A 57,671-nucleotide genomic window follows, 5' to 3' on the forward strand; every position below is an offset into this window, starting at 1 on the left:
CCTGGTAGCGCGCGGCCACGGCCATGGTGGCCAGCTGCGTCTTGTCCCCCATCTCCGCGAGGAAGAAGAGCACCACCGTGGTGAGGAAGGCCCCGAAGCGCGGCGGCTTGCCTCCATCTTCATCCAGCGTGTCCGGCTTGAGCGTCCACAGGCCAAAGCCAATGAAGAGCACCGCCAGGAGCAACGCCATCCACTTCGCCGGCACGTGCGCGGACACCCAGCTGCCCACGCTGGACGCCAGCGCGTGATTGGCGACGGTGGCGACGAAGATGCCCGCCAGCACATGCCACGGCTTGCGAAACCGCGTGGCCAGGGAGAACGCGAGCAGCTGCGTCTTGTCCCCCATCTCACTGGCGGCCACCAACACGAATGAACCCACGAGCGCTTCCAGCATGAGACTCCCTCGCAAAGACGGGGCCGGGGTTCAGGCTCGTGGGAGACGCCAGGGCAGCACGCGCGCACGACGGACCTCGGCCAGGAAGAAACGACAATCCCTGTCCGAAGGTCTCGTTCGTCTCGCGAACATCACGAGGTGGGGGCCCGGGCTGTTTCCAGCCAGTGTGTCGAGCTTCCCGCCGCCAGCGGCGCTGGCGTGAACTACTCCCCTAAGGCAAGGGGCGAAGTAGCAGCGCCCCCAGGGCCCTGTCAACGCGACGTGCGGCGCGGCTCGGCCGCCTGGCTTCCGGCGCATTTTTTGACGGCGTGCCTGTCCGCCCGCCTAATGCCTCGGACAGGCAGGTAGCGGCCTGTAGCAGCCACGCCCGGAGGAAGTCCGATGCAGGATGGAAGCGCCAGTCCCCTGAGCCCCGAGGCGCCGTCGTCCCCGGCGGCCACGGAAGTGTCTGTCGACGCCCGAGGCCCGGACGCCGACATCGTCTCCACCCACGTCCTGGTCCCCGAGGAGCAGGTCCAGAAGCTGCGCGAGCTGGCGCGGCGGACCCGCATCCACCAGAGCGAGTACCTGCGCGAGGCCGTGGAGGACCTGCTCGGCAAGTACGGCCGTGGCACGCCCAAGGAGGAAGGCCAGTCATGAGGGCGGCCTCCGTCCGGCCCCCACCTGGAGGCCGGGCGTGACCCCGGGGTAGGCTCCGCGCTTCCATTTCGGAAGGAGCCCACACCCCATGCGTCTCCCGATTCTCAGCGCCGCGCTCGCGCTCGCCGCCGCCGGCTGTGCCACCTCCGGCTTCGACAAGCTCTACCCGGGCATGTCGTCCCAGCAGGTCGTCGACGCCATGGGCTCAGGGCCCACGCGCGCGCAGGAGTTCCCGGACAGCTCCACCGCCTGGTACTACGGCGATGACCGCTGCGTGCTGATGCGCGAAGACAAGCTCGTCGCCAAGGCCACGACCGAGGACTCCACCACCATCAACACCCCCGTCGTCTCCGTGCGCGACAGCGCGAAGGCCCTCTGCGCGCCAGAAGGCCACGCCTCCTCGGAGAAGCGGGAGCAGGTCATCGACACTCCGTTCGGCAACTTCAAGGGCAACATCGACCCGAAGGCCGCCATGGAGAAGGTGAAGGGCGTGGTGACGGGCAAGAGCGGCGACACCGCCCCCGCGAACACGGACGCCGCTCCCGCCGAGCCGGAGCAGGCGGCGTCGCCCACCCCGTAGGGAGCCGCATTCGACACCTGGGGCCCCGGCGTCAGGCGGAGGGTGCCGCCGCCTCGCCTTCCTTGTCGTCCAGCTTGCCGGCGATGTCCTTGAACGACAGGTGGCCCATGGACAGCAAGATGAGGCCCAGGCCCACCTGCTGCACCGTCTGGCACAGCCACATGACGTTGGCGTAGGCCAGCCCGCTGGCGTTCACCGCGGCGGCCGGAAGGAAGAGGCTCAGGCCCACCTTCGTCGCCGCCTGGAAGGTGCCCATCATCCCCGGCGCCGCGGGAATCATCAGCCCCACCACCAGCACGCCCAGCACGACGTAGGCCTGGAAGAGCGTCAGGCCCATGGGCTCGCAGACGGTGCCGGGCGCCGCGCCCGAGCAGTCAAAGGCGTTGGCCAGCATGGACATGCCCGCGCCATTCACACCCCAGTACAGCGCCGTGTAGAGGAAGAAGAGCGCGACCTGTCGCCCCTTCGGCAGCTGCCGCATGGCGCCCACGAAGGTGTCGACGATGTCCGCCACCTTGTCCGCCACCTGCGGCGCCACCCGGCCCACCGTGGCGCGCACGAAGTTCACCGTGCGCTGCTGCTGCCAGAGGCCGAAGAGGAGGAACGCCAGGCCGCCGCCGAACACCGCGAACATCAGCCACGAGCCCAGCTTGACGTAGCGAATCTCCGGCGTCTCCGTGGGGACGAAGAAGAGCAGCGCGCGCAGCATCGCCGCCACGAAGAGGCCGTCCACGATGCGCTCCAGCACCACGGACGTCATGGCCGCGCTGCGGCGGATGCCACTGCGCTGCGCGATGAGGAAGGGCCGCGCGAACTCGCCCAGGCGGAAGGGCAGCACCAGCAGCATCATGAAGCCGATGCCGGAGGCCTCGTTCAGCTTGCGGAAAGGGACGTGCTCCAGGCCCGACAGGAGGCAGCCCCAGCGCAGGGTGCGGAAGACGTGGATGGCCAACAGGCAGCCGAAGTACGGCACCACCCACGCGTAGTTGGCCGACTTCAGGCTGGCCAGCTGCGTGGCCCAGTCCGTGTCCCGGAAGGCCCACCACATGAAGAGGAAGGTGACCAGGAGGCTGGCCAGGAGTTTGACGGCGCGTTTCACAGCGGCCGGGTATACCGTCAGTCCGGGTCGGACTCCAGTGACTCCCCGGCCAGCAGCGTCGCGGGATTGTCTCTCATGAGACGGGCGAAGGCCGCGTCCCCTGCCCTGCTCCGCAGCTCCGCCAGCGAGCGGCCCACCCAGTCCCGGGCCCCCACCGGCCCGTGCAGGTCCGTGGCGCCCACCGCGTAGAGCCCGTCATCCAGGAAGGCGCGGGCCAGCTTCTTCGCCGCGCCGCCGTAACGGCCGATGAGCGCCCCGACATCCAGTTGCAACAGCGCCCCAGCTCGCACGGCCTCCGCGGCGCGGCCCTTCCGCTCGAACTCCAGGCAGCGCTCGGGGTGCGCCAGCAGCGGCACCACGCCCTTGGTGCGGATGCGGAAGAGGATGTCCGGCAGCGCGGGGACGGGCGCGGTGTAGGGCAGCTCGACGAGCACGTAGCGGCCCGGGCCCAGCTTGCGGGCCTGCGGCGTGTTGAGGCCGCGCAGGAAGGCGTCGTCGAGCACGTTCTCCGCGTTGCGCCCCAACGTCAGGGGGATGCGCTCGCGCTCCAGGGCCTCCGCCAGCTCCGCGCGGCGCGCGTCCACCACCTCCACGGGGGCGTATTCGGGGCGCGCATGCGGACTGGGTGCGGCGGTGGAGAAGCCGAGGTCGACCAGCGCGCGCGCCATCTCCAGCGCGTCTTCCAGCGTGCGTGCCCCGTCATCCACTCCGGGCAGCAGGTGGCAGTGCAGGTCGACGAAGCCGCTCATGCGTCGCCGCGCTGGCGCTCCGGGTGGCTGTCGGCGGGCAGCTCGTCCTCCTGCTCATCCGCCTGCCGGTCGGGGACGCGGTACTCCTCGCCCAGCCACCGGCCGAGGTCCACGGCGCGGCAGCGCTTGGAGCAGAAGGGAAAACCAGCGTTCTCCCCGCGCGGGGGAACGGGCTTCTGGCAGATGGGACACGTCAGGGTGCTCATGATGGACGGTGTTCTAGATAAGCGTTGACGCTCTCGCGAGCCAGGATGTTTCGTGCCCACCATGAAGGTCCTTCGCATCACCCGCCCCGGGGGCCCCGAGGTCCTCGCCGAGGAAGAGCGTCCCGAGCCCGTCCCAGGCCCGGGGGAGATTCTGGTCCGCGTGCGGGCCTCCGCGCTCAACCGGGCGGACCTCCTGCAGCTTCGTGGTCACTACCCTGCCCCGCCGGACGTGGCGCCGGACATTCCCGGCCTGGAGTACGCGGGCGAGGTGGTGGCCGTGGGCCCGCGCGCACGGCGCTTCCAGCCCGGCGACCGCGTCATGGGGCTGGTGGGAGGGGGCGCGTGGTCGGAGCTGCTCGTCACGCACGAGCGCGAGGCGCTGCCCATCCCCGACGGCATGGACTTCGCCGACGCGGCGGCCATCCCGGAGGCGTACCTCACCGCGTTCGACGCGCTGGTGCTCCAGGGCGAGCTCAAGCCCGGTGAGACGGTGCTCGTCCACGCGGTGGCCAGTGGCGTGGGCTCGGCGGCGGCGCTCATCTGCCAGGCCATGGGCGCGCGCGTGGTGGGCACGGGCCGCAACGCGGCGAAGCTGGCCCGCGCGGCCGACTGGGGCGTGGCGCGCACGGTGCTGTGTGACAGCAAGCCGCCGCGCTTCGCGGACGCGGTGCGCGAGGAGACGGGTGGCCGGGGCGCGGACCTGTGCCTGGACCTGGTGGGCGGCGACTACGTGCCGGAGACGCTGAAGGCCCTGGCGCCCCGGGGGCGGCTGATGCTGGTGGGGCTGGTGGCGGGCGCGGCCACCGAAGTGAACCTGGGCACGGTGTTGACGAAGCGCCTGCGCGTCACCGGCACCGTGCTGCGCAGCCGTGCACTTGAAGAGAAGATGGCGCTGGCGCAGAGCGCGGAGCGGCACCTGTTGCCGCTGCTCCGCTCGGGGGCGCTGCGGCCCGTGGTCGACGCGGTGGTGCCGCGCGCGGACATCCGGCAGGCGCTGGAGCGCATGGCCGACAATGACTCGGTGGGCAAGCTGGTGGTGCGGTGGGCGTGAGCCGCATCGCGAACCGAAGGAACGGACTCGATGACAGAGCAGCAGCGGGAGCTCGAAGACCTCATCCGGCAGATTGACGACCTCCACTACATCCAGACCTATCACCGGGTCGAAAAGCCAGAGGCCGAGTACCAGCAGAGCCTGGCCAAGGCGGAGCACAAGAACGCCGAGGTGGTGGCTCGAATCCGGGCGCTGCTCGCCAGCGGCGTCAGCCTGGACTTCAAGACCCTCAATGGCCACTCGCCGATGATGATCGCCGTCCCCCAGAACAACGTCGACGTCATCCAGGTGCTCATGGAGTACGGCGCCGACATCCGGGCGAGTTCGGGCTACGAGTTCCCGATACACCGCGCCGCGGAGTTCGGCGCCGACCGCGTCGTGCGGTTCTTCATCGAGCAGGGCATCGACCCTCGCCTGAAGACGGAGGGTGGCAGGTCCGTGCTCTCCGCCGCACGCGCCTCGCGGCACAGCAAGAACGTGGTCCCGTTGCTCGTGGAGTACCTGAAGAAGTCGAAGGACCAGCGAGGCCCCCCGCCCAAGAAGGCGAAGGAGCTCTCCGAGGAGCGCGTCACCCATTACCTGTCAGGGGATGCGCCCGCGGGGGTCAGCCCTCGAACGTGGGAGCAGCTCCGCGCGTTCATGGAGAGCGTCTTCGTCGAGGAGCACTCGGTCACCATCGACCAGCTCTACGCGGGCATCGCGGAGCACGGCAACACGAACGCCCCGCTCGTCTTCGCCACCATCGACCTCATCCAGCACGTCTCCACGCGGGCCCCCGCGAGCAAGACGCTCAAGAAGGTGTCCAGGAACCCCTTCGTCCACCACGGTGACCTGGTGGTGGAGGGCCCCCTGAAGGTGCTGTCGCTCCTGGTGACGGGGAGTCTGCTGGTGAAGGGCAAGGCGTCCAACGTTCAGGGATGCCAGCTCTTCGTGGGCGGCGACTTCGAGTGCGACACCTTCCAGACCGAGGGCCCCGTCATCATCGGAGGCAACCTCAAGGCCTCGGTCGTGGACGCCTACTACAACGACTACAGCCTGGACGTCCGGGGCGTGCTGACGGCGGACCGGCTGGTGATTGAGAAACATCAGGTGCTGGCCGGGCGTTTCGACGTCAAGGAACGCATCGAGAAGTAACAGACCATTGCGCCCCTGAACCGGGCCCTTATCCTGCGCCGCCCATGGCTACCCACTTCGACCCCAGCGCCGCCGCCCAGCCGGACTCCGGCGTGTTCGGACTCCCCCACTCCCCGGAAGAGGCGCACGTCGTCCTCATCCCCGTCCCCTTCGAGGCCACCACCAGCTACGGCGGCGGCACGTCCGAGGGGCCGGCCGCTGTCCTGGACGCCAGCCGACAGGTCGACCTCTTCGACGTGGAGACGGGCCGCCCCTATGAGCGTGGCATCGCCATGCTCCCCGAACCCCAGGAACTGCGCGACTGGAACACCCAAGCCAAGGAGCGCGCCCAGGTCGTCATCGAGGCCGGTGGCATCCACTCCGGCGAGGCCGCGCTGCTCCAGGCCGCGCAGGACGTGAATGTCCTCTGCGACCAGATGAACGAGCACGTCTACCGCACCACGAAGCACTGGTTGGAGCAAGGCAAGCGCGTGGCCGCGGTGGGCGGTGACCACTCCATCTCCTACGGCATCATCCGCGCGCACGCGGAGAAGTACCCGGGCCTGGGCGTGCTGCACCTGGACGCGCACGCCGACCTGCGCGTGGCCTACGAGGGCTTCACCTGGTCCCACGCGTCCATCATGTACAACGTCGCGGAGCGCATCCCCGGCGTGAAGACGCTGGTGCAGGTGGGCCTGCGCGACATGAGCGCGGAGGAGCACCAGTACATCGCGGACTCCAACGGCCGCGTGCACGGCTTCTTCGACGCCGCGCTCCAGAACAAGCGCTTCGACGGCGTGCCCTGGAACCGGCAGGTGGATGAGATGGTCGCCCTGCTCCCGAAGCAGGTCTACCTGTCCTTCGACATCGACGGGCTGGACCCCGTGCTCTGCCCCCACACGGGCACCCCGGTACCGGGCGGCCTGTCCTTCCCCGAGGCCGTGGCCCTCATCGCCGGCGTGGTCCGCTCCGGGCGCACCATCGTGGGCTTCGACCTCACCGAGGTGGCCCCCGACCCCGAGGGCGGCGAGTGGGACGGCAACGTCGGCGCCCGCCTGCTGTACAAGATGATTGGCTGGATGCTGAAGTCGCAGCAGGCCTGACGTCTCGTGACTCGAGGCGCCCCTCCACGACTTGACTGAGGACCTCCAACCCCGCCGGCGCATCGTCCGCGACCAGGACGAGGATGACCGGCGTGGTTTATGAAGCGTGAGACACTGCGGCGATGCACGGAGGGTTGGAATGAAGCACGCAGTCATGAGGTGGAGCCTGCTGGTGGTGGCCCTGTTGACCTCGGACACGGCGAGCGCGGACCTGGCGCGGCGGCGTGACGCCATCGTCGAGGTCGTGCAAAAGGTCTCCCCCGCGGTCGTCTACATCGGCACCGAGCAGGAGGTGGAGTCGCGCTTCCGCGGACGCCGCTCCCCGCTGGAGGAGTTCTTCGGTGGCATGGGCACGGAGCCGGAGCGCCAGAGAATCTCTGGCCTGGGCAGCGGCGCCATCATCGACCCCAGCGGCATCATCGTCACCAATGACCACGTCATCCGGGGCGCCTCCGCCATCCACGTCATCCTGGCGGATGGACGCTCGTTCGACGCGGAGGTCATCGGCAGCGACGCGGCGAACGACCTGGCGGTGCTCAAGGTCAACGCCAAGGAGGCCCTGCCCATCGCGAAGCTGGGCACCAGCTCCGACCTGATGATTGGCGAGACGGTGGTCGCCATCGGCAGCCCGTTCGGCCTCAGCAAGACGGTCACCGCGGGCGTCGTCTCCGCAGTGGGCCGCACCTTCCGCGCCGACAACCGCGTCTACAACGACTTCGTGCAGACGGACGCCGCCATCAACCCGGGCAACTCGGGCGGCCCGCTGCTCAACGTGGACGGGGAGATCATCGGCATCAACACCGCCATCTTCGGCGGCGGCGCGCAGGGCATCGGCTTCGCGATTCCGGCCGACAAGGTGCGCCGCATCGTCGACGAGCTGACCCGCTTCGGAAAGGTGCGCCCGGCGTGGGTGGGCATCGATACGGCGGACCTGCCTCCCCGCGTCGCCCGGCAGCTCGGGTGGGACCGGGCCTATGGCGCGCTGGTGACGGCGGTAGAGGCCGGAAGCCCCGCCGCCGAGGCGGGCGTGAAGCGAGGGGACGTGGTGGCGGAGCTGGGCGGCTCGCGCATCCAGGACGCCGAGGACTTCGACACCCGCGTGCGCGGCTACCCCGCCCGCTCCGCCTTCCCGGTGGTGCTCTTCCGCGAAGGCGGCCTGCGCACCGTCCAGGTGATGCCGGTGGAGTTCCCCGCTCGCATGGTCGAGGGGCTGGCGTGGGAGCGGCTGGGACTCCGCGTGAAGCAGCTTCGCGGCGGGCTGGCCGTGTCCAGCGTGCGTCAGGGCTCGGCGGCGGCGGACATCGGGCTGGAGCCCGGGGACATCCTCCTCCGAGTGAACAACCAGCCCGTGACGACGCAGGACGCCTTCCGGGAGGCCCTGCTCACCGCGCGACGGGGACGTAGCGTGCTGTTGCTCGTGCGACGCGGACGCTACGGCTACCACGTGACGCTGCCCTTCGAGCAGGAAGCAGGCTACCGGCTGTAGCTGCCGAGCAGGGGCGATGGGCTCCCCGTATTTCAGGACCCACGTGACTCGCACTAACATGCGGAGTCATGAGTTCCGTCCGTTACCAGTCCCTCGGTCCCCTGCTGGCCGGGGAAGGCTCACGCGCCTTCCTCGGACTCGCCCTGGAGGACGGCGCATCTCCCCGTCCCGTGGTGCTCATCTGGGCGCCGCAAGATGTCGTGCAGAACCCCGAGCTGAAGGCGACCCTGCGTCGCGAGACGGCTCGCGCGCTCGTCTTCGAGCATCCGCACATCCTCCGTGTCTACGCCCTGGCCGAGCAGGATGGCGGACTGGCCCGCGTCACCGAGTTCGCGGACGGCGAGCCCCTGCGTCGTCTGCTGGAGGCCCACCCTCGCCTGCCGCCGCACTTCGCGGCGCTCGTCGTGGCGGATGCCGCCGTGGGCCTGCACTACGCGCACGTCGCCGGCAATGACGACGGCACGCCCTTCGTGCACGGTGATGTCCGGCCCGAGACGCTGATGATCTCCTTCGGCGGGCTGACGAAGGTGACGGGTTATGGCGCGCTCGGCGTGGCCCCGCGTGAGCGCGGTGGCAAGCGCGTGAAGAACCGGCGCATGTACAGCGCGCCCGAGCAGCTCCTCGGTGGACGCGAGGCGGTCAACGTCCAGTCGGATGTGTTCCTCCTGGGGCTCGTGCTGCACGAGTGCCTCTCCGGGAAGATTCCCTTCAAGGACGCGGCGGACCCGGACAAGGCCGTGCTGACGCGGTCGCTGCCGCCCATGGCGCAGGACGTGCCGCTGAAGCTGGACGCGGTGCTGCGCCGGGCGACGGCGAAGCGGGCGAAGGAGCGGTACCCGACGGCGCTTGCGTTCCGCGAGGCCGTGGTCGAGGCCGTCGGCACCCTGCCCACGCATGCGGAGTTCTCGGAGTTCATGTCGAAGTACTTCCCGCCCGAGAGCGAGGCTCGCGCGGCGCGGCGGCGGGTGATTGAAGCGGGCATCGCGGAGGTGATGCAGAAGGCCGGCATCGCTCCGCCCGCCGTGGCCGAGTTCCTCGCGCGCGGCGCCCTGCCCCCGGGCCTGATGCCCGCGAAGTGGCCGGAGCTGCCGGGACAGTTGCTGGCTTCGGGCGCGTCCGAGGGTTCGGGTGCACAGGCTGGAAGTGGCTCGGCGGCCGGTGTCACCGCGCAGGCCGCCTCGGCGGTGGGCGGCACTGGGGACCACGCGCAGGCTGGCGCGGGCGGACAGGGTCAGGCTGGCGCACAGACTCAGTCCGGCGCGGGCTCACAGCCGAACGCAGGCGCACAGACTCAGTCCGGCGCGGGCTCACAGCCGAACACAGGCGCACAGACTCAGTCCGGCTCGGGCGCGCAGGTGCCGGCAAGCGCGCAGGCGCAGCCCGGTGCGGGCGCACAGGCGCACTCCGGCGCGGGGGGCCCGTCGCAGGCTGGCGCGGGCGCGCAGGCGCAGCCCGGTGCGGGCGCGCAGGCGCACTCCGGCGCGGGTGGCCCGTCGCAGGCTGGCGCGGGCGAACAGCGTCACTCCGGCGCGGGCGCACAGGCGCAGTCCGACACAGGGACTCACGTCAGCGCCGGAGCCGCTGTTCCCACCGGCCCGGCGGGCACGGGAGCCCCCGCGCAGAAGTCGTCGCGCACCTGGATGGCCTTCGTGGGCATCGGGCTTGCGCTCACGGTGGGCGCGGCGGCCGTCGTGCTCAACCGGCTGCCCTCCAACATCGAGGCCAAGCTCGAGGACGCGGGCGTCACCGACGCCCTGCTCGTGGACGCGGGTGTGACGCTGGATGCGGGCCCCGTGGACGCCGGCATCCCCATGGGCACGCTGGACGTCACCGTGGACCCGCGCGTGGAGGTCTCCATTCCTGGCCAGTACCTGGGCCGCACGCCCGTCTCCGCGGCCGTGCCCGCGGGCCGTCACGTCCTGACGCTCAGCAACCCGGTGCTCGGTATCCAGACGACACGGGTCATCACCGTGCCGGCGGGTGGCCGCTCCTCGCAGCAGATCTTCCTCAACAAGGGCTTCGTGAACGTGCGCGCCCCCGAGGGCGCCATCGTCACGGTGGACGGCCGCCTCATCGGCGCGGCGCCCATCGAGGAGCTGGACCTGTACGAAGGCACACACCAGCTCCTCGTCATCGTGACCGGCTCCCGTTGGCAGAAGACGTTCAAGGTGGAGCCTGGCCAGCGCGTCAGCTTCGACGTCAACTTCGAGCAGCCCGAAGAGGAGTGACCGGGGTGGCAAGCTCCGCGGCGTGAACATTGGCTTCACGCCGCGGTTGCGGTGCCCACCGGGCGCGACCAGACTCCCGCGCCCATGAACACCTCCGCCACGGAGTTCGACGTCATCGTCTGGGGCGCCACCGGCTTCACCGGACGCCTGGTCGCCGAATATCTCGCCAGGACCCAGGACAGCCACCGCGCGCGGTGGGCCCTCGCGGGACGCGACCTCGGCAAGCTGGAGCAGGTCCGGCAGGGGCTGGCGGCGATTGCGCCCACCTTCGCGGAGCTTCCGCTGCTCATCGCGGATGCGCGCGACACCGCGTCACTGGATGCCCTGGTTCCCCGAACCCGCGTGGTCTGCACCACCGTGGGCCCCTATGCACGCTACGGCGGCGAGCTCGTCGCCGCGTGTGTCCGGGCCGGCGTCAGCTACTGCGACCTGACGGGTGAAGTGCAGTGGATGCGGCGGATGATTGACGCCCACCACGAACAGGCCCGGCAGCGCGGCGCACGCATCGTCCACACCTGTGGCTTCGACTCGATTCCGTCGGACCTGGGCGTATTGATGATGCAGGAGCACATGCGGGAGCGCCACGGCGGGCACCTGGACGCCGTCCGCCTCTACATGGGCCCCATGCGGGGCGGCGCCAGCGGCGGCACGGCGGCCAGCATGGTGCAGGCGATGGAGGAAGCCACGACGGACCGCTCGGTGCGGAAGATCATGGCCCACCCGCATGCGCTGGACCCCGTCCCAGGCCCCTTTCGGCCCGAGTCCAAGGACGCGCTGGGCCTCCACTACAGCCAGGAGCTGGGCCAGTGGACGGGCCCGTTCTTCATGGCGACGGTGAATACACGCGTCGTCCGGCGCAGCAACGCGCTGCTCGGGCACCCGTGGGGAGAGCACTTCCGGTACGCGGAGGTCGCCAGCTACGGCGCCGGGCCCAAGGGCCTGCTACGCGCCACGAGCGTCACCGCGGGCCTGGGAGGCCTCGTCGCCGCGATGCAGGTGAAGCCCCTGCGCGCGCTGCTGGAGAAGAAGGTCCTCCCCGCGCCGGGTGAAGGCCCGTCCCCAGAGGCCCGGGAGAAGGGCTTCTTCGTCGCGCAGCTTCGCGGCGAAGGCACCTCGCCTCGCACCGGCGAGCAGGTGCGGCTGACGGGCAAGGTGGCGGCGCGGGGAGACCCAGGCTACGCGGCCACGTCGCGGATGCTCGCCGAGTCCGCGCTGTGCCTCGCCTTCGACGACACGCCGGCCATGGGCGGCGTGCTCACGCCGGCCTCCGCCATGGGCATGCGGCTGGTGGAGCGCCTGCGCCGCGCGGGCATGACGTTCCAGGTGGAGGAGCTGCCCACCTGAAGCCACTCCGCGACGAGCGCGTGACGTCCTACGCGCTCTTGCGGCGCCGCATCATCGCCTCGTACGAGCGGCCCACGCTCTGCGAGAGGATGAGCAGCTCGCCCACGTCTGGCGGAGTGAGCTGGTCCGGGCCGTTGTCCACGTAGAGCAGGTGCACGACCTTGCCGCGCACCAGCAGCGGGAGGATGACGGCCGTCTTCGGGAACCCGTGCCCCAGCAGCTTGTAGAACACGCCCATGGCCGCGTCGCGGCGGACGGGCCCGATGTAGTGCGAGCGCGTGTCCCGCACGAGCCGGAAGGTGCTCTGCTCCCGCAGCGGCACGCCGATGCGACGCACCACCGCGTCGCGGACGCCCATCCCCATGCCATGCCAGCCCGTCACGAGGCTGCCCTGCACCGACAGCAGCAGGTTCCGCTTCCACTTGCCCAGCGCGAAGCGCAGCACCGTGCGCGCCACGTCCTCGCGGTCCGAGCTGCGCGCCAGCTCCGCCTGCGCCTCCGCGAAGGTCAGCGGCGTCGGCGGCGGCTCCGGTGCGCGCGGCACCTGCACGGGCGGCGGCGGCGCCCCCAGCTCGGGCGACACGGGCGGCTGAACCCTCTGCGGCGGAACGACGATGGCCTGCGGTGGCGGAGCCACGGGCACCTGCGGATGGACAGTCGCCGGCGGAGGCACGGGGGCCACCGGCTCGGGCGCGGCCTCCAGCACCTCCACGCCGGTGATGATCTCCTCCTCGCCCATGTCCCCTTCGTAGTCGGCGCCACCGCGCAGGGCGGAGGCGTAGACGGACTGGAACTCCTCCTCGCTCATCAAGTCCGCCGGCGTCTCCGCGGCCTTGGCCAGCTCCGCCCGCGCGCCCGGCGCGGGCCGGGGCCGCACCGCGTTCATGTCGATGGCGCGAAGCGGCCGGAACGCCTTGCAGTAGCGGCGCAGCAGCTGGTTCATCCGGAACTCGGGGATGACCACCGGCACCACGCGCTTGCCCGTCTTGAAGGCAATCCCGTCCAGCGTCGCGAAGTCATGTGGGTTCACGACGGCGACGCTCACCCGCGTCGCGTCCACCCGCATGGGCAGGTACTCCTTGTCGTCCGCGTGGTTCGAGGAGACCAGCTCCATCGCCTTGGGGTCCGGAACCATCTCCCCGGACGCGAACGCGCTGTTGTGGACCTTGCCCAGCGTCTTCGCCAGGTCCACCTCCGACAGCAGCCCCAGCTCCACCAGGTTCGTTCCCAGCCGCCCGCCATGCACCACCTGGGCCTCGAGCGCTTCTTCGAGTCCCTCGGCGGTGACGAGACCATCCTTCAGGAGCTGTTCACCCAGGCGCATGGGGCCGCTTGTAGCCGTGCCCCGTCCCGCTCCGCAAGCACACCCGCACCCGTGGGACGGTGCGTTTAATCCTCCGGGTGATGGCTGAGCGCCACGCGGTTGCCCTCGGGGTCCCGGACGTACACCGACCACCGCGTCTCGTGCTCCAGCGGCACGCCCGCGCGGGCGAAGGTGTCCACCACCCCCGCCCGGGCGACCTTCGGAATCCGGAACGCCAGCAGCAGGAGGCCCGGCGCCTCGTGGCGGAACGGCGTGGAGACGGGCTCGCCGCCCGCCGCCTCGATGGCCAGGAAGCCTCCCCCGGGGACGCCCACCCAGATGCTCCGCAGGGAGCCGTCCGGACGGAGATGACGGGTCAACTCCGGAAAGCCCAGCAGGTCTCTGTAGAAGCCGGTGACGCGCTCGATGTCCCGCGCCTGGATGGCCACGTGGTGGAAGCCCTGAACGTCCATGGCGCGGATGCTATGGTCTGCGCGCCCATGGCGCGACTGCTCATCGTCGAAGACAATCACGAGCTGGCCTCCCTCATCGTCGCCCTGGCGCAAAGCCGGGGACATGACGCGACGGCCGCGGCCACCGGCGAGGCCGCGCTGGAGGCGCTCGGCCCCGGACAGCCCTGGGACGCGGCCCTGGTGGACCTGCTGCTCCCGGACATCCGGGGCAGCGAGGTGCTGGGCGCGCTGCGGGCCCATGGCATCCCCGCCATCGCCGTCAGCGGGGTGTACAAAGGGGACCGCTTCGCCCAGGAGGCCGTGCAGGTCCACGGCGCCCGGACCTTCTTCGAGAAGCCGTTCGAGCTCATCACCGTCATGGAGGCCCTGGAGCAGGCCGGTGGCGTTGCACCTCAACCCCGCGCTCCCCCGCCCATCGCGGAGAGCGTGCTGCTGGACGAGCTGCTCGATGCCGAGGACCTCATCGTGCTGGAAGAGCTCCCCCCCGAGTCCGGCGACACCGCCGAGCCCCTGCAGGTCGTCCCCAGTACGGACCCTTTGCCAGAGCCCGCGGACGCGGAGCACGCCCTGCCCCTGCCCTTCGGCCGGCGCCAGCAGGTGTGGAGTGAGACCGCCACGCCCTCGACGCCGCCGCCCAGGCGCGCGCTGCCCGAATGGTCCCTGGGCGGCGTGCTGGGGGACACCACCGTCGCGCGGCTGCTCAACGCCTATTACGAGGCCCGCCACCACGGCGAGCTGAAGCTTCAACAGGGCCAGGTGCTCAAGGTCGTCTACTTCGAGTCCGGCCGCGTCGTGTACGCCGCGTCCAACCTCGCCGCTGAGCGCTTCGGCCGCTTCTGCCTCCGCCAGGGCGTGCTGCCCGAGGCCCGGCTCGCCGAGGTCACCGCCTACGCGAAGGAGCACGGCCTGCGCACCGGCGAGGCCATGCTGCGCCTGGGCCTGATGGACGCGGCCCAGCGAAAGCAACTGCTGGTGGAGCAGGTGAAGGAAATCATCTGGTCCACCTTCACGTGGAAGGAAGGCGGCTACGGCTTCAGCGCCATGCGCCCTCGCCGCACGGACCTGGTGAAGCTGTCCGTCTTCCCCGGGGATTTGGTGCTGGAGGGCGTGGCGAAGACGGAGACGCTGGTGACGCTGCGTCAGCACCTGCCGCGCTCGCGCCGGCTGTTCCCCACCGCCGATGCGCCCTACGGCCTGCACGAGCTGAAGCTCGAAGGGGCCCAGGCCCTGGTGCTGGCGTATGCGGACGGAAGCAAGACGGTGGAGGACCTGCTCGCCCTCACGGATCTGCCGGAGCGGCAGACGCTGGCCACGCTGCGGGGCCTGGAGCTCCTGGGGGTGCTGGAGGAGCGGCCCGACACGCCGAGCCGCCGTCACCGCATCACCTTCGGGCTGTAGCCGCCGCCCTACTTCCGGCGGCGCAGCACCCGTGCCAGCGCCGCCAGCCCGAAGACGGCCGCCCCCGAGCCACCGCCCGAGCAGCCGCATCCCGACGTCGGAGGCGGCGCCGCGGCATCTCCCGAAACGGGCACGCCGTTGAGGGTCATCTGCCCGCCCAGCCGCGGCGTGGACAGCAGCGGCGAGCGGCCCACGTACGTCAGCGTCCGCGTGCCCTGCGCGAGCAGCCGGAGGTCCTCCACCCGGAAGCCACCGTCCACCGCCTGCGCCTCCACCGCGACGCCGTCCAGCTTCACGCTGCCGGGCACCCACTCCAGCCCGTCCACCTGCTCCAGGTAGCGGAGGCCGCCGACCTCGCACTCGGAGGTGTTGCGCAGCTCCACCACCACGCCCACCAGCCCCTTCTCCGACGCCGTGGGGGACTCCATCGTGTGACGCACGTCCACGAACCGCTCGGAGGTAATCGGCAGCACGTAGTCCGTGGTCGCCGTGTTGCTCCCGCCCGCGTCAGCCAGGACGCGCAGGGTGATGGCCTGGCCCACCAGCGCCTCCAGCCCTGTCTCCTGCGTGCTCACCGTGACGCGCGGGCCCGCCAGGGAGACCTCCGACAGCGCGGGCCCCGCCACCTGTGACCAGGAGATGGCCACGTCGCCGCAGGCATCGGCCGGAATCGTCTGCGTCAGCGTGGCGCTCGCGCCTTCGCCGCAGCGTGCCACCAGCGCCCCGGCCTCGAGCGCTCCCAGCCGCGCCGGCAGGGGCTGATTGGGCACCTCCGCCTGGGCACGGCCGCCCTCGCGCACCGGCCCCTCACCGTCGTCGAAGAGCTCACCGCGCACGCGGTAGGCCTCGACGGTGCAGGAGCGCGGGAGCGTGGGGCGCCACGTCCCGGGCACCGGCACCACCGCCGAGTCCAGGGCCTCACCGCTCAGCGTCTCCAGGAACATCCGCGCCTTCAGCGTGCGCGCGTCCACGCAGTTCAGCGACGTGTCCAGGGAGATGTCCACGTGCCCGTCGCCCGACGGCACCACGCCCAGCTCCAGGCTGCCCGTGGCCACGTCCTCCAGGGAGGGCTCCACCCGGACGCGGAGCTCGGCGTCAGCGCTGTCTTGCGTGCCACCGCCGGTGACGGGAATCCGATTCCTGGCGGTGAGGGACAGCGTCCCGTGCGCGCACTCCGCGGCCTCGACGCGCAGGCGCTCGCTCGACACCGGCGCGTCCAGCGTGACGGCCGCGTCATCCGCGGTCCTCACGGTGACACCTTCGGGGATGCCCGAACCGGAAGCGCTCAGGCGCCACTCCGTGGCCACGGCCGGCAAGCCGGGCGTCCCCACGCAGGTGTGCAGCGCATCCGGGGCTACGTCCACGCTGGCGCCTGGGCCCGACGTGAGCGTCCGCTCCCAGCCCGGAGCGAAGGGCACCAGCGGCCGGCCCCATGGCGCGACGTCCACGGTGAAGATGGCCATGGCGCTGGACGTCACGCCGCCTTCGTCCACGCCACGGACCTCGTAGGTGTAGCTGGCCCCCGACGCCTCGCACAGCACGTCTGGCGGCGTGAAGGTCGCCTGGACCTGGGCGCCGCTATCCGTGGAGAGCGGCGGTGCGCCCGACTGGCCGGAGACGGGAGCCCAGACATAGCGCACCGCCGGACACGCCTCCGTCGCCGGCTGCGCGGTGAACACCCGCGACGCGCCCGACGCGGTCGTCGACGCTCGCAGGGGCGACACCGTGGGCCGCGCGGGCCCCAGGGTGTTCACCACCCGGAAGGCCACGGTGGAATGCACGTCGTGGGACGCGAGCCCGTCCGAGGCGTAGACGTGCAGGAGTCCCTCTTCGTCCTTGCAGACGGGCCGCTGCGGGACGAGCGTCACGTCGAGCTGGTCAGGACGCTCGACGATGTTGACGCCAATCAGGTCCGCGCCTGGCGCTGACGCGGTATCCACCGACACCCGCACCGCGTCGAAGTCGGCGTCGGTGGCGGTGAACCGGGCCGTCGCCGTCCCTGTCTCATTCACCACGATGGGCGCTGGCCCCACGTCCAGCACGGGCGCGTGGGCGTTGACGTACGTCACGACGTTGAAGCCCGGCTGGTCCAGGATGAACAGGCAGAACGAAGAGCCGACGCACGACACCTCCAGCGGCGTCGCCTGGGAAGCGCCTGGAAGCGCCGAGCCCTCGAAGGCCGGGTGGAACCGCCACTGCGTCCCCGCGTTGTCCGCGCTGCTGGCGGGCACGGCGCCCAGCACCACCGGCTCCCCGTTGGTCCCCACGCCCACCGCGAGGCCGAAGCCCTCGCCATGGACGCTGCCATTGCCCGTGTTCACGTCCACCGAGGTGATGCTGACGGGCATGCTGTCGGGCAACAGCACGGTGGAGAAGGTCGTCCCGGCCGGGTCCAGCGGTCCCCGGAACAGACCGTCTGAATTGCCGAACAGCGCGATGGGATGTGGGCCGCTTCCGCCGAAGAGGTCCACCGTGCGCGGGGACTGACTGGTCAAGAGCGGCGGAACGACCAGCTCCGCCTGACGCCTGTCCCCCGTGTACCAGAGGAGCTCCGTCCGGGAGACACCGGTGACACTGAAGAGGGCGTGGGGCACGCCATCCGACGTCTCCGTCACGCCCAGCACGTCCGTGGAGGACAGGAGGCCCGCGTCGACGCTCAGCAGCGTCCAGGGCGTGGGCCCCTCGAGGCCCGCTGACGCCGTCAGCAGGGCGAGCCCACCGTCGGAGAGGGCCACCGAGGCATAGCCCGCACCGGACAAGGTGTGCTTCACCCGCCGGATGCCCACCACGGTGTTCACCGGGTCCGGGGGGATGATGTTGCCGGCCGCACGGCAGTTCTGGTGACTGATGATGTCACCGGGGCGCACGACGGCGGCGAAGCAGCCCGCCGGAGACAGGAAGGTGCCGAAGACGTCGCTGTGCAGGAAGACGACGGACTGGATGCCGTCCTCGTACAGCTCCGCCTGCGTCGAGGTGCTCACCGCGTACACGCCCGGCGCGAAGACATCCACCGTGCGGGCGATGCCCGGCACCTCTGTCACGTCCCACTCGGCGCGTGCCGCGGTGGCCACACCCAGGCAGAGGCTGAAGATGACGAGGGAACGCACGGCTTGCTCCTAGTAGGCCACTTCGGCTCGCAGGTAGAGCCGGTCCTGATTGTCCGCTGAGTCGGGGGACAAACCCAAGCCACTGAAGCCCAGGAGTGTGTACCCGGTGGCCAGGCGCAGCCGTTCATCGACCCGATAGGCGACTTCCGCACGGACCGCGGTCAGCCGCTCGCCCTCCGGAGACGCCGTTCGCCGTGCCAGCTCGGCGCCCAGCTCCAGCCCACCCACGATTCGCACCGCGGGACGGAGGGTGCCTGTCCACACCCAACGCCCTGAGTCCTCCGCCCGGGTGTGCCCCGCATGCAGGCCCGCCGCCACGGAGAGCCGGTCACCCAGGCGCACCGCGGGCAAGAGGGAGAGCGTCTGCAGGGCCCGGTCACCAAAGGCGGACCGGACGCCGGGCAGCAGCTCCCGGGTGATGCCGTAGCGCGCCACCACCAGCCAGGGCCCCGGCCGCCACGCCACCGCGGCGTAGCCTTCCACCAGCCGCGTCTCCAGCACCTCCGCGTTGACGGTGCGCGCGAAGTCCACCCGCCCGGAGGCCGTCACGTCCTCCAGCAACTGCGCCTGCGCGGCCAACGCCACCACCGCCTGCAGCCGGTCCACCGCGGTGGCCGCGCCCCGCTCCGGCGTGCCCTCCTCCCGGCGAAGCTCCACCCGCCCGTCCAGCCGCAGGCGGGCCAGGACGAGCTGCCCGAAGACACCGCCCGCCTCGCGCTCCAGCGGGCTGTCCACGTCCAGCAGGCTGCGCACGCCGCGCTCGTAGCGCGCGCCCACGCTGAAGCCGCCCGTCACCTGCTGCTGGAAGCCCACGGCGCGAGCCAGCCGCACGGCCGTCGCGTCGTGTGAGCCCACGTCCTCCACGAAGAGCGCGGTGCCACTCTCCGGCAGCTCGGTGCGCGCCCCTGTCAGCGTCCGCCCCGCGCCGAAGTCAGGGCCGTCCACGTCGACGGAGTATCCGCCATAGAACACGTCCTGGCCCCGCCGGGACTCGACGTTCGCCCACGCCCGGGGGCCCAGCTCCGGCCCCCAGCCTCCGAACACGCCAGCGCGCGTGGTCCGGTCCACCTCGACGTCCACGCCCGCGGACGTGAAGGTGTCATCGAAGCGTCCAGGCCCTTCGCCATGCAGGGCCAGGGCCTGCCGATGCGCGGCGCGGAGCTGCAGCCGCTCGAACACCCGCAGCGAGCCCGCCACACCCGCGGAGGTGCGGCCACCGAAGAGCGAGGGCCCCACGCCCGCCACCTGCGCCGCGTTCAACCGCGAGTCGCGGACCTCCGCGCGCACGCCCCACCGTGGCTCCTCCCAACCCACGCCCGCGGCCAGGACGCGCGCGGAGAACGGGCTGTCCACGAAGGGCTCCCGCGGGTCGGCCGAGCGCCGCTCGTCCGCCAGCAACGTCAACCGGAGCCGGCCCAGCGGCTGGCTCACACGGAGTGACGACTGCCGGAAGCGCGCCGCGTCGGTGTGCGCGCCATCGGAGAAGCCCCGCCCGCGCAGGCGGAACGCCGCGTCCACCGAGCCCTCACCACGAAGCCCCGGACCTGAGAGCTGGAGACTCACGGCCTCCGCGCCAGTGCCCAGGTCCCGCCGGGGACGGATGAAGCTGAGGCCACCGTCATCCGAGACGCCGAAGAACGAAGCCTCCACGGCGGTGCCACGGCTGGACGCCACCTCCGCCGCCATGCGGTAACCACCGAGCGCCGTGCTCGCGCGCCCCGTGTAGAGCGTGTACGGCCGTCCCTCCCGGCCCTCGCGCACCGCGCCCAGTCCCAGCCGCGAGCCGCGCCACTCGCCCCACACCTCACCGCCCGCCGTGTCGCCCGCGTCCGCGATGCGCAGCGCGGCGTAGTCCACCACCAGCACCGGCTCCGGTGACTCCGTGGGCGCGCTGGTCCGCAGCCAGGCCTCGCCCGCGAGGAAGGAGAGCGGACGCGCCAGGAGGATGCGTCCGGCGAAGTAGTCGATGTCGTAGTCGATGCCGCGAATGAGGTGCCGCTCGCCGAGCGGAAGGCCGGTGACGCCGTCCCGCAGCTCCACGCGCACCAGCTCCGAGCCCTCGGCCACCGACGCCGCGCCCAGGTAGTACAGGCTGCCGCCCGTGGCGCGCAGCTCCTCGTGCGCGGGCACCGCGGACACCTGCCGCACCGGATCCGTCAGGCTCCCGCCAAACGCCTTCACGCCCACGCGCGCCTTCTCCTCGCCGGCATGGACCTCCGCGTAGGGGCCGAAGAGCGGACGGTGATAGCGGCCCACTTCACGGTCGTGAAGCTGCGCGCGGTAGGTGCCCAGGCCCGCGCGGCCGTGCTCCGCGTGACGCGCCTCGAACCGAAGGCGTGCCTCCGCGGCATTGGGCGTCAGCGACACCGAGTCATCGCCCCACTCCGCGGGCGCCAGGTCCGGGTCGGCGGCGCGGTCGAAGCGCTCCGGCATGCGCGGGCGGAGCCAGTCCGGAAGGCTGGCTCCGTTCAACGTGCGGCCATCCGTGTCTCGCAGGTCCAGTTCGCCCACCAGGTCCACCGCGCCCAGCCGTAGCTCGGCGTGAGCAGAGCCACGCCCCCGCAACTGCACGTCGCCATTTCGCGGCGCATACGTGGCCTCCAGGTCCAGCAGGCCCACGGCGAAGGGGCGCACCGCGGCGGCGATCTCCAGCGTCTCGTCGCGAGGCGGGACATCCGGCAGCGACAGCCGCACAGGCACCAGGTTGCGCCCCGGCGACAACACCACCAGGACATCCACTCGGCCTTCGGGCCCCACCACCACTTCGCCCTCGGGGGTGCGGACGCGCGTGCCCATGGGCGCCTCGACCCGCACGCGGGAGGCGCCACTGGCCGCCGGAACGTCACGGCCCGCGGGCAACTGGAGCGTGGCGAGGGGCACCACCGGCCTGGGAGCCACCAGCCAGCCGCCGTCACGCGGCACCACGTCCACGCGCTGGCGGTACAGGCGCACCGTGCCCTGGGCCCCCGTGGCGGTGATGGACAGCGGGTTCTCTCCCGCGACGAGCGGCACCAACGCCTGCCATGCCCCCTTCGCGTCCACCTGGGCGGCCACACCCGACACGGTGACGGCGTCGCCCGCGGAGGCCTGTCCCGCGACACGGAAGCGCACGGCGCCCTGCCCAGGCGTGACCTCCGCCACGGGCGGCGCATTGGTGAAGGAGCGCCGCACGGGCGCGGCCTCCACGGCGACGCTGCGCACGGCGAAGTCCTGGAGGACGACAGCGCCCCAGGGGACCTCGACCGTCGCCGCCTCCGGGCTCACCCGGCTTGAGACAGGCAACGAGCGCGTATCCACCTTCAATCGCTGACGCCCCGGCCGCAGGTGCAGCCCGCCCGCCGCGTCCGGCACGCGGGCATCGACGCCGGTGATGTGAAAGCGGCCCCGCGCGTCCGTGCGGACATCGCGGCCGGTGGTGAGCACCAACCGCACGTCGGGCAGCCCCGGCTCATCCGCGCCGCACAGCCCATCGCCGTCGACGTCCTGACACACCCGGCCCGCGAGGGTGGAGGCCTGCGACGGCGTGTCCTGCGACAGCGCCTGCGCCCAGGTGCTCAACGGCACCAGCAGCGCGGCGGCGAACAGGCGGGCCCACCTGCGCATCACGGGCGCACCTCGGCCAACGCCGTGACGCCCGTGGCGACATCCGCGACGGAGACACTCACCGGCTCGGGCGCGCGCACGGTGAAGGACGTGCGCCCTGCTTCCACCCGCTCTTCGGCTCGCTCACCACCCGACAGCGAGACGAACACGTCGCGCCCGGTCAGCACCTGTCCGTTCGCGTCCTCCACCCAGTACGTCACCCGCGTCCCGCTCACCTTGAGCCGCACGTTCACCGGAATCTCAGGTGCCAGTCGCACGCGGTGGGACGCGGCGGACGGCACCAGCGGGCGCTCCACCGGAAACACAGGCCCATCCGCGCCCAACACATGCACCGTCCGCGTCAGGCCCGTCCACACGCCGTGCGAAATCTCCAGCGTCCCCGCGCGCACGGGCCCCAGGCGCACCGTGCCGTCCGTGCCCGTCAGCACCTCGCGCCCCTCCACCCGCAGCGGCTGTCCCGGCACCGGCAGACCCGCCAGGTCGGACACGCCCGCGTACAGCTCGCCCTCGGCCCGCCACACGGTGATGCGCGCCGGCTCATTGCCCGAAGGCCCCCACGCGCGAGCACGCAGGTCCATGTCCGTCGCTTCACCCGTGGCTGGCGGAGCCCAGGTGCTGACGAAGGTCCCCGGCCGCGGCTCCTCCGCCGGAGCGAAGGTCCCCACCGGCGCGCTCAGCTCCACCACCGCACCCGGCCGGGGCCGGTCGAAGGCGTCCCGCGCCGTCACCTCCACACGCGTCCGAGCCCCGTGGTGCACCAGCGCTTCATCCACCTCGAGGCGGGTCGTCGCGACGGGCCCTTGCACCAGCTCCAGCGCCGGGGACTCGCGCGAGCCGGCCCCTCGCTGAGGCCACGCGACTTCGATGCGCTCGTCGCTCACCAGCTTCCGCGGCGCGGTGTAGCGCCACTCCAGCAGTCCGCCCGGCGCGCGCGTGGGGCCGCGCAAGGTGCCGTGGCGGACCTGCGTCGTGACGCGCGCATCGTCCACGGGCTGGCCCATGGCATCACTCGTCGCGCAGACGAGCCGGGCCTGGGACACGCCGTCCGCGGGGAGCCGCTGCGGCTGAAGCACACAGGCCAGGCCGTCGGTGGGCGGCAGCCGCAGGTCGATGGGCATCCGCCGCACGTTGCCCGCCTTGTCCACCACCCGCCCCTGCCCGATGCGATGTCCGGGCGGGACGATGATGGGGACTCGGAAGCGGCCGTCATGCCCGGCCGCCACCGGACCAAACGTCTGGCCCGCGATGTCGATGGCAATCTCGGCGTCGGGCTCCGTCGTCCCCGGCAGCGTCACGGACGCGGCCAGCGGGACGAGCACGCGCCCGTAGGCCCCATGCACCGACTGCGGACTGGGCCACGCGGAGAAGGCCGCCAGGATGGCCACTTCGGGGTAACGCGTGTCCGGCAGGACGTAGCGCGCGCGATATGTGCCCGGCCCCGTCCGCTCCAGTCCTTCCACACGCCCCACGCTGACACGCACCACGGGCGGCGCGCCGCTGTCATCCGCGGTGCCATCCGGCCGGACCCACTGGACGGTGAGCCGCGCTTCCGTGTCCTTGCCCTTCACGGGCGCGGGAGGCTCCAGCGCCAGCCGCACCTCGGCGGCCGGCGGCCCCAGCACGTAGCGCGCTTGCGCCGCCAGCCCGTCCACGCTCGCGCGGACCACGACGTCACGCGCGCCCGGACGCGGCACCACCACGAACGTGCGCAGCGGCGGCTGCGCGGTGTCCTCGCGCAGCTCCGCGCCATCGGCTCGCACGGTGGGCTGCCCCATCGGAACCGGACGGCCCGCCGAATCCTTGCGCACGAGCGCCACGGGGAATCCATCCGGCGCCACGGCGGACGACGGCCCGAGTATCTCGAGCGTGTCCGCCCAGGCCGGGGCACACAGCAGCAACAATCCGAAGAGGAGAAACCGGTTCAGGGCCGCGACAGTCTACAGGGCGCGGTGGCTGTGCCGAAGCCCCTTCCGCATCCGCGCGCTCGGACGCAGCCAACACGCCAGCAACAGGATCACCCCGGAAAGCGTCAGCGGCCCACCGCCGGTGCTACAGCCTCGAACCCCTGCGTCACGCACCGGCCCCTCGGGCACGAAGGTCACCGGCGACACCGCCGAGGACGAAGCTGACACCGGCTTCAACGCACGACCCGGAATGACGCGGGCTCCCGTGGAGGTGTCCGCCACGGGCTGACAATCGGTGGGGGGCCCGTACACGCGAAGCCGGAAGGCACTGCCAGGCCTGCCGGAGATGAGCGCCGCCAGCGAGTTGTGGCCATCCAGCGGGGCGCGCGTGGCCACCAGCGAGACGCCCTGCTTGAAGCGGGACGGGTCCACCAGCTCGCGGCCGTTGATCCACACCCAGCCCGCGGTGGAGTCCTCGCCGTTGTAGCCGTTGTCCACGCACAGCACGCCCTCCCCCGTGCCCGCGAACCCGAGCGCCACGCCGTTGGGCTGGCCACTGGTGCGCGCGACCTCCAGCGCCGCGAGCAGCGGCCAGGTGCCGGGCCGCGCGCAGACCGCCTCGGGGGACGGCGTGTCCACCGCCGCCAGCTTGCAGCCGGGCTCGTCATCCAGCTTGAAGGTGAAGGCGTGGACGTTGAAGTCGCCGTTCTCCGAGACGGTCCACACCACGCGCACCGTGCCGTCCGCGTCCACGCTCAAGTCGGTGAGGCTCTCGTTCTGCGGCGTCTCGGTGATGGCGTAGAGCGTCTCGGTGCTCAAGTCGTAGAGCACGATGTCGAAGTCGTTCTTCGCCGGGTCCCTGCGCTCGAAGGCCACCAGCGAACCGCTGATGCTGGGGTTCGCGTCCAAACCCGGCAGCGCCAGCCGCTGCTCCGTACCGCCGTTCAGGGGCTTCCAGTAGATGTCCCGGTCCGTCACGCCATCCAGGGTCCGCGTGCTGGCGTAGACGGCGATGTCCCCGTTGGTGTCCGGCTGCGACTCCTCGCCCTCGCTGCCCGTCAGCGCCTGCGAGCTGAAGCCGTTGGCGCTCCGCCGCGCCTGCCAGATGTCGCAACGCTGGCCCTGCTCGTCGCACTTGGCCCAGACCACGGTCGCGCCATCCGGCGACACCGCGGGCGTGCGGTCCTGGAACGTGTCATCCGTGAGCCGGGTGAGCGTGCCCTGGTCCAAATCATACACGGCGATCTCCGGCTGCGACGTCACGCCGGTGTAGCCGAAGTCCTGCCACGCCACCGTGCGGCCACCAATCACCGCGGAGCGCCGGCTGCTGCCCGCCTCCGGCGCCAGCTCCCGAGGCGCCGCGTCCACGTCCACGTCGAACGTGTAGATGGCGCTGGAGGTGCTCACGCGCGTGAAGACGATGGTGCCGTCCGAGATGTCCGACACGAAGTCGAACGCGCCGCCGTTGGGGATGGCCGCGTCCACGGAGGTCCGCAGGTCGTGGTAGCGAATCTCGCTCGTGCCGCGAGACTCATTCGTATACGCCACCCGCGGTCCGCTGACGTGCGGGTCCGTCTGGTCACCCGGGCCGCCGGCCACCACGTGCAGGGTGCCTGTCAGGGTGCGGAGCTCCGGTGTGGAGGCGAAGGCGAGCGGGGAAAACAGGCAGCAACTCAGGGCCAGTGTCCGCAGCATCGGAGAGGACCTCCCGGGGGTTCCGAAATGAAGACCCATGCCCGCCCAAGGCGCAGTGGGCCCGGAACCTGTCCGGTGCTGACTTCCCACGGCGGTCACGGCCGGCCGGACTTCAGGCCCCGCGGCTTTGCGCACCTGGGCTTTCGCCCGGGATTGCCCTTGAACAGGAATGACTCCTCCCGGGAGTGTAGGGAGCCTCCTCGCAATGGGTCAAGGCGAACACCCGCTCGCACCCACGGTTGCCGCGTCAATCGTCGCGCGCCTGATTCCAGATGTTCTCGGTATCCGTCTTGAGCGGCGGCGGCGTGGTGTCCACGACGACGTCCTTGCTGTCCTTCTGTCGCAGCCGCCCCACGCCATAGGCCTGGACGTCCACCGTGTTGCGGCCCTCGCGAAGAACCACCTTTCGCTGGAAGTTTCCCTCCGCATCGGACTTGACGCTGACGCCATCCACCTCCACGCGGCTGCCCGGAGACGTCTGCCCGCGCACGACGAGCTCTCGCTCGCGGCGGGTGCGCCCGGTGGGCCAGTCCACCTTGAGCAGGAGGCTGGTGGGGATGGGGGAAGGCTCCGACGGCGCCTGTCCCGGGCGGACGACGGCCTGCTGTCCCGCGCGGACGATGACGACCTTGCCCTGGCCGAGCAGCGTCACCTCGCCTTCGCGCGTGCCCACCGCCACGGTGCCCTCGCCGTTGTTGCTCATGGTGAAGGCACCGGCCTGCTGCAACGTGGCCTTGGCGTCCGAGTTCGCCGCCTTCACCTCGAAGGTGTGGCGCTGCCCTGGCCGCACGACGGCGGTGGCCATGCCGCGCGAGAGCAGGATGCGCGACAGCGACTCGGTCAGCTCGTCCACGGAGATCTCCGTGCCCGGGTCCATGTGCACTTCCACGGACTCGCCGCCAATCAGCATGGCGTACGAGCCGTCATCGGTGCGCACGCGCTCGTCGCGTCGCAACGCCATGCCCGCAGTGGCCTCGCGCCACGAGCCGTCCGTGTGCTGCACCTCCACCTTGCCGGACACCTGCGTCAGCTCCAGCACCAGCGGCTTCTGCGCCACCGGCGCCTCGACGACGGGCGGCGCGGCGGGAGGCGGCGGCGGAGGAGGTGGCGGGCGCAGGAAGACGAACCACCCCACTGGCAACGCCGCGAGAATCAGCGCGAGGCCAATGAAGAAGGGCACCTGACGGCGCGATGGGCGGGAATCAGCCATGGGCAGCCTCGTTAGCTATCACAGGCCCCCCAAGGGGGCTCACGCCTTCGGCAGCTTCACGGTGAAGCAACTGCCCTGCTCGACTTCCGAGCGGACTTCGATGCTCCCGCCCGCTTCCGTCACCACACGCCAGGCCACGCTGAGCCCCAGCCCCACGTTGGACCATACGTCCTTCGTCGTGAAGAAGGGCTCGAAGATGCGGGGGCGGAGGTGGGGGGCAATCCCCTTCCCCGTGTCCTCCACCTCCAGGAAGCCGAAGCCGTTGGCCTCGCCCGTGCGCAGCGTGAGCCGCTTCTGGGGTGACTTCAGCATCGCGGTGCGCGCGTTGGACACCAGCGCGAGCACCACCTGCGACAGGTGCCCCGGGTCGCCACGCACTCGCGCGAGCCCTTCACCCAGCACGCTGGTGAGCGCCACGCCGTCGCCGCGGAGCTGATGCTCGGTGAGGCTGAGCGCGTCACGCACCACGGCGTTGAGGTCCACCGGCCGCAGCTCCGCGCGCTCGCGCTGCTGGGAGAAGCGCAGCAGGTTCTGGGTGATTTCCTTGCAGCGCTTGGCGCTCTGCTCGATTTTCCGCAGCGACTCCAAATCCGGGTCGGCGGCGCCACGGTCCAGCATCAGCAACTGCACGTTGCCGAGGATGCCCGCCAGCGGGTTGTTGATTTCGTGCGCCACGCCCGCGCCGAGCTGCCCCACCGCGGCCAGCTTCTGCGCCTCCACCAGCTGCGCCTGGGCCGCCCTCAGCTCCGCGGTGGCCTCTTCCACGCGGACGCGCAAGTCGTCGTTCCAGCTCAGCATCCGGGCGCGCGCCGCCTCCAGCTCCTCGCCCATGCGGTTGAAGGTCGTGGCCAGCTCGCTCAGCTCATCCTGGCCGGAGACCTTCAAGCGCGTGTCCAGCTCGCCGCGCCCGTAGGCCTCCGCGCCACGCACCACCTCCGCCAGCCGCACGTTGAGGCGGCGCGTGAAGAGGGCGCCCAGCCCGAGCAGCACCAGGAAGGTGGCGCCGATGGACAGCAGCACCGTGCGCCGCATGTCGTGCACGGGCGCCAGCGCGGTGGACTCCTCCACTTCCACCAGCACGTCGAAGCGCATGCCATGGGGCACGCGCGCCACGCTGACGCGCCGGGCCGGTGACTCCACGCGGAAGCTGCGCACCCGCTCCGTCAGCGCCGCCGCCGGGGCCAACAGGTGCGCGCTCAACTCCGGCGCCAGCGCCTGCCCCCGCCGCTCCGGCGCGGTGCTGGCGAGCACGCGCCGCTCCTCGTCCACCAGGTCGATGCGCCCCAGCCCCTCGCCCAGGCGCCTGCGCAGCACCGCCTCCAGCGGGTGGAGCACGACCTCCGCGACGGCGAAGGGCGCGCCCTCGCCTTCCGCCAGCTTCACCGCCACGGCCACCGCCGAGCGCCCCTCGTCCGAGTGCACGTACGCGCTGCCCAGCGCCGCCTGGCCCTTGCCGCCGCCGCGCAGCGCCTGCACGGGGATGGAGCGCACCAGCCGGTCCACGGACTCCGGGGAGAAGGCCGGATGGCCGTCGATGGGCCGCGCGCGGAAGACGGGCGCGCCCAGCGGCCGGCCCTCCGCGTCCAGCTTCAGTACCGCGCTCACCGCGGGAGACTGGCCGTACAGCAGCCGCAGCGCGCCCTGCGTCTCCGCGTCGCTCGCGGCCTGCCAGTCGATGAGCTCCGCCGAGCGGGCCAGCGCGTCCACCACCTCCATCAGGGTGGCGCCCACGGACTCAGCGGTGGCGACCGCCTGCGCGCGCTGCTCCGCGTCGATGCGAGCGGCCAGCTCGGCCTCGGCGCGCGAAAGCAACAGGAAGCCAACCGCGGCCAGGGGAAGCACCGTCGCGGCGAGCATGAACAGGACGAGTTGCTGGTAGAGCCTCATCCGGCCACGGAGCGTACCACCCGCTCCTGGTCACTGCGCAGGAAGACGGAGCCCGCAATCGCCTTGGCGCGCTTCTTCATGTCCGCGGCGCGGCGCGCCAGCTCCGCGTGGTCCTGGGTGCCGTCCGTCATCACCGCCACCACGGACACGCTCATGATGGGGAACTGCCGCTTCTCCCCGTAGCGGTCCTCCGCCTCGATGTGGCCGCGCTCCCGGTCCTGCCGGTCGTAATAGAGCGGGATGATGCGGTCGAACGTCTCGATGGCCTTCTGGCAGATGCGGTCCACTGACTCCGGCGAGGTGATGAACACGAAGTCGTCACCCGCCACGTGGCCCAGGAAGTCACCGGGCGCGCCGTCCTGCGCGAACACCTCACGCATCAGGTCACCCGTCTGGCGCACCACGCCGTCCGCCTTCGCGAAGCCGTAGTAGTCGTTGTAGGCCTTGAGGTTGTCCAGGTCCAGGTAGCAGAAGGCGAAGGGCCGGCGCGCGGACAGGCGCCGCTGCACCTCGCGCTCGATGGCGGTGGAGCCCGGCAGCTGCGTGGTGGGCGAGGCCGACAGCTCCTGCTCCTTGCGCCGCATCACGCTCTCCACGCGCGCCCCCAGCTCCAGCGCGTCGAAGGGCTTGGTGAGGTAGTCGTCACCGCCCAGCTTGAGCGCGCGCACCTTGGAGGACGTCTCCGCGCGGGCGGAGATGAAGATGACGGAGATGTGGCCGCCGGCGCTCTCCGCCTTGATCTCCTCCAGGAAGACGAAGCCGTCGCCGTCCGGCAGCGTCACGTCCAGCAGCACGACGTCCGGCCGGCGCTCGCGCAGGGAGCGGCGTCCCTCCTCGATGGAGCCCGCCAGCGCCACGTCGAAGCCGATGTTCTCCAGCACCTCGCGGCAGATGGCGGCGATCTTCGCGTCGTCGTCCACCACCAGCACGCGGCCGTGCGCCGGGCCCTGACGGCCGCGCACCAGCGAGTCCACCGTGGCCAGCAGCTTGTCCGACGCCAGCGGGCGCACCAGGAAGGCATCCGCGCCCGCGCGGAAGGCGCGCTGACGCTCGTCGAAGGCGGATGACACCAGCAGCGGCGCGCGGCGCGTCTCCGGGTCATGCCGGAGGATCTCCGCCAGCCGCAGCCCGTCCACGTCGGGCAGACGCACGGACACCATTACCGTGTCGGGGTCATACCTCCGCGCGGCGGACAGGCCGTCCTCCGCGTTGAAGGCCAGCCGCACGTCGTAGCCACGCCCGGCCATCAGCGCCTTGGCGATGAAGGCCACCTCGGGCTCACCGTCGATGATGAGCACCCGGCCCCGGCTCTCCTGCCGGCGCGGGAGCTGGATGGCGTCCGCCACGTCGTCTCCCCGGCGCAGCTCCGGCGGCGGCTCGGTGGGCAACACCACCATGAAGCGCACGCCGTCCGGACACGGCTCACACCAGATGCGTCCGCCGTGGGCCTCCACGATGTTGCGGCAGATGGCCAGGCCCAGCCCGGTGCCTCGCACGGTGCGGTTCGCCTTGGTGCGCGCCTGCTCGAAGCGGTCGAAGATGCGCTCCAGGCTCTCCTCGGCGATGGGGTCTCCGCTGTTCCAGCAGGACACCACCACGTAGCCCGGCAGGCTGGAGGTGGCGTGGACCTCCACCCGCACCTCGCCGCCCTCCGGGGTGAACTTCACCGCGTTGTTGAGCAGGTTGTTGAGCACCTGGTCCAGGCGGTTCGGGTCCACCAGGACGCGCAGCGGGTGGCGCGGCAGCACGGGCGTCACCACCACCCGCTTCTCGCCGAAGGCCGGGCCATACTTCTCCACCACGCGCTGGACGAGCTCGTCGAGGTACGACACCTCGAAGTTCATCCGCAGCCGGCCCTTGGCGAACTTCGACAGGTCCAGCAGGTCATCCACGATGGCGTTGAGCTTCTCGGTGGAGTCCCGCGCCAGCGACAGGTAGCGGCGCTGCCGGTCGTTGATGTCCCCGGCCATGAAGTTGAGCACCAGGTCCAGCGCGCCGGAGATGGACGTCAGCGGCGTGCGCAGCTCGTGGCTCACCATGGAGACGAACTCGTCCTTGCGCTCCTCCAGCCGCTTCTGCTCGGTGATGTCGCGCAGCACCACGCACACGCCGCGCAGCGTGTTGCGCGCGTCCGTCACCGGCGTCACCGTCGTCTGGACGTGCCGGTCGAAGAGCTTCACCTCCTCGCGCAGCACCTGCCCGCCGCCGTACTCCCAGCCGCGCACCAGGTGGAAGGGCTGGAAGCCCAGGCGCTCCTCCATCAGCCGCGTCGTCTGCTCCTCGGGGCTCTCCCCCGCGTGCAAGAGCCGCCGCGCCGCCGGGTTCATCACCACGATGTCGTTCTTCTCGTCGGTGAGGACCACGCCGTCGGCCATGGACTCCACCATCCGCTCCATGCGGTGGCGGGCCTCCTCCTCCGCCGAGCGCAGGGACTGGATGGCGTCCGCCGTCTGGTTGGCGAGCACGTCCAGCAGCACGCCGTCGTCCTCGGTGAACGCGTCCGGCTTCTGGCTGAACAGCGACAGCATGCCCACCGGGCGCCCGCCAGCGACCAGGTTCACCGTGAGCTGGCTGGGGTAGACGGACGGCGCCGCCGCGTCCTGGGTGGTGGTGCCCGCCACGCGGGTGATGACGCGGTCCTCGGGCAGCAGGAGGCCGCTGCTCTTGCGGTACGCGCCGAGCATGGACTCCTTCACGCCCAGCAGCGCCTTCTCCCCCACCGTGCCCTGACAGCGCAGCCGCAGCGTCGCGCTGCGCGCCTCGTCCGGCGCGATGAGCGCCGCGCCGCAGTCGTACGGCAGCACGCGCGCCACGGCGATGAGCACGCGGTCGATGATGTTGTCGTAGCTGGCCGGATCATTCGCGCTGGCGCGGCTGACCTCATACAGGACGAAGAGCGCCTCCACGCGCTGGTGGAGCTGGCGGATCAGCCGCTCCTTGTCCTTGCGCAGCTGCGTGTACTCCACCGCGTTCTTCACGGTGATGAGCAGGTCATTCACGTCCCAGGGCTTGGTGATGTACCGGTACACCTGCCCCTGGTTGATGGCCGCGATGATGTCGTCCGGGTGCGTGTACCCCGTGAGCAGCAGCGCGGTGACGTCGAAGCCCTCCGCGCGCGCGGTGGCCACCAGCTCGATGCCCGTCATCTCAGGCATCCGCTGGTCGGTGATGAGGACGTCCACCGGCTCCTTTCTCAGGATCTCCAGCGCGGCGGAACCGCTTCGGGCCGTGAGGACGCGGTACCGGCGCTGGAACATCCGGGTGAGGATGTCCAGGACGTCGGCCTCGTCGTCGACGAAGAGCAGCGTGTGGCGGAGCTCGGACAAAGCGGCGGAAGTGTACGTCGAGTTCGTCCCCCCACCTCAAGAAGTGAGAAACAGGACGGAGCGGGGCACACCCCGAGTGCGCAGGGTGAGACCGAACGAGTTGACTCTACACGCCTGTTCAGGGAGAGTGACACTGAAAGCCTGTTGCCTGGGGAGAACGACTCCCCGGCAGGACGGCAGATGAGTGAGGGAGCGCATGGAAGAGCTCACGGAACGCCAGCGCGAGATTCTCAGCTTCATCGTCAAGGAGACGGAGACCCAGGGCTTCCCGCCGACGATTCGCGAAATCGGGGAGCACATGGACATCCGCTCGACGAACGGCGTCAACGACCACCTGAAGGCGCTGGAGCGCAAGGGCTACCTGAACCGGGGCGAGCAGCAGAGCCGCTCCCTGGTGCCCACCAAGCGCGCGCGGCTGCTGCTCGGCCTGGGGGCGCGCAAGGACTCGGGCATGGTGGAGATTCCCCTGCTCGGCAAGGTCGCCGCCGGCGCGCCGCTGCTGGCGCAGGAGAACATGGAGGACTCCGTCAAGATCGACAGCTTCCTGCTCGGAGGTGTGAATGGCCGCGAGGTCTTCGCCCTGCGCGTGAAGGGACAGTCGATGATTGACGACGGCATCCACGACGGGGACTACCTCTTCGTGAAGAAGACGCCGTCCGCCCAGCCGGGTGAAATCGTGGTGGCCCTCATCGAGGACGAGGCCACGGTGAAGCGCTACTACCCGGAAGGGGACCGCATCCGCTTCCAGCCGGCCAACGCCACCATGCAGCCCATCTACGTGAGCCGCGCGGAGTTCCGGTCCACGATGATTCTGGGCCAGGTGGTGGGCGTGTACCGCAAGCTCCAGGGCGGCCGCACCCCGTAGTCTCCCCTCCCCGTCCCGGGCCGTCTCCTGGCCCGGGCGTGGCTCAAGGGCACTTCTTGAGGGTGGCGTCCGCGGCGGTCGCCCGCGCGCAGGCGGCCTGCTGGATGCCGGGGTCCTTGAGCTCCCGCGCCAGCTGGGCGGTGGCGACGTGCAGCTCGGCGTCCTTCGCGTGGTCCTGCTCCGCGCTGAGGTTGGCGAGGATGCGCAGCGCGTCCGGCTTGCGGTCCATGGTGACCAGCAGGCTGGCCAGCTCGCGCAGCTCGCGGATGTCCTGGCCGGACACGGACTCCAGGGCCGCGGCCAGCTCCTCCTGCGCGGCCGAGGCGTCCTTCATCCCCAGGTAGATGCGGGCCAGCGCCACGTGGACGATGGCGCGGTCCTTCACGCGCAGGGATTCCTTGTACGCGCTGATGGCGTCCCCGGGCTTGTCCAGCTTCATCTGGATTTCGCCGACGAGCTCCCACAGGGTGGGATCTCGGGGCGAGCGGCTGGCGGCGTCGCGGTAGGCGTTGGCGGCCTCGGTGAGGTTGCCGGCGCGCACCAGGCCGTCCCCCAGGGTGGCGAGCACGTCCGCGGTGTGGATGCCGTCATCCACGGCCTTCTGGGCCGCGGCCAGCAGCTCCGGGTAGCGCTGCTTCGAGGACAGGACGTCCAGCGCGCGCATGATGAGGGCGGACTTCTGCTCCGGGGACGGCGCCGCGTTGGAGGCGAGCGTGAAGTGCCGCACGGCGGCGTCGTGGTCGCCCTTCTTGAGGTCCAGGTCGCCCAGCGCCTCCAGGGCGTTGAAGTCCTGGGGGAAGAGGGCCAGGGCCTTGCGCAGCGAGCTCTGGGCTTCGGCCACCTGGCCCAACTGGGTCTGGATGAAGCCCAGGCGGCTCCAGTTGGTGGAGCGCTTGGGTTCCAGCTTGAGGGCGGCCTCGAACTCGGCGGCGGCGTCCGTCAGCCGTCCCATGGACAGGAACAGCTCGCCGCGCGCGGCGGGCAGGCGGGGGTCGTCCGGGGCAATCTGCTTCATGGCCTCGAAGGAGGCCAGGGCCGCGTCGAAGTGGCCCTGGAGGTACTCGGCGGTGCCTTTGACGTAGAGGCCCTCCGCGTGGTCCTTCGGCTTGACGCGAGGCGTCTCGTCGTCACAGCCCGTCAGGGCGAGCAAGGCAATCAGGGAGAGGGCGCGCGGGGACATGGGGGCTCCGAGGCTCAGAAGTGGTACGCGATGCCTGCGTTCAGGTCCAGGTTGAGGCCGTCTCCCAGCTTCGATTCCGACAGCCCCAGCACCGCCTGCGCGACGTTGGTGCCCAGCTCGAGCTGGAAGCCTACTGAGCCGGCGACGAGGTACTCCAGCCCCGCGAAGCCGATGACGGTGGGCAGCGGGCCGGTGGACTGGAAGATGCCGAAGTCACCGAAGGACAGCTGCACGCCCAGGCCGAAGCCCCAGTAGGGCCGCAGGGACTTCTCCACGTTGTGGTAGTGGCGCGCGCCCACGATGCTGGGCAGCACGGTGAGGCCGCTGCGCACGCCCTCCTGGGTGGAGCGCACGTAGCTGAAGCCCACCTGGAGGAAGCCGACCCATTCGGGGTGGAACCAGTAGCCCACCTCGACGTCGCCGCCTGGGTTCACATTGGAGAGCTTGTCGATGAAGTTGTTGTTGACGCGCAGGCCCAGCAGCAGGCCGCCGCCGCCCGTCCGCGAGGAGCCTCCCAGCAGCGGGCGGGCCGCCACGGACTCCTCTGGCGGGACGAGCACGGCGAAGAGCTGGTCGGAGACGGCCTTCGCGGTGCGCAGCAGGTCCTCCGCTTCCGGGGCCTCCGCGCGAGGCCGGGCCAGGATCCGCCCGCCCGCGGCGTCCAACAGGTTGGCGGTGAGCAGGTACTGGTCGCCGAAGCGATCCAACCGGCCGGCCACGACGTAGCGGGCGCCGGTGAGGGCCACCAGCTCCTGGAGGCAGTCTCCTCGCTCGCACGTCTTGAGGCCCTGGAGTTGCCGCTGATGCTCTTCGTCCAGGGCGGCCTCGACGTCCCACTGCGAGAGGACGCGCAGCCGCGGCGACTCCGCGAGCCGCGAGGTGATGAGCGAGGTGACGCCCGGCGCCGCGTCGCTGCCCGCCGCGTTGGCCTCCAGCATCAGCACGGCCACGACGACGGCCTCAGGCGCCGGGGACTCAGCAGCAGGGAGTACAGGGGCTGGCGCCTGGGCATGGGCCGCAGAAGCCAGCAACAAGACGAAACAAGAGAGCCACCAGGACACGAAGCGCGACACGGGCCGGCACTCTACCTTCACCCGGGCCCGGCACCGAGGCCCAGACGTCACACGACTTGACGCCCTGCCCCGTCGCCTGAAGCGGGGGGGCAGCCGGGCCCGCGCCGCCTCGGCTACGAGGAGGGCATCGGCCCCAGGTAGTCGAGCGGGTCCACCGGCTTTCCGTCCATACGCACCTCGAAGTGCAGATGGGGCCCGGACGTCCGACCCGACTCGCCGACGGTGGCAATCACCTGCTCGCGGCGCACCTTCTGCCCGGTGCGCACGCGCAGGTCGCGGTTGTGTGCGTACAGCGTAATCAACTTGTTCGTGTGCTCGACGATGACGATGTTGCCGTAGCCGCGCTGCTCGCCCGCGTAGAGCACCGTGCCTGCCTGCGCCGTCTTCACGGACGTGCCGGCGGGCGCGGCCAGGTCGATGCCGTCATGCGGCTCCCTCCCCTTCTTCCCGAAGCGGCCGTACAGGACGCCTCGCAGAGGCCAGTCGAGCTGCCCCTGGGTGGCCACACGAGGCGGGCCCGTGGCGCTCGCCGGCCGCGACAGGGTCCGGCGGCGCGACGGGGGCTCCTCGCGGCGGCCCACGGCCGGCACGCTGCGCCGCCCCCCGGCCGACGTCGAAGTCCGCACCGGCTCCGGGTCCGCCTCCGCCAGGGCCCGGACGGGCACGCCGCGCTCGACACCGGGGATGGTGAGCTCCTGCCCCACCGCCAACGTCCACGGCGCCTTGATGCCGTTGGCCGACCCCAGCTCCTCCACCGTGAGGCCGTAGGTGCGCGAGATGCGGTACATCGTCTCGCCGGCGGCCACGACATGGCGCGCGGCCACCAGCTCCGGCTCGGCGTGGACGCCCCTCAGGTTGAAGGGCAGCGGCGTGGTCCGCGCGTCCGCGTCGGTGACCTCCGCCGCCTCGCCCTCACGCGAAGCGGTGTCCGTCCCCGTGTCCGGCCCGGCCACGGAGGAGGCCCGGGTGCCCACGCAGCCGCTCAGCAGCACGGCCAGGAGGAACACCCGGAGCGCCCCACGCGCTCGGCTGGACACACACGGCGCCAACGCTAGGCACCGTCCGGTTCATGCCGGTTGAAGCCATCGACCTGCCACCCGGCGAGGTCCGGGAGCCGGCCATGGTCCGTCAGCTCGAAGTGCAGCGGCGTGACGGAGACGCGCTTGTCCCGGAACACGGCGTTGCAGTCGCTGCCCGGGATGTCCTCGTGCTGGTAGTCGCTCCCGCCAATCCAGTAGTACTTCCGGCCACGCGGGTCCTCGTTCTCCACCACCTCGAAGCCGTACGAGTGACGGCCCTGGCGGGTGATGGCGTAGCCCTCCGGCTCCACGCCTCCGGGGATGTTCACGTTGAGGAGCATCCGCGGCGGCAGGGGGCGCGACAGGGCGCTGGACACCAGCGAACGGGCGAACCGGGCCGCCGGCGCGAAGTCGAAGCTCCGCCGGGCCACCAGGCTGAAGGCAATGGCAGGCACGCCCAGGAGCGCGCCCTCCATCGCCGCGGCCACCGTGCCGGAGTACATGATGTCTTCGGCCAGGTTCGCGCCGTGGTTGATGCCGGAAACCATGAGTACCGGGCGATCATCCTTCAGGAGATGGTTGATCGCCAGATAAGCGCAGTCCGCGGGGGTCCCGTCGACGGCGAACCACCGCGCCCGCACCTCCTTGATGCGCAGCGGCCGGTGCAGGGAGATGGCGTGGGACGCGGCGCTCTGCTCCCGGTCGGGCGCCACCACCCACACCTCCCCCAGGGGGCTCACGGCCTCGACCAGCGCCTGGAGCCCCTCGGAGAAGTAGCCGTCGTCGTTTGAAACCAGGATGCGCTTGGGCTTGTCGCTCACGGGCTCACTTCTTCTGGTTCAGGGCGCGGAACACCGACTTGCCAGCGTAGCGGGCCGCGGCCCCCAGCTCGCCTTCGATGCGCAGCAGCTGGTTGTACTTGGCCACGCGGTCGGAGCGCGACGCGGAGCCCGTCTTGATCTGCCCGCAGTCCAGCGCCACGGCCAGGTCGGCGATGGTGGTGTCCTCCGTCTCACCGGAGCGGTGGCTCATCACGGACGTGTACCCGGCGCGGTGCGCCATGCGCACGGCGTCGAACGTCTCCGTCAGGGTGCCAATCTGGTTCACCTTCACCAGGATGGAGTTGGCCGTGCCCGTCTCGATGCCGCGGCCCAGGCGCTCCACGTTGGTGACGAAGAGGTCGTCGCCCACCAGCTGCATGCGCGAACCCAGCGCGTCGGTGAGCTTCTTCCAGCCCTCCCAGTCATCCTCCGCCATGCCGTCTTCGATGGAGATGATGGGGTAGCGCTCGGACAGGCCCCGGTAGTACTCGAGCAGGCCCGCCGCGTCGTACTCCTTGCCCTCGCCCTTCAGCTTGTACTTCTTGCTGCCCTTGTCGAAGAACTCGCTGGCCGCCACGTCCAGGGCCAGGAAGAGCTGCTCACCGGCCTTGAAGCCCGCCTTGTCGATGGCCTCCATGATGAGCTTCAGCGCCTCTTCGTTCGCCGGCAGGTCCGGGGCGTAGCCGCCCTCGTCGCCCACGCCCGTGGCCAGCTTGCGGTCCTTGAGAATCTTCTTCAGCGCGTGGAACACCTCGGCGCCCCAGCGCAGGCCCTCCGCGAAGGAGGACGCGCCGGCGGGCACCACCATGAACTCCTGCACGTCCACGCGGGTGTCCGCGTGCGCGCCGCCGTTGAGGATGTTCATCAGCGGCACCGGCAGGGTGCGCGCCTGCACGCCGCCCACGTAGCGGTACAGCGGCAGCCCGTGCGCGTCCGCCGCGGCCCGGGCCGCCGCCATGGACACCGCGAGGATGGCGTTGGCGCCCAGCTTGCCCTTGGTGGCGGTGCCGTCCAGCTCCAGCATCCGCTGGTCCACCGCGAACTGATCCGCCGCGTCCATGCCCACCAGCGCGGGCGCGAGCACGTCGACCACGTTCTTCACGGCCTTCTGCACGCCCTTGCCCAGGTAGCGCTGCTTGTCGCCGTCGCGCAGCTCGATGGCCTCATGCTCACCGGTGGACGCACCGGACGGCACCGCGGCGCGGCCACGAGCGCCCCCGGCAAGCTGGACCTCCGCCTCCACGGTGGGGTTGCCACGAGAGTCGAGCACTTCGCGCGCCAGAATCTGAGAAATCTCGGTCATAGGCGACCGTTTCTAGAAGAGCCCCCCGGGCCGGGCAAGCGTGCTCGCGGCCCGCGCTGCTACAGTGTCCACCCGTCGAATGCCCCCGCCCCAACGCCGCCCCGCCTTGAAGGGGCCTGACCCATTGCTCGCTCAACGGCGCCGCGGCGCGCTGCTCGGCATGGCCGTGGGCAACGCCCTGTCCGTCCCCACCGCGCACCGCCCCTTCATGGCCGTTCCATTTCCCAAGCAGGCGGAGGGGCCCTACATGAAGCTGATGGGCGGCGGCCCCCATGAGCTGCGCCGCGGGCAGGTGACGGAGGAGGTCCAGCTCGCGGCCTGCCTGGGGCACAGCCTCCGGGCCATCCGGCGCTACGACGCCGCGGACGCACTGCGTCGTTACCGCGCCTGGCAGCCCCATGCCTTCGACGTCAGCGAGCCTCTGAAGGAGGTCTTCGAGGACTGCCAGACGTCGGGCTTCCCGCCCCTGGGCGCGGGCAGGCGCGTGTGGCTGCGCGCGTACCGCAAGCCCGCGGACCCGGGGAGCCTGGCCCGCGCGGCGCCGCTGGGCGTGTACCTGGCTGGGGACGCCCACGCGCTCACCCTGGCCTCGCTGGAGGACTCCGCCCTCACCCACTTCGACCCGCGCTGTCAGCTCGCCTGCGCGGCCTTCAACGCGGCCATTGGCCATGCCGTCACCCATGGCGCGGGCCTCAAGGCCGCCGACCTCATCCCCGCCGCGGAGTCGGGCCTGCTGCTGGCCGGCGCCGCGCTCGGGCGCTCCGCCAGTGACTATGTGCAGGAGGTGTCCTTCGCCGCATCGCTCCTGCGCGAGGACCTGGCGCTTGCCCAACAGGAGGACCCGATGCTGTACGGGCCGGAGCTGCACCTCCACCGCCCCCTGCACGCGGTGCGCGTCGCCTTCCGGCTGGCCTTCTGGGAGCTGCTCCACGCCCCCAGCGCCGAGGCCGCGCTCCTGGACGTCGTCCACCGGGGCGGCGACACGGAGGCCCACGCCACCATCACCGGCGCGCTCGTGGGCGCCTTCCATGGCGAGCAGGCCCTGCCCGAGGAGTGGCGCAAGCAAGTCCTGGAGGCCCTGGCCACCGTCAAGGGGCCGCTGTGGGAGGTCTACCACCCCCGGCACCTGCTGGCCCTGACCCACGCCTGAGGGGGGCTGGGGCGCCTGGATGCGCGAAGCCCGCGGGGCCGTCCTGGGAAGGAGCGCCACCGCGGGCTCGGGGACACACCGGCGCGGCCGTCAAGCCGCGATGCCGGGGTCAGGACAGCAGGTCGATGACCACCACGCCCCGCTGGGGCTTGTCGTCTTCGGTCTCCGTGCGCCGACGCGGGCGGTCATCCGGCACGGGGAGCGGAAGCTCCGCCACCGGCCTGTCGTGCTCCTCACGGCGGCGCTCACGGCGCTTTATCTCTTCGATGATGAAGGCGTCGAGCATGGGTCTTCCGTCTCCCTCAGCCTACGTACCCCGATGTACGCCCATCCCGCCCCAATACCATTTCCACCCATATCAGATGCAAATTAAGAACCCCGGTTCTTCGCTGGGTACGTTGCTGCCATCTCGCACGGTTGCTCGTCTGCCACCCGACACCTGAGCCAGGGCACCCAGGGCAGAAATGTCGTGGAGGCCGAAAACCCTGTCGGGACGGTGTTCAGTTTAATGCCCTCGATGCGGCCCGCAAGCGGACCTTCCCATGGGCATACTCCCCGTAGCCGGCGTCGCAAGCCCCTTCGAGACAGCCTCGTCCGCCCGCTTGCTGCGACGGGCGGAGCATCCGGGTCCCCGCAGACTCCTGGCGGTCGGCGGGCGATGGTGGCGTCGCCCGCCAGGAAGCCGCCTGGAGGCGGGGTTCAGGGCGCCTCGAAGCGGCGCTTGAAGGCGTCCAGCATCTTCGGCAGCGAGGTCTCCACCAGCGCGGAGACGACGCTCTTGGGCACCAGCGCGCCCAGGGCCATCTCCACGGTGTAGGTGGCCTTCGTCTTGCCCTCGCCCTCGGGCTCCAGGACCCAGCTGCCCTGGTTGTCCTTCATGAACTCGCCCTTGATGTAAGACCAGGACATGCGGGTAGGCCGCTCCTCCGTGACGTGGATGGAGTAGCTGATGGTCTTCAGCACATCCACCTTGTAGTGGACGTCCACCGTGTTGCCCTGGCGGTTCTCCGTCCGGATGCCCTTCACCTCCGGGAGGAACTCCGGGTACCGCTCGTACTGGGTGATGACGTCGAAGACCTTCTCGATGGGGGCGTTGACGATGATGGTTCGCGAGGCGCCAGGCATGGGTGTCTCCAGGGGCGTGAGGCAGGGTGGGAGCTGCGGCCTAGAAAGCGTACCCCGGCTTCTTGTCGAACTTGTGCACCGACTGGATGAAGCGGACGGTGCCCGTCTTGCTGCGCATGACGACGGAGTGCGTCTCGCAGCCGCCGCCGAAGAAGCGCACGCCCTTGAGGAAGTCGCCGGTGGTGACGCCGGAGGCGGCGAACATCACCTCGCCCCTGGCCAGCTCCTCGGCGGTGTAGATCTTCGAGATGTCGCTGATGCCCATCGTCTTGCAGCGGTCGATTTCGCCCTGGTTGCGGGGAACGAGCCGGCCCTGCATGTCACCGCCGGTGGCGCGGATGGCCGCCGCGGCGATGACGCCCTCGGGCGCGCCGCCGATGCCCATCAGCACCTCCACGCCCGTGTTGTCGAAGCACGTGGCGATGGCGCCGGCCACGTCACCGTCCTCGATGAGCCGGATGCGCGCGCCCGCCGCGCGAATCTCCTTGATGAGGTCGGAATGGCGCTCGCGGTCCAGCACCACCACGGTGAGGTCCTCCACGTAGACCTTCATCTTCTCCGCGATGGCGCGGAGGTTCTCCGTGGGCGTCTTGCGCAGGTCGATGGCGCCCCGGGCGCGCGGGCCCACGGCCAGCTTCTCCATGTACGTGTCGGGGGCGTTGAGCAGCCCGCCCTTGCCCGCCATGGCCACCACGGCGATGGAGCCCGGCCGGCCGTAGGCGCACAGGTTGGTGCCCTCCAGCGGGTCCAGGGCGATGTCCACCTCGGGCGCACCATCACCCCGCTTGCCCACCTTCTCGCCGATGTAGAGCATGGGCGCCTCGTCGCGCTCGCCCTCGCCGATGACGACGGTGCCATCAATCTGCAGCGCGTCGAAGGCGCGGCGCATGGCGTCCACGGCGGCCTGGTCCGACTCGTCCTTGCTGCCGCGGCCCATCAGTCGGGCGGAGGCGATGGCCGCCATCTCGGTGACGCGCACGACCTCCATTGCCAGGTTGCGATCCATGTGTGTGCTCCTTGGGTATGCCGGAAGGGTTCAGGTGGTAGTGGAAGAGCCCGGGGAAGGCTCGGTTGTTTCAAGCAACCGGATGAGGGCGTCGGGCAGCCGCGTCGGCTTGCCGTCCCGCCCCACGCAGGCGTGACGCGTCATTCCGGTGCAGAGCAGCGTGCGTGGCGCACCGTCACGAAACAGCGCGTAGGTGAACACGATGGACGCGCGGCGCAACTCACTCACGGTGGTTTGGATGACCAACAGTTCGTCGTAGCGCGCGGATGCCTTGTACTGACAGCTCGCCTCGGCCACGGGTAGCAGGGCACCCGAGCGCTCCAGCTCGGCGTAGCTGCCACCCCGAGCGCGAAAGTACTCACTGCGCGCGAACTCGAAATAGCGGAAGTAATTCGCGTAGTAGACGACACCCATCTGATCGGTGTCGCCGTAGATGACGCGAAGACGGGCCTCGACCATGAAGCGGGCGACCCTAACAGCGCGATGTGCGGCGTCCAAGCAGTGACACGCGTTGTTGGTTGCTTCTCACCATCCCGGCGGAGATGGTTCTCATCCCCATGATTCGCGCACTCGTCCTCGCCGTCGCGCTGGCCACCCTGCCCGCTCTTGCCCGCCCCCCCAGGCTCACGCTCGTCATCAGCGTGGACGCGCTCGGCAGTGACGTGCTGCTGCGCAACCGTCCGCGCCTGAAGGGCGGCCTGGGCCAGCTGCTCAACCAGGGCGCGTACTTTCCCTATGCGCGCTACGGCCACGCCGAATGCCGCACCGCGCCCGGCCACGCCACCCTCGCCACGGGCGCCAACCCGTGGCGGCACGGCATCGTGGACAACCGGTGGGTGGACCGCTCGACGATGAAGCGCGTGATGGCCTTCGCGGACGCGGCCCACCCGGTGCTGGAGGTGCCGCTGAAGCCGGGCCAGGACTCCGGCCCCGCCCACCTCATGGTGGAGACGCTGGCGGACCGGCTGCGCGTGGCGACGCAGGAGCGCGGCAAGGCGGTGGCGCTGTCCCTCAAGCCCCACGCGGCCATCCCCCTGGCCGGACGCGCGGGCCAGGCGTGGTGGTTCGACAAGGGCGAGGGGAAGTTCGTCACCGGCACCTGGTACACGAAGGAGTTCCCGGCGTGGCTGAAGGCGCTGAACGCGCGGAAGCTGCCGGAGGCGTCCTTCGGCAAGAAGTGGGAGCTGCTGCGGCCGGCCTCGGAGTACGTGGGCGAGGACGAAGGCCTCGCCGAGGCGGACGTCTACGGCCTGGGCCGCACCTTCCCCCATCCGCTGGACGGCGGACTGCCGTCGCCGGGCCCCACCTTCTACCAGGCGTTCGCCGTCTCACCGGAATCGCATGACCTGCTGGTGGAGGCGGCCAAGGCGGCCATCGCCGGAGAGGGCCTGGGCCAGGACGGCGTGCCCGACCTGCTGGCCGTGAGCTTCACCGGCACGGACCTGGTGTTCCACGAGTACGGGCCCTCCTCGTGGGAGATGCAGGACACGCTGCTGCGGCTGGACAAGGCGCTGGGCAGCCTCATCACCGCGGCCGAGCGCGCGGCGGGGGGACGGGGCAACCTGGTCATCGCGCTGTCCGCGGACCACGGCGGCGCGGCGGTGCCAGAGCAGTGGGCCGCCAAGGGGCTGGCCGCCAAGCGGGTGAGCCCGGCGGAGCTGGCGGAGGGCCTGACGCAGGCGCTGCGCCAGCAGTTCGGCGGCGACGTGACGGCCACGCTCGAACAACTGGACGTGTACCTGGGCGGCAAGACGCACCAGGGCGGCGCGGTGGACGTGGCGGTGCGGCGCGCGGCGGCGGCGTGGCTGGCGAAGCACCCGGCGGTCATCACGGCCGTGGCGAATGACGACCTGTTCACCGCGCCGGACACCGCGGGCTACCTGACGCCCATGCGCAAGGGCTACTACCCGGGGCGCAGCGGCGACGTGCTCTTCATGCTCCGGCCCCTCCACCTGCTCCACGCCATCCCCACCGGCACCAACCACGGCACGCCGCACGCCTATGATTCACAGGTGCCCATCCTCTTCGCGGGCAAGGGCGTGAAGCCGGGCATGTACCTGGAGGAGATCGACCCGGTGGACTTCGCCCCCACCCTGTCGGCGCTGATGGAGCTGGGGATGCCGGCGTCAGCGGAGGGCAAGCCCCGCGCGGAGGTCCTCACGGGCAAGTGAGCGGCCGCGACAGGGAGGGCTCCGCGCGTCCCGGGCAGGAGCCAGGAGCGCCTCCGTGTCCGCGAGCTACGCCGGCTTCGGCTGCTTGCCGCGCGCGGGACGCTTCGCCGCGGCGGTGATTTCCAGCGACAGGTCCATGGCCCGCGCGGAGTGCGTCAGCGCGCCCATGGACACGAAGTCGATGCCCAGCTTCGCCAGCCGGGGCAGCCGGTCCAGCGTGACGCCGCCCGACACCTCGAGCGGGACGCGGCCCGCCGCCAGCTTCACGGCCTCGCGAATCTGCGCGTCGTCCATGTTGTCGAGCATCACCACGTCCGCGCCGTGCTCGATGGCCTCCGCGAGCTGCTTGAGGTTGGTGACCTCGATTTCAATCTTGGTCAGCCGGGGCCCGTTGAGCTTCGCGCGGCGCAGCGCCTCCGCGATGGAGCCCCCCACGGCGGCGATGTGGTTGTCCTTGATGAGGACGCCGTCAAAGAGGCCGAAGCGGTGGTTGGACGCGCCGCCCATGCGGACGGCCTCCTTGGCCACCGTGCGCATCCCCGGCGGCGTCTTCCGCGTGTCCAGGACGCGCAGGTTGGAGCCGCGCACGGACGTGACGGCCTGCTGCGCCAGCGTCGCGATGCCCGCGGCCCGCTGCACGATGTTGAGCGCGGTGCGCTCCGCCGCGAGCAGCGAGCGCATCCGGCCGTGACAGCGCGCGGCGACCATCTTCGGTTTGATCTCCTGACCGTCGCGGCGCAACAACTCCACCTCGACGTTCGGGTCGACCGTCTTGAAGACGCGGACGAAGGCCTCCAGGCCCGCGAGCACCAACTGCTCCTTGGCGACCAGCTCCGCGCTGCCCTCGTAGTCAGGAGGGATGAGGGCCTGCGAGGTGACGTCACCCGCCGCCCCCAGGTCCTCATCGAGTGCGAGCGCGATGAGCCGGTCGAGGTAATCCTGCTGCTGCACGTCTCCTCCTGCTACCGCCGGGCCTTTGCCCGCGCCTTGGGTTTCGCCCCGGTGCGCTTCTTCGCGGGAGCCTTCCGGCCCGCCGCCTTCTTCACCGGCTTCTTGCTGGCGGCAGCGACCTTCTTCGCCGCCCCCTTCTTCGTGGCAGCCTTCTTCGCGGAGCCCTTGGCCGAAGCCTTCTTCGCGGCGGCCTTCTGCGCCGAAGCCTTCTTCGACGCAGCCTTGGCCGGAGCCTTCTTGGCGGCGGCCTTCTGAGTCGAAGCCTTCTTCGCCCCGCCCTTGGCCGGAGCCTTCTTCGCGGCGGCCTTCTGAGCCGAAGCCTTCTTCGACGCAGCCTTGGCCGGAGCCTTCTTCGCGGCGGCCTTCTGAGTCGAAGCCTTCTTCGCCGCGCCCTTGGCCGGAGCCTTCTTCGCGGCGGCCTTCTGCGCCGCGCCCTTGGCCGGAGCCTTCTTCGCGGCGGCACGCGCCTTCTTGCCCGCGGCCTTCTTCGCGGGACGCGCCTTCGCCGGAGCGGCGGGTTCCTCGTCCTCGTCGGAAGCGGAGACAGCGTCCACCACCGTGTCCTTCGCGATGGACGACGCCTTCTTCACCGCGGCCAGCGCGGCCTTCACCACGGCCTTCGCGGTGGAGGCCACCGTCTGCTCGGGCTCAGCGTCCACCTGCGCGGCGGCAGGCGCCTCGCGGGCGTCGCCACCGGCACGCGCCGTGTTGAACTCCCGCATCGCGTCGTCGACGAGCCCCATGCTCATGTACGCCACGCCCAGGTCATGATGGTCGGCCGGAGACAGGCCTTCCTTCGTCCCCGCGCGCAGCTTCTCCAGTGCGTCCTGCACCTGGGGGTCCGCGGCTTCGGCCACACCGCCGGCGGCATCGAGCTCGTCCTTCAGCTCCTCCGCCAGGTCGACGTTCCCCTCTGCCTCCGCGTCCGGCGCGGCCTTCTCCTCGGCCGGTGCGACGGCGGCCTCCTCCTCCTCGGTGGACTCGGCGAGCGTCTCGTATTCAGTGCCCCCCTCGACTGGAGGCGTCGTCTCTAATGGAGCGGCGCTCCCAGGCGGGGTGGTGGGCTCGGTCGCGACGTCGGCTTCGGTCGCGATGTCGGCCTCGGTCGGCTCAACGCTTTCGGTCGGCGTGCTGCTCTCGGACGGCGGCGCTGCGGGCATGGCGGGCTCCGGGGCAATGCGCTGCAGATGGTCCTGAAGCTTGGCCTTGCGCTCCTTCAACTCCTCCACGCGGGCGCGGTCCTTCTCGACCACGTCCGGGGGCGCCTTGGCCACGAAGTTGGGGTTCTCCAGCTTGCGCAGCACACCGGCAGCTTCCTGCTCGGCGCGTGCGATCTCCTTGCGGAGGCGGTCGCGTTCCGCGTCCAGGTCGATGAGACCCGCCAGCGGCACGTAGATTTCCAGGTTCGTTCCCACGAAGGCGGCGGCCTGCGGCGGCTTGGTGCCGGGCGCGCCAATCTCCACCTCGGACAGGCCGGCCAGCGGCATCAGGTACGCGCGCCAGCGCTCCAGCAACTCGCGCGTGCGGGCGTCCGGGCTCTGCACCACCGCCTTCACCTTGGTCGCGGGCGACAGGTTGCTCTCGCCGCGGAGGGTGCGCAGGCCCTCGATGGTGGCGATGACCGGGGCCATCTCCGCCTCGGCGGCCTCGTCCACCAGGTCCGCGTCGGGCTCCGGGTACGACGCGATCATGATGCTGTCCACCGGCCGGGACATCGGCAGCTTCTGCCAGATCTCCTCGGTGATGAACGGCATGAACGGGTGGAGCAATCGCAGGATGCGGTCCAGCGAGTACACCAGCACCGCGCGCGCGGAGTCCTTCGCCTGCTCGTCGGTGCCGTAGAGCGAGCCCTTCGCCAGCTCGATGTACCAGTCGCAGAACTCGGCCCACAGGAACTGGTACAGCGTGGACGCCGCCTCGGCGAAGCCGTAGGTCTCCAGCGAGGCGCGGGCCTCGGTGGTGGCGCGCTGGAGCCGCGAGAGAATCCAGCGGTCCGCCAGCGTCAACGGACGCGCCTTCAGCGGACGCTCATCCAGCGTGAACTCGCCCATGTTCATCAGGGCGAAGCGGCTGGCGTTCCACAGCTTGTTGCAGAAGGCCTTGTAGCCAGCCAGCCGGTCCATGGACAGCTTGATGTCCCGGCCCTGCTGGGTGAGCGACGCGAGCGTGAAGCGCAGCGCGTCCGCGCCGAACGCCGGCATGCCCTGCGGGAACTTGTTCTTCAGCGTCGGCGCGAGCTTGTCCAAGCTGGCGCCGAGGATGACGTCCAAGGGGTCGATGACGTTCCCCTTCGTCTTGGACATCTTCTCGCCCTTCTCGTCGCGCACCATCGCGTGCAGGTACACGGTGCGGAAGGGCACATCCCCCATGAAGTGCAGGCCCATCATCATCATCCGGGCGACCCAGAAGAAGATGATGTCGTGGCCCGTCTCCATGACGGACGTCGGGTAGAACGTCTGGAGGTCCGGCGTGTTGCGCGGCCAGCCCAGCGTGGAGAAGGGCCACAGCGCGGACGAGAACCACGTGTCCAACACGTCCGGGTCCTGGATGAACGTGGCGCCGCCGCACTTCGGGCAGGACGTGGGCTGCTCCCGCGCGACAATCGGCTCCGCGCGCGCGAAGTCCACGCCGCCCACCTTCACCGTCGCGGCGTCCAGCGGCAGGTCGGTGTCGTCCCCCAGCCGAGGGCTGCACGCGGTGCAGTAGTACGCGGGAATCTGGTGGCCCCACCACAGCTGGCGGCTGACGCACCAGTCGTGGATGTTGCGCATCCAGTGGAAGTAGGTGTTCGTCCACGACTCCGGGACGAACTTCGTGCGGCCCTGCTCCACCGCCTCGATGGCCGGCTTCGCCAGCGGCTCGATCTTCACGAACCACTGCGGCGACAGGCGCGGCTCCACCACGGTGGTGCAGCGCTGGCACGTGCCGACGGACAGCTTGTGCGGCTCCTCCTTCTCCAAGAGCCCCAGCTCCTGGAGGTCGGCCAGCACCTGCTTGCGCGCGTCGAAGCGGTCCGTGCCGGCGTACTTGCCGGTCTCCTTCGTCATCCGCGCCGCGTCGTCCAGGATGGACAGCATCGGCAGCTTGTGGCGCAGGCCCGTCTGGTAGTCGTTGAAGTCGTGCGCGGGCGTCACCTTCACCACGCCGGTGCCGAACTTCGGGTCCACCAGCTCGCCGTCCGCGATGATGGGAATCTCACGCCCGCTGAGCGGCAGCACCACGTGCTTGCAAATCAGGTCCTGGTAGCGCTCGTCCTCCGGGTGCACGGCCACGGCGGTGTCGCCCAGCATCGTCTCCGGGCGCGTGGTGGCCACGGTGAGCGTGCGGTCGGAGTCCTTCACCGGGTAGCGGATGTGCCAGATGGAGCCGTTCTTCTCCTGGTGCTCCACTTCCAGGTCGCTGAGCGCCGTGCGACACGACGGACACCAGTTGATGAGCTTCTGGGCCCGGTACATCAGGCCCTCCTCGTACAGCCGGACGAAGACCTCGCGCACCGCGGCCGAGGACTGCTCGTCCATGGTGAAGCGCTCGCGGCTCCAGTCCAGGGACGCGCCCAGGTAGCGGTGCTGCTCGCCGATCCGGTCGCCGAACTTGCCCTTCCACTCCCAGACGCGCTCCAGGAACGCCTCGCGGCCCAGGTCGTGGCGGCTCTTGCCCTCCGTCTTCTTCAGCTCCTTCTCCACCACCATCTGCGTGGCGATGCCGGCGTGGTCCGTACCGGGGAGCCACAGGGCGTTGAAGCCGCTCATCCGCTTCCAGCGGGTGAGGATGTCCTGGATGGTCGCCGTCAGCGCGTGGCCGATGTGCAGGCTGCCCGTGACGTTGGGCGGCGGCAGGACGATGGAGAACGGCGGCTTGTCGGAGGGCGCCTCGGCGCGGAAGTAGTTGCGCTCCAGCCAGAACGCGTAGCGCCGGGCCTCGACCTCGGTGGGCTCGTAGGCCTTCGAAAGTTCAGTGGTATCGGTCATTGAAGGCGGCCGGCCCCGGAGGACCGGGGCCGGCAAAAGGTCAGGAGGTTACGGCGCCAGGCGCCTCAGTGCTGGGTCTCTCGGTCCTTGATGAGCCGCTCGAGCTCCTCTCGGATGATGGTCTCCGCCAGCTGCGGTACCACCTCCCAGGCAATCTTCTCGATGACCTCTCGGGAAGCCTTGGAAAGCGCCTCACGCAGCAGGGCCTCGCCCCCATCCGCGGCAGGCGCACGGGCGCTCGCCGGCCTGGCAGCGACGGGCGCGGCGGGGGGGGCGATGTCCAGCGAGATCTCCTCGGCGTCACCCGTGTCGGGCAGCGAGTCCTCGATGCTGATGGACGGCTGGGCCGCGGCGGGCGCGGGCGCACCCAGACCGAACGGATCCCTGCCCCGCGCGGCGGGCTGCGGCGCCGCCCCCGGAGGCGGAGGCTGCGGCGCGCCCACCGGCGGACGCTGGAAGCCACCCGGCGCGGGACCACCCGGCGGAGGCGGCACGCCCGGACGGGCCACGGCGCCCGGCGGCATTCCCGGTCGCGGAGGCATTCCCGGCGCGGGACCACCCGGCGGAGGCGGCACGCCCGGACGGGCGCCCGGCGGCATCCCAGGCCCTGGAGGACGCGCACCTGGCGGCATCCCAGGCCCCGGAGGACGCGCCATGCCCGGCGGCATCCCAGGCCCCGGAGGACGCGGCGCGCCCGGCGCACCCGGCGGCGGCATCCCAGGCCCCGGAGGACGCGCCATGCCCGGCGGCATCCCAGGCCCCGGAGGACGCGCACCCGGCGGCATCCCAGGCCCCGGAGGACGCGCACCCGGCGGCATCCCGGGCCCCGGAGGCCCCCCCGGACGCGCACCCGGCGGCGGCGCGGGACGGGCCCCCGGCGGCGCGGCGGCGGCGACAGGCGCGGGCGCGGCGGCGGGCGGAGGAGGCGCGTGGCGCACCTGCGTGGCCGCCGACGCGGGCATCGTGTTGGACTTCTGGCCGACCAGCGCCTTCACCTTGTCGAGCAGAATCTGGCTCTCGAAGGGCTTGGTGACGTGGTCATCCGCGCGGGCGGCGCGGGCGCGGTTCTCGTCGAAGGCCTCGAAGGTGCCGGCCAGCAGCATCACCGGGATGCCCTGGGTGGCGGGGTCGTTCTTCAGCGCCTCACAGACCTCGTAGCCGCTCTTGCCCGGCATCATGACGTCCGCGAGGACGACGTCCGGACGCAGCTCGCGGGTGCGGGAGATGGCGTCCAGCCCGTTGTCCACCGCGGTCACCTGAAAGTCCTCGGTCGCGAAGATCATCCCGATCACCTTGCGGATGGTGAGCGAGTCATCGGCGACCAGCAGATTCTTGGGCATCGGTTCGGGCCTCGGGGAGCATCCACTCCCCTGAATTCGTTGGTGATTCCCGCCGCGAGGGTTGACTCGCGGCAGTCTGACAAGCGGGGCAGCTTACGAGTTGCCCTCTGGGACGATCAAGAAAACATGCGCTGCAGGTCCAGGAACGCCACGGGCTCGCTCAACCCGGGAGCGCGGAAGCTGCCCGCGGTGTCGTCCGGCTCGAAACGTTGCAGGACGCCGAGCACCCGCGTGGCCGTCAGCCCCACGTTCCGCCCGGCCAGCTCCGTGAGGACGATGAAGGGCTCCGGCGCGGGCACCTCCCCCAGCAACGCGGGGACCGAGCAGACAGGCCACAGCACCTGATCATGCGGAAAGATACCGGCCACCGGTCCGCTCTGCACGGGCAGGACGCTGAAGGCCTCGCCCCGGCTGATGACCTGCGACACCAGGCCCAGGGGAACGCCAAACAGCCGACGCTGGGACTCGAAGACGAGCGCCCGGTCCGGAGCCGCCTCCGCCCAGTGTACGGGCCGGGCGACGACCGCCGCCGACATCGCCCCCACCCGGTGCGGCAGCGCCTCCGCGATGAGCTCCAGGTACAGCCGCGACTTGTACAGCACCGCGCCCCGGCTCAGCGGCGCCAGCGAGTCCGCCAACCCCGGAGGCAGCAGGAAGAACGGCGCGCGGGCCACGTCCGCCACCTCCACCACGGAGCGCACGCGCACCGCCAGGGTGGGACTCACGTCGAGCACCACCACCATGCCCGGGCCTTCCTCCGGCGGCCCGCCCAGCAGCGCGCAGAGGTCCTTCACCTCCAACACACCCCGCAGGCTGCTGCCATTGGCGCCTGGCATCGCCACTTCCATGACAGACGTCGCTTCCACGGCGTAACGGGTTTCCCCGGCCTCCACGAGAACGCAGAGCCGACGGCCGCTTTCGAAGGGGGACACGGGGGCGACCCTAGCAGCGTTCCAGCGGTTGATGGTAAGCCGATGGGAGATGGCGCGAATCCTCCTCGTCGACGACGAAAAGATCGCCCGCACCCTGTACGGCGACTACCTCACCGCCGTGGGACACGCCGTCACGGCGGTGGGCACGCTACAAGAGGCGAAGGAAGCGCTCGCGGGCGACCGCTTCGACGCGGTGGTCACGGACCTCATCCTCCCCGGTGGCGACGGCATGGAGGTCCTGCGGCACGTGCGGGAACATCACCCGGGCGTGGAGGTGGTGGTCATCACCGGCCTGGAGAAGGTGGACCCCGCCGTGCGCGCCATCAAGAGCGGCGCCGCGGAGTACCTCGTCAAGCCGGTGGCCCCGGAGGCCCTGCAGCACGCCGTGCGCCGCGCGCTCACCACGCGCGACCTGATGCAGGAGAACGCGTCGCTGCGCCGCCACGTGGCCATGCTGGAGGCGGGGCAGCGCATCGCCACCACGTTGGACCGCGAGAAGCTGGCCGCGGTCACCGCCAGCGCGCTGCAGAGCATGGCCTCCGCCAGCGCCGTGGTGCTGCTGGAGCGCGACTCCGCCTTCGCGCTGCGGCGCCACGGCACCAGCGGCCTGTCCACCGCGCTGGAAGAGCCGCTCATCGCCGAGCTCATCGAACGCCTGACGAACGAACGCGGGCCGCGCGAGCTGGACGGCCTGGACGCGCCCTTCCCTCGCGCCGTCTCCGTCCCCGCGCAGGAGGGCGACGCCGTGCTGGGGCACGCGGTGCTCTTCTTCGGCGGCACGGGCGCGGAGTGGGCGGGCGAGACCGCCAGCTTCCTGGTGCGCAACTGGGCGCTCGCGCTGCGCAACCTCGGCCGCTTCGCCGCGGTGGAGGACCTGGCGTACGTCGACGACCTCACCCGCCTGTTCAACACCCGCTACCTGCACCTGGTGGTGGACCGCGAGGTCCAGGACGCGCTCCAGTCGCAGCGCACCTTCAGCCTGCTGTTCCTGGACCTGGACCACTTCAAGTCCATCAACGACACCCATGGACACCTCGTGGGCTCCAAGGTGCTGGTGGAGGCGGCGCGCGTGGTGAAGGGCTGCGTCCGAGACCACGACGTCGTCGCGCGCTACGGCGGAGACGAATACGTGGTGGTGCTGCGCAACACCGACTCCGGCGGCGCGCTCAAGGTGGCGGAGCGCATCCGGCGCACCATGGAGACGCACAACTTCCTGGCGCGCGAAGGCCTGTCACTCAAGCTCACCACCTGCATCGGCGTGGCCAGCTTCCCCGAGCACGCCCAGGACAAGGCCACGCTGCTGGACCTGTCGGACCGGGCCATGTACCGCGGCAAGCGAGGCTCGCGGAACGTCGTGTACATGGCGGCGAATGACTTGGAGGCCCCACCGGCCGAGCGCCGGCAGGCCCACTCGTCCTGACGGCTACCGCCGCATGCTGCCCACGGTGAGGCGCTTCTCCGGGGTGACGTCCGCGGCAGACGGCGCCGCGCCCTCCTTGCCCACGGCCTCCACGGCCTCGTGCGACGCGCCGGAGGTGATGAGCCGGTACTTCTCCACGGCCTCCTTCGCGTGCGCGGCCTGCTCCGGGTCCAACCGGGCGATGAGCTCCCAGAAGAGGGCCGCGTGCTCGCGCTCCTCGTCCATGACGTGCTGGAGGATGGCCTTGGCGTCCTCGTTGTCCGTCGCGTCGATGTGGGCCGCGTAGAGGTTGATGGCGTCCAGCTCCGCCTCGATGTTGAGCCGGATGGAGCGGGCCAGCTCGGTGTCCGTCATCTTGCGGGGAACCAACGAGTGGAACGGGTTGGTCTGCGGCATGAAGGCCCTCCCGAGGCCGGTAGCGCGGTATCCGGGTTTCCGGACGGCGTGACGAGAACGCGGCCAGCATCCGTGCCGGACAGGCCGGGGTCAACGGATTCCCTCCGGGTGCGTTGCGTACAAGCGGTTGCCTCCGCCATGCTCGTCACATGGAAACACCCGCGCCGCTCGCCCAACTGCTCCAGGCCGTGGAGGCAGGGGACCTGACGGCCGCGCGAACAGCGGCGGCGGCACTGCAACGTGCGGGGACGCACAGCTCACAACTGGCGGCGGAGGTGCTGCACGAGCTGCGACAGCCGCTGCTCGGCGTGAAGGCCTACGCGCAGCTCCTCGCGGAGGACGGCGCGGCCCCCGGCCCCCTGCGGCTGCTGCTGGCCCAGGTGGAGCGGATGGAGCAGATCGTCTCCGACTTCATCCGCCTGTCGAGCGAGCGGCCGGCCTCCCAGCAACACCTCTCCCTGGCGGCCCCCATCTGGGCGGCGGCGAAGCACTTCAGCATCAACCCGGACTCCTCGCGCATCTCGCTGGAGGTGGAGGCGCCGGAGGACATCACCATCCAGGGCAACGCGCGCCTCATCGAGCAGCTCACGCTGAACCTGCTCAACAACGCGCGAGACGCCATGGCGGGGCGCGGCCGGGTGAAGGTGGTGCTCACGATGGAGGGCCCCTCCCCTGCCCTCTACGTGGCGGACTGGGGACCGGGCATCCCCGAGGAGCTGCGCGAGCGCATCTTCGAGCCCTACGTCACCGCCAACAAGCGAGGCACCGGCCTGGGCCTGTCCGTGTGCCAGCGCATCGCCCGCGAGCACCACGCGCGCCTCGAGCTGGCCCCGCCAGGCGTCATCCGCGACGTCCCGGCCCCCGCCACCGTGTTCCGCGTGCGCTTCCCCGCGACGGACGCGCCGCCCGCGCGGAAGCAGCGGCTGCTAGTGGTGGACGACGAAATCATCATCCGCATGGTCTTCCGGGACCTGATGGGCAAGGAGTGCGAGCTCATCGAAGCGGCCAGCGGCGAGGAGGCCCTGGAGCTGCTGCACGAGGCCCCGGTGGACCTCATTGTCACCGACAAGAACCTGCCGGGCATGTCCGGCCTGGAGCTGGCGCAGCAGGCGCGGCGGCTGCACGCGGGCTCGCGCGTCATCCTGATGACGGGCTACCCGTCGCTGGTGACGACGCAGCAGGCGTTGGAGCTGGGCGTGGTGGACTACCTGCTCAAGCCCTTCGACGACATCCGTGAAGTGCGCGCCCTGCTGCGCGCCACGCTGACGAAGAAGCCCGCCCCCGCGCCGCTGGAGACGAACCCCGAGATGCGCCGGGTGGACGTGCTGGAGGACAACCCGGCGGCGGCGGCGCAAATCACCCACGCCCTGTCCCTGGTGGGGCTGGAGGCGCGCATCCTGACGACGACGGAGCTGGCCGCGCTGGAGCCGCCCGCGGGCGTGGTGGTGAGCTGGGACTTCACGCCCGCCTACGGGCGCAAGGCGCTGGAGCTGGGCAAGGCGCTGGCGCAGGGCGCGCCCTTCGTCGTGCTGGCCGAGCACCTCACCATGGAGACGGCGCTGGTGTCCCTGCGGGCGGGCGCCGCCGCGTGCCTTCCCAAGCTGATGTCCGATGCCACGGCGCTCAGCCGCGAGCTGAACCGCGCCTTCAAACGAGAGGCCCCATGAGATTCGCGCTCCTGTCCGTCCTGCTGTTGGGTATCGCTTGCTCCTCCGACAAGCCGCCAACGCAGGACGGGCCGGACGCGGGCCGTGGCGACGCGGGCACTGGAACGGAGGACGCGGGCAGCGGCGACGCGGGCAGCGGCGACGCGGGTTGCGCGCCGCTGGCTCCCGGTCCGGGCACGCCACTGCTCACCGGGCTGAACACGCCCCGCAGGCTCGCGGTGGACGGGGCGGACCTCTACATCGTCGAATCCCACTCCCTGAATCCGCAGCAGCCCCAGCCGGGCCCTGGGCGGCTCCTCCGGCTGCCGCGCGTGGGCGGTGACGTGGCGTCCGTGGCCACGGGCTTCCGGGCGCCGGACGCCATCGCCGTGGTGTCGGACTCCCTCTACGTGCTCGACCTGGATGGCCTGTGGCGGGTGGACAAGGCGACGGGCGCGAAGGACGAACGGCCGCTCGACGCCACGCTGAACAACGTCACCATTGGCGGGACGGAGATACTGCCCGCGCGGCTGGGGGACAGGGACGTGCTCGTCGTCGCGACGTCGCACCGCCGCCTGGTGCGCGTGGACGCCTCGGGTGGCAACCGCCAGGAGCTCTACGCGGGCACGGGCTTCACGCAGGTGCGCGGCGCGCGGGTGGTGGGCCAGGACGTGTGGTTCCTGGTCGCCGCCGGAGAGCGCCCCGGCCTCTACAGCGTGCCGCTGGATGGCAGCGCCCCGGCCACGCTGCGCGACGGCAACATCACCGCCGGCACCTCGCTGGAAGTCACGCCCACGCACTTCCTCGTCACCGAGGGCGGCGGCGGAGACGGCCGCGTGCTGCGCCTGCCACGCGAGGGCGGCGCGGTGGAGGTCGTGGCCACGGGCCTCCAGGGGCCCTCCTTCCCGGTGGAGCTCCACGGCACGCTTTACTTCAAGGACGTCAGCACCGGCGGCACGGACTTCCTGCGCCGCGTGAGCACCTGTACGTCGGGCGCCTTGGAGCCCGTGGGCCCGGAGGGCGTGGGGCCCGGTGGCCTGCTGGTGGACGGCGACACCCTGCTCTACACGTCGCAGGAGAGCGGCACCGGCGGCTTCGTGGGCCGCGTGCCCTGAGCGCCCCCGCTGAAACGACAACGGCCCCGGCGCCTCATGACGAGGCATCCGGGGCCGTCCACCACTGAGTTCCAGACGGCCCGGGACTCGCGCCCCGAGCCCTCCGGAGCGGCTCAGTAGTCCATGTCGTCGCCGCCGTAGTCCGGCATGCCGGCGCCCGCGCCGCCGCCCTTGGCCTTGCCCTTGGGGCGATCGGCGATCATGGCCTCGGTGGTCAGCAGCAGCGAGGCGACGGAGGCGGCGTTCTGCAGCGCGGTGCGCTCCACCTTCGTCGGGTCGATGACGCCGGCCTTCTCCAGGTCCTCGTAGATCTCCGTGCGGGCGTTGTAGCCGAACGCGCCGGTGCCCTCGCGGACCTTGTTGATGACCACGGCGCCCTCGACGCCGGCGTTGCTGGCGATCTTCCGCAGCGGCTCCTGGAGCGCGCGCAGGATGATGGCCACGCCGAAGTCCTGCTCACCGCCCAGCTTCAGCTTCTCCAGCGCGGGCAGCGCGCGGAGGTAGGCCACGCCGCCGCCAGGGACGATGCCCTCTTCGACGGCCGCGCGGGTCGCGTGCAGCGCGTCCTCGACGCGGGCCTTCTTCTCCTTCATCTCCGTCTCGGTGGCCGCGCCGACGTTGATGACGGCCACGCCGCCCACCAGCTTCGCCAGCCGCTCCTGGAGCTTCTCGCGGTCGTAGTCGCTGGTGACGGTGTCAATCTGGGTGCGGATGAGCTTGATGCGGCCCTCGATGGCCGCCTTCGTGCCCACGCCGTCCACGATGGTGGTGTTGTCCTTGTCCACCGTGACGCGCTTGGCGCGGCCCAGGTCGTTCAGCGTCAGGGTCTCGAACTTGTGGCCCAGGTCCTCGCTGACCACCGTGCCGCCGGTGAGGACGGCGATGTCCTGCAGCATCTCCTTGCGGCGGTCACCAAAGCCGGGGGCCTTCACCGCGCACACGTTCAGCACGCCGCGGATCTTGTTGACCACCAGGGTGGCCAGGGCCTCGCCCTCGATGTCGTCGGCGATGATGATCAACGGCTTGCCGGCGCGGGCGACCTGCTCCAGCAGCGGAATCATGTCCTGCATCGACGAGACCTTCTTCTCGCTGATGAGGATGTAGGGGTCGTCCAGGACGGCGTCCATCCGCTCGCGGTTGGTCACGAAGTACGGGGACACGTAGCCGCGATCGAACTGCATGCCTTCGACCACGTCGAGCGTCGTCTCGAGGCCCTTCGCCTCCTCGACGGTGATGACGCCCTCCTTGCCGACCTTCTCCATCGCGTCCGCGATGATGGCGCCGATGGTGTCATCCCCGTTGGCGGAGATGGTGCCCACCTGGGTGATGGCCTTCTTGTCGGCGGTGGGCTTGGACAGGCGCTTCAGCTCGCCCACGACGACCTCGACGGCCTTGTCGATGCCGCGCTTGAGGTCCATGGGGCTGTGGCCGGCGGCCACCAGCTTGAGGCCCTCCTCATAGATGGCGCGCGCCAGCACCGTGGCGGTGGTGGTGCCGTCGCCGGCCTTGTCGGAGGTCTTCGACGCGACCTCCTTCACCATCTGCGCGCCCATGTTCTCGAACTTGTTCTCGAGGTCGATCTCCTTGGCGACGGTGACGCCGTCCTTGGTGATCGTGGGCGAGCCGAAGCTCTTCTCGATGACCACGTTGCGGCCCTTGGGGCCAAGCGTCACCGCGACCGCGTCCGACAGGGTACGGACGCCGCGCAGGATGGCCTCACGCGCGGACTGATGGAAGAAAATTTCCTTCGCTGCCATCGCAACCTCCTGAATTCATTGGGGGATTCTACTGGTACGACGCTGGCCGTTAGCACTCGGCCATGGCGAGCGCCAACATAAGGGCCGCTCGAACGATGTCAACCAGGAAGGGCGGCCGTGTGGGCGAGCGGACGGCCCGGAGCACCCTGGCGGGCAGGGCGCCGTGGGCTACTGCGCGAAGCGGACCAGGGTGAGCAGCTGGCCCATGTCCAGGGGCTTGTGAAGCGTCAGCGCCACGCCCTTGCGCAGGCCGCGGTCCGTCACCGAGCCGTCCTCGCTGCCCGTCATCAGCAGCACCGGGACGCTCTGGAAGCGGGGGTCCGCCTTGAGCAGCTCCGTGAACTGGATGCCGTCCATATGGGGCATCACGTAGTCGGTGATGACCATGCTGACCTGGTTGCGCTCCAGCACGTCGAGCGCCTGGAGCGCGTCGGACGCGGAGTAGACCGTGAACCCATGCATCTCCAAGAAGCGAGAGAGCATCGTGCAGAGTTCGAGATCGTCGTCGACGACAAGGATGTTCACGGGACCGAGC

44 protein-coding genes (1 of these 44 only partly in view) are annotated in these 57,671 nt (G+C 70.9%); 15 read left to right on the forward strand and 29 right to left on the reverse strand.

From position 1 onward, the window contains the following. Positions 1–394, reverse strand: the 5' portion of a protein-coding gene (locus tag HV824_RS02530) for a TMEM165/GDT1 family protein (RefSeq protein WP_176415197.1). 176 nt of this gene lie to the left of the window's left edge; only the first 394 of its 570 coding nucleotides appear in the window; the start codon lies at positions 392–394; the stop codon falls past the left edge of the window. Between the two features lie 381 nt (positions 395–775). Here HV824_RS02530 and HV824_RS02535 point away from each other — a divergent pair, with 381 nt between their 5' ends. Together HV824_RS02535 and HV824_RS02540 are read left to right on the forward strand one after the other, a co-directional pair. Next, positions 776–1,033, forward strand: a complete 258-nt coding sequence (locus HV824_RS02535) for a ribbon-helix-helix domain-containing protein (protein WP_176415198.1) — start codon at positions 776–778, stop codon at positions 1,031–1,033. An 88-nt stretch (positions 1,034–1,121) separates the two neighbouring features. Then, on the forward strand, positions 1,122–1,613 hold the full coding sequence (locus HV824_RS02540) for a hypothetical protein (protein WP_176415199.1): 492 nt from the start codon (positions 1,122–1,124) through the stop codon (positions 1,611–1,613). Between the two features lie 31 nt (positions 1,614–1,644). On the opposite strand, the gene HV824_RS02545 is transcribed toward HV824_RS02540, so the two are convergent. From HV824_RS02545 to HV824_RS02555, 3 genes are read right to left on the reverse strand one after another with little or no spacing between them, the layout of a single operon-like run. Continuing rightward, positions 1,645–2,712, reverse strand: coding sequence for a lysylphosphatidylglycerol synthase transmembrane domain-containing protein (locus tag HV824_RS02545; RefSeq protein ID WP_176422579.1), 1,068 nt, complete (start codon positions 2,710–2,712; stop codon positions 1,645–1,647). A 17-nt stretch (positions 2,713–2,729) separates the two neighbouring features. After that, positions 2,730–3,461, reverse strand: coding sequence for a tyrosine-protein phosphatase (locus HV824_RS02550; RefSeq protein WP_176422580.1), 732 nt, complete (start codon positions 3,459–3,461; stop codon positions 2,730–2,732). Then, positions 3,458–3,667, reverse strand: coding sequence for a DNA gyrase inhibitor YacG (locus HV824_RS02555; protein WP_163780809.1), 210 nt, complete (start codon positions 3,665–3,667; stop codon positions 3,458–3,460). The genes HV824_RS02550 and HV824_RS02555 overlap by 4 nt, the downstream gene beginning before the upstream one ends. Before the next feature lie 61 nt (positions 3,668–3,728). Here HV824_RS02555 and HV824_RS02560 point away from each other — a divergent pair, with 61 nt between their 5' ends. The 6 genes from HV824_RS02560 to HV824_RS02585 all read left to right on the forward strand — a co-directional run bounded on the left by HV824_RS02560 (position 3,729) and on the right by HV824_RS02585 (position 11,992). Then, positions 3,729–4,718: an NAD(P)H-quinone oxidoreductase gene (locus HV824_RS02560; RefSeq protein WP_176415202.1), complete on the forward strand. Its 990-nt coding sequence runs from the start codon at positions 3,729–3,731 to the stop codon at positions 4,716–4,718. Positions 4,719–4,748: 30 nt separating this feature from the next. Next, positions 4,749–5,852, forward strand: coding sequence for an ankyrin repeat domain-containing protein (locus tag HV824_RS02565; protein WP_176422581.1), 1,104 nt, complete (start codon positions 4,749–4,751; stop codon positions 5,850–5,852). 44 nt (positions 5,853–5,896) lie between these two features. Further along, positions 5,897–6,934, forward strand: coding sequence for an agmatinase family protein (locus tag HV824_RS02570; RefSeq protein WP_176415204.1), 1,038 nt, complete (start codon positions 5,897–5,899; stop codon positions 6,932–6,934). A 139-nt stretch (positions 6,935–7,073) separates the two neighbouring features. Further along, positions 7,074–8,420: a trypsin-like peptidase domain-containing protein gene (locus HV824_RS02575; RefSeq protein ID WP_176422582.1), complete on the forward strand. Its 1,347-nt coding sequence runs from the start codon at positions 7,074–7,076 to the stop codon at positions 8,418–8,420. A gap of 68 nt (positions 8,421–8,488) precedes the next feature. Next, positions 8,489–10,648, forward strand: a complete 2,160-nt coding sequence (locus HV824_RS02580; protein WP_176422583.1) for a PEGA domain-containing protein — start codon at positions 8,489–8,491, stop codon at positions 10,646–10,648. Positions 10,649–10,732: 84 nt separating this feature from the next. Continuing rightward, entirely contained in the window at positions 10,733–11,992 is a 1,260-nt protein-coding gene (locus HV824_RS02585; protein WP_176415207.1) for a trans-acting enoyl reductase family protein, read from the forward strand. Between the two features lie 28 nt (positions 11,993–12,020). On the opposite strand, the gene HV824_RS02590 is transcribed toward HV824_RS02585, so the two are convergent. Both HV824_RS02590 and HV824_RS02595 read right to left on the reverse strand, forming a co-directional pair. Beyond that, positions 12,021–13,316 (reverse strand): general secretion pathway protein GspE, encoded by a 1,296-nt coding sequence (locus tag HV824_RS02590; RefSeq protein WP_176422584.1) that lies wholly within the window; start codon positions 13,314–13,316, stop codon positions 12,021–12,023. Positions 13,317–13,381: 65 nt separating this feature from the next. Next, the gene (locus HV824_RS02595; protein WP_176415209.1) at positions 13,382–13,768 is read right to left on the reverse strand and encodes a VOC family protein; all 387 of its coding nucleotides are present in this window, start codon (positions 13,766–13,768) and stop codon (positions 13,382–13,384) included. A gap of 12 nt (positions 13,769–13,780) precedes the next feature. Between HV824_RS02595 and HV824_RS02600 the strand changes: the two genes are divergently transcribed. Continuing rightward, entirely contained in the window at positions 13,781–15,166 is a 1,386-nt protein-coding gene (locus HV824_RS02600) for a DUF4388 domain-containing protein (RefSeq protein WP_176415259.1), read from the forward strand. An 8-nt stretch (positions 15,167–15,174) separates the two neighbouring features. Here the strand turns inward: HV824_RS02600 and HV824_RS02605 are convergent, their stop codons facing one another. From HV824_RS02605 to HV824_RS02635, 7 genes are all read right to left on the reverse strand, one after another. Continuing rightward, a complete protein-coding gene (locus HV824_RS02605) occupies positions 15,175–18,273 on the reverse strand; it encodes an MYXO-CTERM sorting domain-containing protein (RefSeq protein WP_176415210.1) in 3,099 nt (1,032 codons plus the stop codon). 9 nt (positions 18,274–18,282) lie between these two features. Then, positions 18,283–21,876: a flagellar motor protein gene (locus tag HV824_RS02610; protein ID WP_217917030.1), complete on the reverse strand. Its 3,594-nt coding sequence runs from the start codon at positions 21,874–21,876 to the stop codon at positions 18,283–18,285. Then, positions 21,876–23,777, reverse strand: coding sequence for a hypothetical protein (locus HV824_RS02615; protein WP_176415212.1), 1,902 nt, complete (start codon positions 23,775–23,777; stop codon positions 21,876–21,878). The genes HV824_RS02610 and HV824_RS02615 overlap by 1 nt, the downstream gene beginning before the upstream one ends. 36 nt (positions 23,778–23,813) lie before the next feature. After that, positions 23,814–25,475 carry a hypothetical protein gene (locus tag HV824_RS02620; protein ID WP_217917031.1) on the reverse strand — a complete coding sequence of 554 codons (1,662 nt, stop codon included), beginning with the start codon at positions 25,473–25,475 and terminating at the stop codon, positions 23,814–23,816. Positions 25,476–25,722: 247 nt separating this feature from the next. Further along, on the reverse strand, positions 25,723–26,685 hold the full coding sequence (locus tag HV824_RS02625; RefSeq protein WP_176415214.1) for a FecR domain-containing protein: 963 nt from the start codon (positions 26,683–26,685) through the stop codon (positions 25,723–25,725). A gap of 39 nt (positions 26,686–26,724) precedes the next feature. Continuing rightward, a complete protein-coding gene (locus tag HV824_RS02630) occupies positions 26,725–28,572 on the reverse strand; it encodes a sensor histidine kinase (RefSeq protein WP_176415215.1) in 1,848 nt (615 codons plus the stop codon). Continuing rightward, a complete protein-coding gene (locus HV824_RS02635; RefSeq protein ID WP_176415216.1) occupies positions 28,569–31,898 on the reverse strand; it encodes a response regulator in 3,330 nt (1,109 codons plus the stop codon). The genes HV824_RS02630 and HV824_RS02635 overlap by 4 nt, the downstream gene beginning before the upstream one ends. Positions 31,899–32,094: 196 nt before the next feature. Here HV824_RS02635 and lexA point away from each other — a divergent pair, with 196 nt between their 5' ends. After that, positions 32,095–32,763: a transcriptional repressor LexA gene (lexA, locus tag HV824_RS02640; protein ID WP_176415217.1), complete on the forward strand. Its 669-nt coding sequence runs from the start codon at positions 32,095–32,097 to the stop codon at positions 32,761–32,763. Positions 32,764–32,806: 43 nt separating this feature from the next. On the opposite strand, the gene HV824_RS02645 is transcribed toward lexA, so the two are convergent. The 5 genes from HV824_RS02645 to eno all read right to left on the reverse strand — a co-directional run bounded on the left by HV824_RS02645 (position 32,807) and on the right by eno (position 38,159). Further along, entirely contained in the window at positions 32,807–33,943 is a 1,137-nt protein-coding gene (locus HV824_RS02645) for a lipopolysaccharide assembly protein LapB (RefSeq protein WP_176415218.1), read from the reverse strand. 14 nt (positions 33,944–33,957) lie between these two features. Beyond that, positions 33,958–34,893 (reverse strand): hypothetical protein, encoded by a 936-nt coding sequence (locus HV824_RS02650; protein WP_368670817.1) that lies wholly within the window; start codon positions 34,891–34,893, stop codon positions 33,958–33,960. A 236-nt stretch (positions 34,894–35,129) separates the two neighbouring features. Continuing rightward, positions 35,130–36,065: a peptidoglycan DD-metalloendopeptidase family protein gene (locus HV824_RS02655; RefSeq protein ID WP_176415220.1), complete on the reverse strand. Its 936-nt coding sequence runs from the start codon at positions 36,063–36,065 to the stop codon at positions 35,130–35,132. 2 nt (positions 36,066–36,067) lie between these two features. Beyond that, complete coding sequence (gene surE, locus HV824_RS02660; protein WP_176415221.1) at positions 36,068–36,856, reverse strand: 5'/3'-nucleotidase SurE; 789 nt, start codon at positions 36,854–36,856, stop codon at positions 36,068–36,070. 4 nt (positions 36,857–36,860) lie between these two features. Further along, entirely contained in the window at positions 36,861–38,159 is a 1,299-nt protein-coding gene (eno, locus tag HV824_RS02665; RefSeq protein WP_176415222.1) for a phosphopyruvate hydratase, read from the reverse strand. 79 nt (positions 38,160–38,238) lie between these two features. Here eno and HV824_RS02670 point away from each other — a divergent pair, with 79 nt between their 5' ends. Next, complete coding sequence (locus HV824_RS02670) at positions 38,239–39,309, forward strand: ADP-ribosylglycohydrolase family protein (protein ID WP_176422585.1); 1,071 nt, start codon at positions 38,239–38,241, stop codon at positions 39,307–39,309. Positions 39,310–39,418: 109 nt separating this feature from the next. Here HV824_RS02670 and HV824_RS02675 read toward each other — a convergent pair whose 3' ends face one another. The 4 genes from HV824_RS02675 to HV824_RS02690 all read right to left on the reverse strand — a co-directional run bounded on the left by HV824_RS02675 (position 39,419) and on the right by HV824_RS02690 (position 41,899). Then, the gene (locus HV824_RS02675; RefSeq protein ID WP_176409559.1) at positions 39,419–39,595 is read right to left on the reverse strand and encodes a hypothetical protein; all 177 of its coding nucleotides are present in this window, start codon (positions 39,593–39,595) and stop codon (positions 39,419–39,421) included. Between the two features lie 413 nt (positions 39,596–40,008). Continuing rightward, positions 40,009–40,434 (reverse strand): type II toxin-antitoxin system RatA family toxin, encoded by a 426-nt coding sequence (locus HV824_RS02680; RefSeq protein WP_176415224.1) that lies wholly within the window; start codon positions 40,432–40,434, stop codon positions 40,009–40,011. A 40-nt stretch (positions 40,435–40,474) separates the two neighbouring features. Then, complete coding sequence (gene glpX / locus HV824_RS02685; protein ID WP_176415225.1) at positions 40,475–41,440, reverse strand: class II fructose-bisphosphatase; 966 nt, start codon at positions 41,438–41,440, stop codon at positions 40,475–40,477. 30 nt (positions 41,441–41,470) lie between these two features. Further along, a complete protein-coding gene (locus tag HV824_RS02690) occupies positions 41,471–41,899 on the reverse strand; it encodes a thioesterase family protein (protein ID WP_176415226.1) in 429 nt (142 codons plus the stop codon). A gap of 98 nt (positions 41,900–41,997) precedes the next feature. On the opposite strand from HV824_RS02690, the gene HV824_RS02695 reads away from it, so the two are divergent. Further along, positions 41,998–43,611, forward strand: a complete 1,614-nt coding sequence (locus HV824_RS02695; RefSeq protein ID WP_176422586.1) for an alkaline phosphatase family protein — start codon at positions 41,998–42,000, stop codon at positions 43,609–43,611. A gap of 66 nt (positions 43,612–43,677) precedes the next feature. Here HV824_RS02695 and nadC read toward each other — a convergent pair whose 3' ends face one another. The 4 genes from nadC to HV824_RS02715 form a co-directional block, all read right to left on the reverse strand. Further along, positions 43,678–44,562, reverse strand: a complete 885-nt coding sequence (gene nadC / locus HV824_RS02700) for a carboxylating nicotinate-nucleotide diphosphorylase (protein WP_176415228.1) — start codon at positions 44,560–44,562, stop codon at positions 43,678–43,680. An 11-nt stretch (positions 44,563–44,573) separates the two neighbouring features. Next, positions 44,574–48,530 (reverse strand): valine--tRNA ligase, encoded by a 3,957-nt coding sequence (locus HV824_RS02705; protein WP_176422587.1) that lies wholly within the window; start codon positions 48,528–48,530, stop codon positions 44,574–44,576. 65 nt (positions 48,531–48,595) lie between these two features. Further along, entirely contained in the window at positions 48,596–49,870 is a 1,275-nt protein-coding gene (gene romR, locus HV824_RS02710) for a motility regulator RomR (RefSeq protein ID WP_176415230.1), read from the reverse strand. Positions 49,871–49,986: 116 nt separating this feature from the next. Further along, positions 49,987–50,802, reverse strand: coding sequence for a chemotaxis protein CheW (locus tag HV824_RS02715; protein ID WP_176415231.1), 816 nt, complete (start codon positions 50,800–50,802; stop codon positions 49,987–49,989). Between the two features lie 49 nt (positions 50,803–50,851). Here HV824_RS02715 and HV824_RS02720 point away from each other — a divergent pair, with 49 nt between their 5' ends. Beyond that, the gene (locus HV824_RS02720) at positions 50,852–52,222 is read left to right on the forward strand and encodes a diguanylate cyclase (RefSeq protein ID WP_176415232.1); all 1,371 of its coding nucleotides are present in this window, start codon (positions 50,852–50,854) and stop codon (positions 52,220–52,222) included. 3 nt (positions 52,223–52,225) lie between these two features. On the opposite strand, the gene encC is transcribed toward HV824_RS02720, so the two are convergent. Then, positions 52,226–52,618, reverse strand: a complete 393-nt coding sequence (gene encC / locus HV824_RS02725) for an encapsulin nanocompartment cargo protein EncC (RefSeq protein ID WP_176415233.1) — start codon at positions 52,616–52,618, stop codon at positions 52,226–52,228. A gap of 149 nt (positions 52,619–52,767) precedes the next feature. Between encC and sinK the strand changes: the two genes are divergently transcribed. Then, entirely contained in the window at positions 52,768–54,285 is a 1,518-nt protein-coding gene (gene sinK, locus HV824_RS02730; RefSeq protein WP_176422588.1) for a hybrid histidine protein kinase/response regulator SinK, read from the forward strand. After that, positions 54,282–55,379: a signal integration modulator SinM gene (sinM, locus tag HV824_RS02735; RefSeq protein WP_176422589.1), complete on the forward strand. Its 1,098-nt coding sequence runs from the start codon at positions 54,282–54,284 to the stop codon at positions 55,377–55,379. Before sinK ends, sinM begins: the two co-directional genes overlap by 4 nt. Positions 55,380–55,492: 113 nt before the next feature. Here the strand turns inward: sinM and groL are convergent, their stop codons facing one another. Both groL and HV824_RS02745 read right to left on the reverse strand, forming a co-directional pair. Next, positions 55,493–57,136, reverse strand: coding sequence for a chaperonin GroEL (groL, locus tag HV824_RS02740; RefSeq protein WP_176415236.1), 1,644 nt, complete (start codon positions 57,134–57,136; stop codon positions 55,493–55,495). 168 nt (positions 57,137–57,304) lie between these two features. Next, positions 57,305–57,661 (reverse strand): response regulator, encoded by a 357-nt coding sequence (locus HV824_RS02745; protein WP_043711631.1) that lies wholly within the window; start codon positions 57,659–57,661, stop codon positions 57,305–57,307. Positions 57,662–57,671: the final 10 nt, after the last annotated feature.

This window comes from Myxococcus sp. AM009, from assembly GCF_013372605.1.
Lineage (GTDB): Bacteria > Myxococcota > Myxococcia > Myxococcales > Myxococcaceae > Myxococcus > Myxococcus vastator.

Excerpts from the sequence above, each read along its gene's own strand:
- HV824_RS02560 (WP_176415202.1), top strand. The coding sequence starts at position 3,729 with ATGAAGGTCCTTCGCATCACCCGCCCCGGGGGCCCCGAGGTCCTCGCC.
- HV824_RS02555 (WP_163780809.1), bottom strand. The coding sequence starts at position 3,667 with ATGAGCACCCTGACGTGTCCCATCTGCCAGAAGCCCGTTCCCCCGCGC.
- HV824_RS02670 (WP_176422585.1), top strand. The coding sequence starts at position 38,239 with ATGCCCCCGCCCCAACGCCGCCCCGCCTTGAAGGGGCCTGACCCATTG.
- sinM (WP_176422589.1), top strand. The coding sequence starts at position 54,282 with ATGAGATTCGCGCTCCTGTCCGTCCTGCTGTTGGGTATCGCTTGCTCC.
- HV824_RS02535 (WP_176415198.1), top strand. The coding sequence starts at position 776 with ATGCAGGATGGAAGCGCCAGTCCCCTGAGCCCCGAGGCGCCGTCGTCC.
- HV824_RS02580 (WP_176422583.1), top strand. The coding sequence starts at position 8,489 with ATGAGTTCCGTCCGTTACCAGTCCCTCGGTCCCCTGCTGGCCGGGGAA.
- sinK (WP_176422588.1), top strand. The coding sequence starts at position 52,768 with ATGGAAACACCCGCGCCGCTCGCCCAACTGCTCCAGGCCGTGGAGGCA.
- romR (WP_176415230.1), bottom strand. The coding sequence starts at position 49,870 with ATGCCCAAGAATCTGCTGGTCGCCGATGACTCGCTCACCATCCGCAAG.
- HV824_RS02565 (WP_176422581.1), top strand. The coding sequence starts at position 4,749 with ATGACAGAGCAGCAGCGGGAGCTCGAAGACCTCATCCGGCAGATTGAC.
- HV824_RS02610 (WP_217917030.1), bottom strand. The coding sequence starts at position 21,876 with ATGCGCAGGTGGGCCCGCCTGTTCGCCGCCGCGCTGCTGGTGCCGTTG.
- HV824_RS02680 (WP_176415224.1), bottom strand. The coding sequence starts at position 40,434 with ATGCCTGGCGCCTCGCGAACCATCATCGTCAACGCCCCCATCGAGAAG.
- HV824_RS02645 (WP_176415218.1), bottom strand. The coding sequence starts at position 33,943 with ATGTCCCCGCGCGCCCTCTCCCTGATTGCCTTGCTCGCCCTGACGGGC.
- lexA (WP_176415217.1), top strand. The coding sequence starts at position 32,095 with ATGGAAGAGCTCACGGAACGCCAGCGCGAGATTCTCAGCTTCATCGTC.
- HV824_RS02585 (WP_176415207.1), top strand. The coding sequence starts at position 10,733 with ATGAACACCTCCGCCACGGAGTTCGACGTCATCGTCTGGGGCGCCACC.
- HV824_RS02590 (WP_176422584.1), bottom strand. The coding sequence starts at position 13,316 with ATGCGCCTGGGTGAACAGCTCCTGAAGGATGGTCTCGTCACCGCCGAG.
- HV824_RS02695 (WP_176422586.1), top strand. The coding sequence starts at position 41,998 with ATGATTCGCGCACTCGTCCTCGCCGTCGCGCTGGCCACCCTGCCCGCT.
- HV824_RS02575 (WP_176422582.1), top strand. The coding sequence starts at position 7,074 with ATGAAGCACGCAGTCATGAGGTGGAGCCTGCTGGTGGTGGCCCTGTTG.
- HV824_RS02625 (WP_176415214.1), bottom strand. The coding sequence starts at position 26,685 with ATGGCTGATTCCCGCCCATCGCGCCGTCAGGTGCCCTTCTTCATTGGC.
- groL (WP_176415236.1), bottom strand. The coding sequence starts at position 57,136 with ATGGCAGCGAAGGAAATTTTCTTCCATCAGTCCGCGCGTGAGGCCATC.
- eno (WP_176415222.1), bottom strand. The coding sequence starts at position 38,159 with ATGACCGAGATTTCTCAGATTCTGGCGCGCGAAGTGCTCGACTCTCGT.
- HV824_RS02550 (WP_176422580.1), bottom strand. The coding sequence starts at position 3,461 with ATGAGCGGCTTCGTCGACCTGCACTGCCACCTGCTGCCCGGAGTGGAT.
- HV824_RS02540 (WP_176415199.1), top strand. The coding sequence starts at position 1,122 with ATGCGTCTCCCGATTCTCAGCGCCGCGCTCGCGCTCGCCGCCGCCGGC.
- HV824_RS02620 (WP_217917031.1), bottom strand. The coding sequence starts at position 25,475 with ATGCTGCGGACACTGGCCCTGAGTTGCTGCCTGTTTTCCCCGCTCGCC.
- HV824_RS02600 (WP_176415259.1), top strand. The coding sequence starts at position 13,781 with ATGGTCTGCGCGCCCATGGCGCGACTGCTCATCGTCGAAGACAATCAC.
- glpX (WP_176415225.1), bottom strand. The coding sequence starts at position 41,440 with ATGGATCGCAACCTGGCAATGGAGGTCGTGCGCGTCACCGAGATGGCG.
- HV824_RS02630 (WP_176415215.1), bottom strand. The coding sequence starts at position 28,572 with ATGAGGCTCTACCAGCAACTCGTCCTGTTCATGCTCGCCGCGACGGTG.
- HV824_RS02705 (WP_176422587.1), bottom strand. The coding sequence starts at position 48,530 with ATGACCGATACCACTGAACTTTCGAAGGCCTACGAGCCCACCGAGGTC.
- HV824_RS02675 (WP_176409559.1), bottom strand. The coding sequence starts at position 39,595 with ATGCTCGACGCCTTCATCATCGAAGAGATAAAGCGCCGTGAGCGCCGC.
- HV824_RS02570 (WP_176415204.1), top strand. The coding sequence starts at position 5,897 with ATGGCTACCCACTTCGACCCCAGCGCCGCCGCCCAGCCGGACTCCGGC.
- HV824_RS02690 (WP_176415226.1), bottom strand. The coding sequence starts at position 41,899 with ATGGTCGAGGCCCGTCTTCGCGTCATCTACGGCGACACCGATCAGATG.
- HV824_RS02720 (WP_176415232.1), top strand. The coding sequence starts at position 50,852 with ATGGCGCGAATCCTCCTCGTCGACGACGAAAAGATCGCCCGCACCCTG.
- encC (WP_176415233.1), bottom strand. The coding sequence starts at position 52,618 with ATGCCGCAGACCAACCCGTTCCACTCGTTGGTTCCCCGCAAGATGACG.
- HV824_RS02595 (WP_176415209.1), bottom strand. The coding sequence starts at position 13,768 with ATGGACGTTCAGGGCTTCCACCACGTGGCCATCCAGGCGCGGGACATC.